The 49,312-nt window shown below is 72.6% G+C and carries 41 protein-coding genes and 2 pseudogenes; 23 read left to right on the top strand and 20 right to left on the bottom strand.

Annotated elements, in window-relative coordinates:
• The coding region (locus tag ABZW30_RS36480; RefSeq protein ID WP_355675557.1) for an ATP-binding SpoIIE family protein phosphatase at positions 1-765 on the top strand (765 nt) is incomplete at its 5' end.
• 92 nt (positions 766-857) lie between these two features.
• Here ABZW30_RS36480 and ABZW30_RS36475 read toward each other — a convergent pair.
• From ABZW30_RS36475 to ABZW30_RS36455, 5 genes are all read right to left on the bottom strand, one after another.
• Positions 858-2,012 carry a PP2C family protein-serine/threonine phosphatase gene (locus ABZW30_RS36475; RefSeq protein WP_355675556.1) on the bottom strand — a complete coding sequence of 385 codons (1,155 nt, stop codon included), beginning with the start codon at positions 2,010-2,012 and terminating at the stop codon, positions 858-860.
• A gap of 166 nt (positions 2,013-2,178) precedes the next feature.
• A complete protein-coding gene (locus ABZW30_RS36470; RefSeq protein WP_355675555.1) occupies positions 2,179-2,457 on the bottom strand; it encodes a dsRBD fold-containing protein in 279 nt (92 codons plus the stop codon).
• A gap of 61 nt (positions 2,458-2,518) precedes the next feature.
• Positions 2,519-2,947: an Hsp20/alpha crystallin family protein gene (locus tag ABZW30_RS36465; RefSeq protein WP_355675554.1), complete on the bottom strand. Its 429-nt coding sequence runs from the start codon at positions 2,945-2,947 to the stop codon at positions 2,519-2,521.
• 43 nt (positions 2,948-2,990) lie between these two features.
• Positions 2,991-3,398 (bottom strand): CBS domain-containing protein, encoded by a 408-nt coding sequence (locus tag ABZW30_RS36460; RefSeq protein ID WP_355675553.1) that lies wholly within the window; start codon positions 3,396-3,398, stop codon positions 2,991-2,993.
• A 14-nt stretch (positions 3,399-3,412) separates the two neighbouring features.
• Positions 3,413-4,075, bottom strand: a complete 663-nt coding sequence (locus tag ABZW30_RS36455) for an OsmC family protein (protein WP_355675552.1) — start codon at positions 4,073-4,075, stop codon at positions 3,413-3,415.
• A 334-nt stretch (positions 4,076-4,409) separates the two neighbouring features.
• Between ABZW30_RS36455 and ABZW30_RS36450 the strand changes: the two genes are divergently transcribed.
• Positions 4,410-5,396 (top strand): hypothetical protein, encoded by a 987-nt coding sequence (locus ABZW30_RS36450; RefSeq protein ID WP_355675551.1) that lies wholly within the window; start codon positions 4,410-4,412, stop codon positions 5,394-5,396.
• A gap of 207 nt (positions 5,397-5,603) precedes the next feature.
• Here the strand turns inward: ABZW30_RS36450 and ABZW30_RS36445 are convergent, their stop codons facing one another.
• Positions 5,604-6,095, bottom strand: coding sequence for a universal stress protein (locus tag ABZW30_RS36445; RefSeq protein WP_355675550.1), 492 nt, complete (start codon positions 6,093-6,095; stop codon positions 5,604-5,606).
• A 434-nt stretch (positions 6,096-6,529) separates the two neighbouring features.
• The gene (locus tag ABZW30_RS36440) at positions 6,530-7,351 is read right to left on the bottom strand and encodes a class I SAM-dependent methyltransferase (protein ID WP_355675549.1); all 822 of its coding nucleotides are present in this window, start codon (positions 7,349-7,351) and stop codon (positions 6,530-6,532) included.
• 72 nt (positions 7,352-7,423) lie between these two features.
• Between ABZW30_RS36440 and ABZW30_RS36435 the strand changes: the two genes are divergently transcribed.
• The 3 genes from ABZW30_RS36435 (at position 7,424) to ABZW30_RS36425 (ending at position 9,169) form a co-directional block, all read left to right on the top strand.
• The gene (locus tag ABZW30_RS36435) at positions 7,424-8,026 is read left to right on the top strand and encodes a TetR/AcrR family transcriptional regulator (protein WP_355675548.1); all 603 of its coding nucleotides are present in this window, start codon (positions 7,424-7,426) and stop codon (positions 8,024-8,026) included.
• Between the two features lie 101 nt (positions 8,027-8,127).
• Positions 8,128-8,265 (top strand): CAP domain-containing protein, encoded by a 138-nt coding sequence (locus ABZW30_RS36430; RefSeq protein ID WP_355675547.1) that lies wholly within the window; start codon positions 8,128-8,130, stop codon positions 8,263-8,265.
• Positions 8,266-8,383: 118 nt separating this feature from the next.
• The gene (locus ABZW30_RS36425; RefSeq protein WP_355675546.1) at positions 8,384-9,169 is read left to right on the top strand and encodes an HAD family acid phosphatase; all 786 of its coding nucleotides are present in this window, start codon (positions 8,384-8,386) and stop codon (positions 9,167-9,169) included.
• Between the two features lie 161 nt (positions 9,170-9,330).
• On the opposite strand, the gene ABZW30_RS36420 is transcribed toward ABZW30_RS36425, so the two are convergent.
• Both ABZW30_RS36420 and ABZW30_RS36415 read right to left on the bottom strand, forming a co-directional pair.
• The gene (locus ABZW30_RS36420) at positions 9,331-11,040 is read right to left on the bottom strand and encodes a putative Ig domain-containing protein (RefSeq protein ID WP_355675545.1); all 1,710 of its coding nucleotides are present in this window, start codon (positions 11,038-11,040) and stop codon (positions 9,331-9,333) included.
• A gap of 337 nt (positions 11,041-11,377) precedes the next feature.
• Positions 11,378-12,178: a hypothetical protein gene (locus ABZW30_RS36415; protein ID WP_355675544.1), complete on the bottom strand. Its 801-nt coding sequence runs from the start codon at positions 12,176-12,178 to the stop codon at positions 11,378-11,380.
• Positions 12,179-12,467: 289 nt separating this feature from the next.
• Here ABZW30_RS36415 and ABZW30_RS36410 point away from each other — a divergent pair, with 289 nt between their 5' ends.
• The 5 genes from ABZW30_RS36410 to ABZW30_RS36390 are packed head-to-tail and all read left to right on the top strand — an operon-like array spanning position 12,468 to position 17,050.
• Positions 12,468-13,655: a 4Fe-4S dicluster domain-containing protein gene (locus ABZW30_RS36410; RefSeq protein ID WP_355675543.1), complete on the top strand. Its 1,188-nt coding sequence runs from the start codon at positions 12,468-12,470 to the stop codon at positions 13,653-13,655.
• Between the two features lie 8 nt (positions 13,656-13,663).
• Complete coding sequence (locus tag ABZW30_RS36405; protein ID WP_355675558.1) at positions 13,664-14,464, top strand: FAD/NAD(P)-binding protein; 801 nt, start codon at positions 13,664-13,666, stop codon at positions 14,462-14,464.
• A gap of 5 nt (positions 14,465-14,469) precedes the next feature.
• A complete protein-coding gene (locus tag ABZW30_RS36400) occupies positions 14,470-15,270 on the top strand; it encodes an oxidoreductase (protein ID WP_355675542.1) in 801 nt (266 codons plus the stop codon).
• The gene (locus ABZW30_RS36395; RefSeq protein ID WP_355675541.1) at positions 15,267-16,562 is read left to right on the top strand and encodes a nickel-dependent hydrogenase large subunit; all 1,296 of its coding nucleotides are present in this window, start codon (positions 15,267-15,269) and stop codon (positions 16,560-16,562) included. The genes ABZW30_RS36400 and ABZW30_RS36395 overlap by 4 nt, the downstream gene beginning before the upstream one ends.
• A gap of 5 nt (positions 16,563-16,567) precedes the next feature.
• A complete protein-coding gene (locus tag ABZW30_RS36390) occupies positions 16,568-17,050 on the top strand; it encodes a hydrogenase maturation protease (RefSeq protein WP_355675540.1) in 483 nt (160 codons plus the stop codon).
• A gap of 89 nt (positions 17,051-17,139) precedes the next feature.
• Here the strand turns inward: ABZW30_RS36390 and ABZW30_RS36385 are convergent, their stop codons facing one another.
• A complete protein-coding gene (locus tag ABZW30_RS36385) occupies positions 17,140-17,625 on the bottom strand; it encodes an FBP domain-containing protein (protein WP_355675539.1) in 486 nt (161 codons plus the stop codon).
• A gap of 71 nt (positions 17,626-17,696) precedes the next feature.
• Here ABZW30_RS36385 and ABZW30_RS36380 point away from each other — a divergent pair, with 71 nt between their 5' ends.
• Positions 17,697-18,266 carry a WHG domain-containing protein gene (locus ABZW30_RS36380; protein ID WP_355675538.1) on the top strand — a complete coding sequence of 190 codons (570 nt, stop codon included), beginning with the start codon at positions 17,697-17,699 and terminating at the stop codon, positions 18,264-18,266.
• 19 nt (positions 18,267-18,285) lie between these two features.
• Here the strand turns inward: ABZW30_RS36380 and ABZW30_RS36375 are convergent, their stop codons facing one another.
• On the bottom strand, positions 18,286-21,837 hold the full coding sequence (locus tag ABZW30_RS36375) for a hydantoinase B/oxoprolinase family protein (protein WP_355675537.1): 3,552 nt from the start codon (positions 21,835-21,837) through the stop codon (positions 18,286-18,288).
• A gap of 144 nt (positions 21,838-21,981) precedes the next feature.
• Here ABZW30_RS36375 and ABZW30_RS36370 point away from each other — a divergent pair, with 144 nt between their 5' ends.
• Positions 21,982-23,136 (top strand): NAD(P) transhydrogenase subunit alpha, encoded by a 1,155-nt coding sequence (locus tag ABZW30_RS36370; RefSeq protein ID WP_355675536.1) that lies wholly within the window; start codon positions 21,982-21,984, stop codon positions 23,134-23,136.
• 51 nt (positions 23,137-23,187) lie between these two features.
• Here the strand turns inward: ABZW30_RS36370 and ABZW30_RS36365 are convergent, their stop codons facing one another.
• Positions 23,188-23,799, bottom strand: coding sequence for a hypothetical protein (locus tag ABZW30_RS36365; RefSeq protein ID WP_355675535.1), 612 nt, complete (start codon positions 23,797-23,799; stop codon positions 23,188-23,190).
• Between the two features lie 220 nt (positions 23,800-24,019).
• Between ABZW30_RS36365 and ABZW30_RS36360 the strand changes: the two genes are divergently transcribed.
• The gene (locus tag ABZW30_RS36360) at positions 24,020-24,589 is read left to right on the top strand and encodes a hypothetical protein (protein ID WP_355675534.1); all 570 of its coding nucleotides are present in this window, start codon (positions 24,020-24,022) and stop codon (positions 24,587-24,589) included.
• A gap of 99 nt (positions 24,590-24,688) precedes the next feature.
• Here ABZW30_RS36360 and ABZW30_RS36355 read toward each other — a convergent pair whose 3' ends face one another.
• The 6 genes and pseudogenes from ABZW30_RS36355 to ABZW30_RS36330 all read right to left on the bottom strand — a co-directional run bounded on the left by ABZW30_RS36355 (position 24,689) and on the right by ABZW30_RS36330 (position 29,246).
• The gene (locus ABZW30_RS36355; protein WP_355675533.1) at positions 24,689-25,222 is read right to left on the bottom strand and encodes a flavodoxin domain-containing protein; all 534 of its coding nucleotides are present in this window, start codon (positions 25,220-25,222) and stop codon (positions 24,689-24,691) included.
• A gap of 107 nt (positions 25,223-25,329) precedes the next feature.
• Positions 25,330-25,443 (bottom strand): annotated as a pseudogene (locus tag ABZW30_RS36350) (universal stress protein); the annotation flags it as partial.
• A 34-nt stretch (positions 25,444-25,477) separates the two neighbouring features.
• A complete protein-coding gene (locus ABZW30_RS36345) occupies positions 25,478-25,723 on the bottom strand; it encodes a DUF1918 domain-containing protein (protein ID WP_355675532.1) in 246 nt (81 codons plus the stop codon).
• A 212-nt stretch (positions 25,724-25,935) separates the two neighbouring features.
• Positions 25,936-28,329, bottom strand: coding sequence for a glycosyl hydrolase family 65 protein (locus tag ABZW30_RS36340; protein ID WP_355675531.1), 2,394 nt, complete (start codon positions 28,327-28,329; stop codon positions 25,936-25,938).
• 71 nt (positions 28,330-28,400) lie between these two features.
• On the bottom strand, positions 28,401-28,712 hold the full coding sequence (locus tag ABZW30_RS36335; protein ID WP_355675530.1) for a hypothetical protein: 312 nt from the start codon (positions 28,710-28,712) through the stop codon (positions 28,401-28,403).
• A gap of 21 nt (positions 28,713-28,733) precedes the next feature.
• The gene (locus ABZW30_RS36330; protein ID WP_355675529.1) at positions 28,734-29,246 is read right to left on the bottom strand and encodes a nucleoside-triphosphatase; all 513 of its coding nucleotides are present in this window, start codon (positions 29,244-29,246) and stop codon (positions 28,734-28,736) included.
• A gap of 1,117 nt (positions 29,247-30,363) precedes the next feature.
• Here ABZW30_RS36330 and ABZW30_RS36325 point away from each other — a divergent pair.
• From ABZW30_RS36325 to ABZW30_RS36315, 3 genes and pseudogenes are all read left to right on the top strand, one after another.
• Positions 30,364-32,820, top strand: a complete 2,457-nt coding sequence (locus ABZW30_RS36325) for an RICIN domain-containing protein (protein ID WP_355675528.1) — start codon at positions 30,364-30,366, stop codon at positions 32,818-32,820.
• Between the two features lie 104 nt (positions 32,821-32,924).
• Positions 32,925-35,336, top strand: coding sequence for a ricin-type beta-trefoil lectin domain protein (locus ABZW30_RS36320; protein WP_355675527.1), 2,412 nt, complete (start codon positions 32,925-32,927; stop codon positions 35,334-35,336).
• A gap of 199 nt (positions 35,337-35,535) precedes the next feature.
• Positions 35,536-35,697, top strand: a pseudogene (locus tag ABZW30_RS36315) (M20 family peptidase); the annotation flags it as partial.
• A gap of 14 nt (positions 35,698-35,711) precedes the next feature.
• On the opposite strand, the gene ABZW30_RS36310 reads toward ABZW30_RS36315, so the two are convergent.
• The gene (locus tag ABZW30_RS36310; RefSeq protein WP_355675526.1) at positions 35,712-38,111 is read right to left on the bottom strand and encodes a glycoside hydrolase family 95 protein; all 2,400 of its coding nucleotides are present in this window, start codon (positions 38,109-38,111) and stop codon (positions 35,712-35,714) included.
• A 41-nt stretch (positions 38,112-38,152) separates the two neighbouring features.
• Complete coding sequence (locus ABZW30_RS36305; RefSeq protein ID WP_355675525.1) at positions 38,153-39,157, bottom strand: LacI family DNA-binding transcriptional regulator; 1,005 nt, start codon at positions 39,155-39,157, stop codon at positions 38,153-38,155.
• A gap of 282 nt (positions 39,158-39,439) precedes the next feature.
• Between ABZW30_RS36305 and ABZW30_RS36300 the strand changes: the two genes are divergently transcribed.
• The 7 genes from ABZW30_RS36300 to kdpF all read left to right on the top strand — a co-directional run bounded on the left by ABZW30_RS36300 (position 39,440) and on the right by kdpF (position 49,306).
• Positions 39,440-40,738 (top strand): ABC transporter substrate-binding protein, encoded by a 1,299-nt coding sequence (locus ABZW30_RS36300; protein ID WP_355675524.1) that lies wholly within the window; start codon positions 39,440-39,442, stop codon positions 40,736-40,738.
• A gap of 2 nt (positions 40,739-40,740) precedes the next feature.
• Complete coding sequence (locus tag ABZW30_RS36295; RefSeq protein WP_355675523.1) at positions 40,741-41,706, top strand: sugar ABC transporter permease; 966 nt, start codon at positions 40,741-40,743, stop codon at positions 41,704-41,706.
• Between the two features lie 47 nt (positions 41,707-41,753).
• Complete coding sequence (locus ABZW30_RS36290; RefSeq protein ID WP_355675522.1) at positions 41,754-42,611, top strand: carbohydrate ABC transporter permease; 858 nt, start codon at positions 41,754-41,756, stop codon at positions 42,609-42,611.
• The gene (locus tag ABZW30_RS36285; protein ID WP_355675521.1) at positions 42,608-44,494 is read left to right on the top strand and encodes a DUF5107 domain-containing protein; all 1,887 of its coding nucleotides are present in this window, start codon (positions 42,608-42,610) and stop codon (positions 44,492-44,494) included. Before ABZW30_RS36290 ends, ABZW30_RS36285 begins: the two co-directional genes overlap by 4 nt.
• An 88-nt stretch (positions 44,495-44,582) precedes the next feature.
• Positions 44,583-47,054, top strand: a complete 2,472-nt coding sequence (locus tag ABZW30_RS36280; RefSeq protein ID WP_355675520.1) for an RICIN domain-containing protein — start codon at positions 44,583-44,585, stop codon at positions 47,052-47,054.
• Between the two features lie 768 nt (positions 47,055-47,822).
• A complete protein-coding gene (locus tag ABZW30_RS36275; RefSeq protein WP_355675519.1) occupies positions 47,823-48,644 on the top strand; it encodes an SDR family NAD(P)-dependent oxidoreductase in 822 nt (273 codons plus the stop codon).
• Between the two features lie 572 nt (positions 48,645-49,216).
• Positions 49,217-49,306 carry a K(+)-transporting ATPase subunit F gene (gene kdpF / locus ABZW30_RS36270; RefSeq protein WP_045693083.1) on the top strand — a complete coding sequence of 30 codons (90 nt, stop codon included), beginning with the start codon at positions 49,217-49,219 and terminating at the stop codon, positions 49,304-49,306.
• The last annotated feature ends 6 nt before the right edge of the window (positions 49,307-49,312 follow it).

Here is a 49,312-nt window from a genome sequence, read left to right as displayed (position 1 = left end):
TCCGGACACTGCACCATGGCACGGGCGGGCCACCCACCGCCCGCCCTGGTACACAGCGACGGCACCGTGGAGTACGTCGACCTGCCCACCGGCCCGCCACTCGGCGTGGGCGGCCTGCCCTTCGAAACCGCCGAGCTGCAGCCGGAGCCCGGCAGCGCGCTGGTGCTCTACACCGACGGGCTCGTCCGGAACCGCGAGCGTGACCTGGAGAGTGGGCTCGCCGCGCTGCGTGCCTGCCTGGCCGGCGCCCCAGCCGACGGATCACCGGAGGACACCTGCCGGGCGGTGTTCGACGCGCTGGTCCCACCACACCCGAGCGACGACATCGCCCTCCTCATCGCCCGCACCCGCCTGTTCGAGCCCGACCAGGTGGCCACCTGGGACGTACCCGACGACTTCGCCGCCGTCTCCCGAGTTCGCAACGAATGCGTCGCCCAGCTGAGCGCCTGGGGCCTGGAGGACCTGAGCTTCACCACCGAACTGATCCTCAGCGAACTGATCACCAACGCCATCCGCTACGGCGCCGAGCCCATCCGCGTCCGCATGCTGCGCGACACCAGCCTGGTCTGCGAGGTCTCCGACGGCAGCAGCACCGCCCCCCACCTGCGCTACGCCGCCACCATGGACGAGGGCGGCCGGGGCCTGTTCCTGGTGGCCCAGCTGGCCGAGCGGTGGGGGACCAGGTACACGGCCCGTGGAAAGGTCATCTGGTCCGAGCAACCGCTGACCGCACCCGAGTTCCAGTTCGAGGCGATGCTGCTGTAGCCCGGCCCGATGGACAGGGCGCACTACGACCGGCGTCAGGCCGAGCGCGAGTCTGAGGCGGAGTGCCGGCCGCCGGCAGCCGCGCCAAGGTCTCAGCTGACCGGCATGGCGGCCCCTTCGTCGAGCCGGTCGACGAGGATCATCGCCACATCGTCCGCCAAGTGGTCTTCGGTATGGCGGATCAATGCCTGGTGCAGTTGCTCAAGGAACTCCTGAGGGGTGGTGTTGAAGCTGATCGACTCCATGGTCTCCGGCAGAGGGAAGAAGCCGTTGCCGGGGTCGCGGGCTTCGATCACGCCGTCGGTGTAGAGAAGCAGACGGTCGCCCGGTACGAACGGATAGCCCTCCGGCGTCTCGGGAGGGCCGGTGACCAGGTCCTCCAGGCCCAGGGGCGGACGCGGCGAGGTGGGCATCAAAGCCTGGGTTCGGCCCTCGTGGAGTACCAGCGGGGGCGGATGGCCGCGGTTGACCACCTGCACGACGGGTTCGTCGTTCGACACCTGGGCGATGAGTGCGGTGGTGAATCCCTCCATCAGGGTTTCCTCGGGGAAGGCGCCCGGCACGGCGGCCTCGCGGCGCAGCGCGGCCGCGCAGTGATTCATGACCCCCACGAGGTCGTCCTCGTAGTGCACGACCACCCGGAACGCGCCCAGCGCCACGGCGACCGCGCGCATGGCATTGAGCCCCTTGCCTCGGACGTCCCCCACGATCATCCGGACGCCATACCGCGTCTGCACGGCCTCGTACAGATCACCGCCGACCTGCGCCCCGGTCCCGGCCGCGAGACACAGGCTGGCCGCCCGCACCGGGCCCAGGCGCTCGGGGACCGGCCGCAGAATGACCTCCTGCGCGCACACGGCGATCCGGCGGATTTGATCGAACTCGCTCCTCCGGTAGGCACGCACGACGCTACTGGTGATGAAACCGGCTGCAGAGACCAGAGCCAGAGCGAGGAAGTTGGTATAGACCTGCAGGGTGCCCCATGCCTGGTTGTAGGTGGCCGTGGTCACGCTGACCGCCAGTGCGAGAGCCACCGCCAGGGCCGTGCGCTTGGGGTCCATCGTTACCGCCGCCAGCGCCGGCACCGCAGTGAGAAAGGGGCCGGTATAGATGAAGTGGGCAGGGGTGAGTTCGATGATCAGCACGGCCAGCGCGATGACGAACGGCACGCACTGCGCCAGCGCGAGCAGGCCCCTGCTTTGACCGCCCACTCCTGGTCGAGAGGGTGAGCGGAAGAACGACACCATACATTCAGCCTGCCTCGCAGACGCCCTGGTGGCCTCCTAGGCGGCAGAACGCGCTGGCCCAGCCGGCCGGCCTTGCGGGCGTCGATACATCATCCGTGCAGGTCGCCGCCGCAGTCGGTTGTGCCGAACGATCGACGGGTGAGGGGTTCGTGGCGGACCGCCGGTCTCAGGTCGTCGTGGAGGGCTCGTTGGCGGCGGAGTCGGTGCGGCCGGCGCGGAGGAGTTGGTGGCCGAGGTCGATCAGGGCGCGGGCGGCGGCGTACTCGTCGCCGATCTCGGGGACGGGCGGGTCGTGGGGGTTGCGGCGGGCGTCGGTGCGGGTCTCCAGTCGTGTGTCGCCGGTGTCGAGGACGGCGTGGACCTTGGTGGTGTCGCCCTCCTCGAAGAGGTCGAGGCGCAGGGTCCACCGCTTGGTGCGCATCGGTGTCCTGGTGTGCGTGGTCATTTCCGGTCCTCCCGGATCGGCGGGCCCGGGGCGGCGGCCCCGGGCCCTGCGGTGACGGTGGTCAGCCGCCTTTGGTGATCTCGATGGTGCGGGCGGGTTTCTTGGCTTCGCCGATGGGTGCGCGGACGGTCAGGACGCCCTGGTCGTACGCGGCGGTGACGTCCTCGTCGCGGACGCCGGCGGGCAGACGGACGCTGCGGGTGAAGGAGCCGTAGCGGAACTCGGAGCGCTGCTTGTCCCTCTTCTCCTCGCTGCGCTGGGCCTGGACGGTCAGCACACCGTCGTCGACGCTGATGGTGATGTCCTTGTCGGGGTCGACGCCGGGGAGTTCGGCCTTGAGCTGGTAGACGCCGTCGGCCTCGGACTCCTCGATGCGGATCATGTGCTCGCCGACCGGCATCCGCAGGTCGACGGGGAAGTCCTCGAAGAGGTCCGGCAGGGACGGCCACCGGTAGCCGAAGGGGAATCTTCTGAGCAGGTCGCCGGCCATGGTGTCCTCCCGTGGGACAGGTCGTGCGGTTTCCGGGGTGTGGTCAGGGCGCGGTCTCGCGCAGGGCGCTGCGCGAGACCGGGACGAGCAGGTCGAAGAGTCGCTGGACGACGTCGCGCAGCAGGTCGTCGACGGTGAGCATGCCGACGGGGCGGCCCTGGTCGAGGACGGGCAGGCGGCGCACGTCGGCGCTGCGGAAGACGCGGTACGCCGTGTCGAGGTCGTCGTCGGCCTCCACGGTGGTGACCGGGGTGGTCATCAGGTCCGTGACCGGTTGCGCGGGGTGGGGGCCGTGGGCGAGCCCGCGGACGGTGAGGTCGCGGTCCGTGAGGATGCCGAGCAGGCGGCCCCGGTCGATGACGAGGACGCAGCCGACGGCCTCCCGCTCCATGACCAGAGCGGCCTCGAAGGCCGTCGTGCCGAGACCGACGGTGACCGGCGGTGTGGTCATCAGGTCTCCGGCCTTCATGACGCGCCGCCCGTTGGGGTGCCGTTCAGGGAGACCCTGACGTCCGGCGGGTTGTCCAGCGTGTTCTTCACCGTGCAGTGGCGGATGACCGCGAGCAGGCCGGCTTCCCGCTCGGGCGGCAGGCCGGGAGCGGTGACCTCGATGGAGACCGAGGCGATCCGGGCCGGTCGGTCCTGCGCCATGATGTAGTCGGCGGTGACGTGGAGGCCCTCGCGGTTGAGGCCGTGCCGGTCGAGGTAGCCGCCGGCGTAGTGGGCGGTGCAGGAGGCCAGGGCGGAGGCGCACAGCTCGACCGGGGTCGGTGCGGCGTCGCCGCCGCCCGCGTCGACGGGCTGGTCCACGGTCAGGGCGTGCGACCGGATGCCGATGGCGTACAGGTCTCCCGCCACCGGATCGACCTCGATCCGTCCGGGCCGCGGAGCCTGAGGCCGCTCCAGGGCGGCGGCCTGGCGCAGCAGCATCCCGGCCAGCAGCCGGGCCTCGGCCGGAGCGAGCGAGATCCAGACCTGGTTGGCGTCGTACGGTTCGAGGGCCGTGTCGAGCACGATGCGACCGCTGTCCGGCAGGACTTCCGGGGCGTAGCGGGACACCGCGAGGGTCCGCCCGGCGGCGGTGTGCATCAGCTGCTGGGTGGTGGTGCGGGAGTCGTCGGTCAGCACGGCCGTGCCTCCGGTGTTCAGGGCCCGGCCGGGTGAGCCGGGCCTCCACCACCAGCAGACCGCCGCCGGGCGCGCGGCGGCAGGGCCGTTCGGCCCTCCAGCGGTCCCCATCGCCCGTGCCGGCGCGGGCCGACGGGAGCCGGCGGGGCCGGCGCGGGCGCTCGGGGGCCCGCGGAGAGACCCGGGAACCGGTGTCCTCGACACGGCAGGCCGCCCGGCCGGTGAACCCGGGTCGTTGGGCCCTCGCCGGGCACCGCCGAGGCGGCGGATCCTTGAATCGCCGGCGCTCCCCGCCGGTGGCAGGCAGTGAACAGGCAGCAGGGAGTGAATCTCGATGACCACCGGAACCGCCCTCACCGCCGCCGACCTGCGTCTGCTGGCCGAAGCCGGAGGCCTGGCACCCTCGCTGCACAACAGCCAGCCCTGGCGCTTCCGCCCCACCCCCGACCTGCTCGGCCTGGAGGTGCACGCGGACCCGGGCCGAGCCGTCCCGGCAGCCGACCCCGACGGCAGGGCGATGCACATCTCGATCGGCGCCGCCGTCTTCAACCTGAGAGTGGCCGCCGCCCATCTCGGCCGCGAGGCCGCAGTCCGACTGCTCCCCGCAGGGGAAGACGCGCAGCCGCGCGCGGTGCTCGACCTCTCCGCGCAGGCCGGCTCACCGCGCCCCTTCGGCGCCGACCTCTACCCGGCCATCGCCCAGCGCCACTCCAGCCGCCACCCGTTCACCAACCGGGACGTCCCCGAGGCGCTGGTCGCCGACCTCATCACAGCGGCCCAGGACGAAGGCGTCACCCTGACCGTGCTGGAGGAGTACGGGGTGCGCCGGGTGCTCACCCTCACCTCAGAGGCCGAGGCCCGGATCGCTGCCGATGTCACCCGTGAGGCCGAGACCCGCCGCTGGCTGCGCCTCGAACCCTCCTACGACGGCATTCCGCTCGCCGCCCTCGGCTCTCACGACCGCGACGCCCGGGTCCCGATGCGCGGCTTCGCCGGCCACCCGCCGCGCCACACCACCCCGGCCGGCCGTTTCGAGGCCCTGCCCCAACTCGCCGTCCTTGAGACCCACTTCGACGGCCAGGCCGACTGGTTGCGCACCGGACAGGCGATGCAGCGCGCCTGGCTGCTCGCCACCGTCCACGGCCTGCGCGCCTCCGTCCTGCACCAGGCCGTCGAGATCCCCGACACCCGCTGGCGCCTGCGCGACCCCGCCGAGGGCCCCGCCCACGTCCAGCTCGTCCTGCGTCTCGGCTACGGCCCGTCCGGAGCCACCAGCCCGCGCCGCCCGGTGGAGGACGTCCTCGACCCGGCCGACGGCTGACGGGACCGCCGGGGCGGCCCGCCACGTTCGGCCCGGCCCGCGTGCCGCCGCTTCGGCGGGACCGCCGGGTCCGACGCTCGCCTCGATCCGTCCGCGGGTGGCGATCCGGTCGTCGGGTCGACGCCGGAGACGTGCCGGACGAAGCCACCGGTGGGTCGAATCCGGTGGATTGCTCCGCGGCCCGCGCCGGTTCGCGGGGCACAGGGCTCACCCGGCGGCACCCTCGGGCGGGGGCGGCACGACGACGACGGGGACGTGGGCGTGGTGGACGATCTCGGTGCTGGTCGAGCCGAGCGTGAGCCGTCCCCAGAGGCCGGCGCCGCGGGTGCCCACCACCAGCAGGCTGGCGTCCTGGCTCGCGTCCAGCAGGACCTGGGCGGGCCGGCCGCGGTCACAGCGCACCTCGACCTCCACGTACGGCTCGCCGACCTGCTGCCGCAGTTCCTCGATCGAGTCGGTCACATCGCGGGCGACGGCGTCCTGCAGATGCGGCGACGGCTCGCCGCTCGTGCGCCAGCCCGTCAGGGCCGTGCCGGGCGGCTCGGTGTGTCCGCCGCCGTAGGCGCAGACGGCCCGCACGCCGACCCCGCGCAGCTGCGCCTCGCGGAGAGCGAAGAGCACAGCCCTGCGGGCGGACTCCGAGCAGTCCGTACCGACCACGATCGGAGCTACGGGACCAGACGCGGGAGTGGTGTTCACGGGGACCTCCAGGAGGTACGGCTGACGGCGGGCTGTCCGGCTCGGCGAATCCGGCGGACCCGGACGATCGAGGGAGGCGCGGGTACCGGTTCGTTCGCCGTCTTCATGATCCTCCGGCACCGGCGAGGCGGCACGTCCGTCGTCCGGTAGGCCCCGGCCGCCCTGGACGCTCGCCGCCGGCGGCGATGGCGCCACGCCCGGCCGCCACCCGGGACCCGGAGTGCACTCCTCCGCTACAGGAGCGATACCGCCGCGGCGGCTGGCGGAGCTGTCGTGCTACGGGATCGACGGCAAGGCGTCGCTGCTCGGGCGGCGCGGGTGACTCCAGGCGCCTGGCCGCGCGGCGCCCGGCCACGCCGCCGGCGACCGCGGTCTGTCGGGTGCCTGCGAACTCGCAGGGCATGCGCGGGGCCGCGCGACCGTGCGGCAGCGGATCAAGGGGTGCCGACGCGTACCGCGGTGGTCGCCAGAGTGGTGTAGTGCATCGTGAAGCGGCCACCCAGAGCGTCGATGGCATGGCCGACCGCGCCCAGTATCTCGGCCGGCTGATCGGGACGAAGTCGGGTGAGGCCGCCGGTGGTGGGGAGCAGGTCCAGCCACTGGTCGCGCGTGTAGGACCGCTCCCAGTCGAACCGCCACTGTTCCGGGTCGTCGAACTGCCCGGTCTCGCGGATCTTGTCGGCGATCTTCGCGTACCCCGCTTGGTACATCTCCAGTGGACGTCGAGCCGGCTGACCGCTGAACGGGGAGTCGGGCGCCACCTGCCGGTAAGCAGCCGCGAACGGCTCGGCCACCTCGGCAGGAGGTTCGAATACATGCCCGAAGATCGCCAGGCGTCCGTTCGGACGCAGCACCTGGGCCGCCTTCGCGGCGCCGGCGACCGGGTCCACCCAGTGCCACGACTGGGCGGCGATCAATGCGTCGAACACTCGGCCGGCCGGCTCCCAGGCTTCGAAGGTCGCCACCTCGACCCGCAGGCCGCGGGCCTGCGCGAGGTCGGCCATCCGTGCATCCGGCTCGACACCGAGCACGGCGCAGCCCGCGGCCTGGAACTGACGGGCCGCGATGCCCGTGCCGCAGCCGACGTCGAGCACGTCGGGCCCCGGGCTCCCGGCGGCGATACGCGCCACCAGGTCATCGGGGTAGTCGGGTCGGGCCTGGTCGTAGCGTTGCGCGTCCGTGCCGAACGATTCGGCTGTCTGCCGAGCCTGATGCGGCTGCTCCGGTTCGGGCTGCTCTCGCGGTAAAGTGGGCATGCGTTCACTTTAGTGGGCAAGCGCCCATATGCCAATGGATGCCAGGGGCCTGGCGTACGAGAGGATCTGAAAGTGCCGACGGGGGTACACCTTCGCGACGCGCGGCAGCAGCTGTTCGACGCCGCCGAGCGCGTGCTGCTGCGGGATGGCCCGAACGGGCTGACCAGCCGGGCCGTCACCGACGAGGCGGCCTGCGCCAAGGGCGTCCTGCACCGGCACTTCACCGACTTCGACGCTTTCCTCACCGAGCTCGTGCTCGACCGGGCCGCGCAGCTTGAGACGCAGGCGCACGCGCTGCGCGAGACCGTCGGCACCGGCACCGTGGCCGATAACCTCACCGGTGCGCTGACCATGCTGTTCGGGCCGGTGCCGGTGGCGATCATCCCGCTCATCACGTTCCGGGACGAGTTGCGCGCGCGGCTGCGGCAAGCCAGGCCCGGAGGCGGCATCGCGATCCTCGCCCAGGTCGCGACCGCGGTCTCCGCCTACCTGGCCGACGAGCGCGCAACGGGCCGCATCTCGGCCGACGCCGACATCGACTCACTCACCCTCTCCTTGGTCGGAGGCGGGCATCTCCTGTTCGCGGACCGCGACTCCGACCCACCGACCACGGCAACCGTCAACAAGCTGGTGACCACGGTGCTCGCCGACGTCGTGCAGCGGCGGCCACGCTGAACCTGACGTGCGGCCCGCAACGGTCCACGCCGAAACGCCCGCCGGGGGGCGCCCCGTCGGCGGGCGGCACGGCCGCGCAGTTCGCTCAGTAGGTCGTGCGGATGGTCAACGCCGAGCGGGCCGAGGCCGGTTGCGGCCCGCTGCGGATCAGCCCGCAACTCCGGGCCGCCGCCCAGGCCCACTCCGACGACACGGGTGCCCACAACCACTACGGCATCGCGCGTAGACCATGCGCGTAGACCGTGCTTGACCTGTGGGGTTGATCGCCCCTACGGTTCGGGGGATCAGCAGTCCCCCACGCCGGTTCGACGGGCGAGTCACGCCCTCCCGGCCTGCGGCAGAAGGAGCGATCCCCTCATGCTCGAAAAGACCCTGACGTCCCGTGCGCGGAAGATTCCCACCCTCGCCGTCGGCGTCGTCGTCGGCGCGGTGGTGGCCGGCGGCGGACTGGCCGCGGCGGACGCCTCCGCGCCCAGGACGGACCGTCAGATAACCAACATGACGGACGAGGTGGCCAAGATCAAGGCGTACTACGGCGACACCGTCGACGCCAACGGTGAGCACTGGGCCTCCCCGGACAGCAACTACGCCGCCCAGGTCAAGGGCATCGAGACCCAGGCCCGCAAGTACCTGGCCCAGCGCCTCAAGCACGGCCAGTCCGGCAAGAAGGCCATCGTCCTCGACGTCGACGACACCACGCTGTCCACCTACAACTACGAGTTGGAGACCACCTTCGTCTACAACCCGGCGAGCAACGCCAAGTACATCGCCACCAAGACCATGCCGGCCGTCTTCGGCATGAACGACCTGGCGAACTGGGCCCAGCAGCAGGGCTACACGGTCTTCTACATCACCGGCCGCCCCGAGGAGCAGCGCACCGCCACGGCCGCCAACCTCGCCGCCGTCGGATTCCCCGTCGCGGACGGCGAGCACCTGTTCATGAAGAACAAGACGGCACCCGCGCCCTACCTCCCGTGCGGGGCGAACTGCACCGTGACCGAGTACAAGTCGGGAACGCGGGCCCACATCGAGAGCCTCGGCTACGACATCGTCGGCAACTTCGGTGACCAGAACAGCGACCTGGCCGGCGGCCACGCCGACAAGGGCTTCAAGCTGCCCAACCCGATGTACTACCTGCCGTAGGGCCCGGCGTCACAGGGCCTGCCGTGCGTCGGTCCGGAGGTGGTACGGGGCCCCGGCGGGCTCCGGACCTCATCGCCGCGATCCTCCCGCACGGAGCGGCCGCCTGACCGAGCGGGCACGCCGGTTGCCCTCCCCGTGCGGGGAGGGCAACCGGCCTCGGTTCAGGCGATGTTGACGGCGGTGTCGTCGAGGACGAAGGAGGTCTGCTTGGTGTAGTCCTCGGCGCCGGTGAACTTGAGGGTCACGGTCTGGCCGGCGTAGCCGGACAGGTTGAAGCTGTGCTGCTGGTAGCCGGCGGCCGCGTTGACGTTGGAGTAGGTCGCCAGGGTGGTGCCGTTCGCGGTCACCTTCAGCGTGTCGAAGGCGGTGGTGTTGCTCGCGGCGGTGTCGATGTGCAGCCAGAAGCTGAAGGTGTAGGTGCTGCAGCCGGCCGGCAGGGTCACCGTCTGGGCGAGCGTGTCGGTGTTGGTGGTGCCGTACCCGTCCAGCCAGGCGTCGTACGTGCCGGAGTGCGGCGGCTCGCTGGAGCTGCTGTTGATGGTGCTGGTGCCGCTGGTGTTGGTCTCCGTCCAGCCGGCCGTCGAACCGGCCTCGAAGCCGGGGTTGGTGAGCAGCTGGGCCGCGGTGCAGCCGCCGCCGGTGGACTGGACGGTCCAGGTGAAGGTGACGGAGGAGGACGGGCCGGTGGAGTCGGTCGCGGTGGCCGTCACGGAGTAGGTCCCGGCGGTGGTGGGGGTACCGCTGATCAGACCGGTCGTGGCGTTGACGCTCAGGCCGGTGGGCAGGCCTGACGCGGCGTAGCTCAGGCTTCCGCCGGCGGTGTCGGTGGCGGAGAGCTGGAGGCTGGTGGTGGTTCCGGCGGTGGCCGTCCGGGCACCGGGGTTGGTGAGGGTGACGCTGCCGGTGGTGCTGCCGCCGCTGCCGGCGGCGAGCCAGGCGGTGGCGTTGAGGCCGAGCGCGGCGTCGGTGCCGGCCGGGTCGTTCCAGCCGTTGTAGACGGTCTTGCCGGGTTCGCCCGTGCCGTCGTCGATGGCCGAGCTGTCGCCCCAGAGGGCGACCCGGCCTTTGCCGAAGCTGCTGGTGACGAAGAAGGCGCCGGTGCTGCCGGAGTAACCGGTGCGGTAGACGATGCCCTTGACGGAGGGGTTGTCGGCGGGCTTGAGGGTGAAGGTGGTGCCGTTGCGGATGATGCTGCCGGCGACGGTGCCGAAGGGGCCGTGCAGGACGGGGTCGGTGGCGTCGTTGACGGCGGTCGGGTTGTCGGTCTGGATGTTGAGCAGGTCGACCGAGAGCCCGAACGGGTCGTTGCTGTTGACCGAGTTGGTGGTCATCAGGTCGTTGATGATGGCGGGGGAGTCCCAGCCGTCGTTGTTGCGGTCGCTGCCGGTGTGGTCGGAGATCAGGAACAGCCCGCCGCCGTTCTGGACGAACGTCATGACCGCGGTCTTCTCGGAGTCGCTCAGCCGGATGTTCGGCTCGGGCAGGACGAACTCGTCGAAGTTGGCGAGGTCCAGCGCTCCGCCGGTGCCGTAGGTGATGGTGGAGCCGCTCGGCAGGGTCTTGAGGCTGTACTGGCCGGTCTTCTGGAGAGCGACGCCCCAGCTGGAGATGGCACCCGTCCAGTCGGTCTCGGACTGGGGGTTGGCGTTCTCGCCGAGCGGGTCCGGCTGGCTGGTGCTGATGATCCAGTCCGCGTTGCCGGCGGTCTCCGCCTTGCTGTTGTCGAACAGGACGCGGTGCTGCGTGGTGGTGGCGGTGGGCGTCACGGTCGCCGCCACGGCCCGGTGGGGTGCGGCGCTCGCGCCGGCGAGCACGGTCAGGACGACGGCGCCCAGGGCGAGCGGGCGGATGGCGTGGGTGCGTCTGAGCATCGGTCAAGCTCCTTGTGCCGTGGGGGTACAGGGGGCGGTGCTACGCGCGTAGGCGCGCTGGACACCGTTCCATGATGGGGTAAGCGGAGCTTGAACGGAACGCGACCAATCGGAATATCGCAGCGGCCGGCCGGCCCGGGGGTTCTGCGGGTCGGCCTTCTGATGTGCTGTGGTGCGCTGTGGTCGATCTCCCCCGTGCACGGCCTGAACGCCGGGCACGATCACGGCGAGGACCCTGCTGCGGGCACAAGTGCACCGGCCAGGCCTGCCGGGGCGGGCCGGCCTGGCCGGCGGAGGTTCAGCCGTCGGTCGGGTGCGGGTGCCGCGCCCGGCCGGTTCATCCCGGCGGTCGGCCGATGTCGCGGCCGAGTTCGAGGGCGAGGATCTGGTCCAGGCGTACGAAGGTTTCGAAGCGGGCGCCGTCCGGCAGGGCGGCCCGGGCCTCCAGTGCGTGCAGGGCGCGCACCGCGACCCGGGCGTCCAGGTCCTCGTTCAGGCCGTCGAAGCCGCCCTGGACCATGTCGGCTTCCGGCGGGCGGGAAGGTTCGCAGGCGAGATCGGCCACCAGTGCACGCCAGCGGGCCAGCCGCGCGGCGGCGTCCGCCAGGTCGTCGGCGGTGATCCGGATCGGGGCGGTGACGGCGTGTTCGAGGAAGGTGAGGCGCAGTGCGAGGGGGTCGTGCTCGTCCAGGGTGATCGAGGCAAGCGGTTCGGCTCCGGAATCCGGACGGGCGGGCCGGGGCGCCGTCACCGGACCGGTGACCAGGAGCGACGGGGCCGGCGGGCCGGGACGGGAAGGTGAGCGGCTGGTGATCGACAGGTCGGCCGCCGTCCGGCCTTCGTCGCCGCCGTGGCGTGTGCTGAGCCGGGCGGGCGGGTGCACACCGAGTCGGTCGGCGGCCTTCAGCAGGGTCCGGGTCTCCTCGCCGGGGGTGTCCGGGACGACGAGTTCGACGACCACCTGCAGGCCCTGGGCCTCGGAGGTGCGGGCCAGTACGTCACCGGCCACCAGGGCTCGCAGATCCCCGAGGCCGAACGGGTGGCCCTGCTCACCGACGTCGACGGTCACGTGCAGGAGTCCGGCCCGCTGTGGGTGGATCTCGGTGCGTTGCCCGGTGCGGGCGTCGGTGATGCGCAAGGGCGTCTCCCTCTCGGCTCGGTGGTGTGTGGCCAGGATGCGGCACCGCCCGGCTCGTCGTCGGTACGGCCGTCGCCGAGTCGGGCGAGTTCCCACTGAAGGTCCTGGCACAGGCCGCGTGGGCGCCGGACCCGGACGGTCCGGGTGCGGCCACGGCCGCGGGCGGACCCCGACGGGCCCCGGGGGTGGGGCCGGGCGGCCCATGCGGAATCCCGGGACGCGGCGGACAGTGGAACGTAGCGGGCCGCCCACCCAGGGCGGTGCCCGGGACCGGCCCGAGGACAGCCCCATGGACACCACCACCGCACCGCTCGTGGAACTGGACGAGCAGGGCCTCGCCGCGCTCGTCGAGGCCCTGCGGCAGCGCGGGTACACCGTGATCGGGCCCACCGTGCGGGACGGCGCGATCGTGCTCGCCGAACTGGCCTCGGCCGAGGAGCTGCCGTACGGGTGGGGCATGGCGGCCGAGGCCGGCACCTACCGGCTTCACCGGCGCCAGGACCGGGCGGCGTTCGCCCACTCCGCCGGGCCGCAGTCCTGGAAGACCTTCCTGCACCCGCCCCGGGCCCGGCTCTGGCAGGCGGCCCGGGCCGAGGACGGCACCGTCACCGTCCGCGAGGACGACGACCCGCCGCCCCGCTACGCCTTCCTCGGCGTGCGCCCCTGCGACCTGCGCGCGATCGCCGTCCAGGACCGGGTGCTGACCGGCGGCGCGTACGCCGATCCGGTGTACGGGTCGCGGCGGGCCGGCGCGTTCGTCGTCGTGGCCGAGTGCACCGAGCCGAGCGCGGTCTGCTTCTGCGCCTCGATGGGCACCGGCCCGGGCCTGCCGCAGGGATCGTCGTACGACCTGGCGCTCACCGAGACGGTGGAACCGTGGAGGTCCCCCGGGCCGGAGGCCGGGGGAGGGCCGCGCTACACCGTCCGTGCCGGTAGCCCCGACGGCGAGGACGTCCTCGCCGCACTCCCCACCCGCCCCACCGACGGCGAGCACGCCCGCCGCGCCGTCGCCGAGGCCGCCGGGCGCATGGGCCGGACCATGGACCCCACCGACCTGCGCGCGCTGATGGCCGGCACGATGACCGCCGAGCGCTGGGACCAGGTCGCGAACCGCTGCCTGACCTGCGGAAACTGCACCATGGTCTGCCCCACCTGCTTCTGCACCACCACCGAGGAGACCACCGACCTCACCGGCGACCACGCCGAGCGGTGGCGCCGCTGGGACTCCTGCTTCGACCTCGACTTCTCCCACGTGCACGGCACCGGCCCGGTCCGCAGCTCCGCACGCAGCCGCTACCGGCAGTGGCTCACCCACAAACTCGGCACCTGGCACGACCAGTTCGGCTCCTCGGGGTGCGTCGGGTGCGGCCGCTGCATCGCCTGGTGCCCGGTCGGCATCGACCTCACCGAGGAGGTCGCCGCCCTGCGCGCCGAGGCCGCGGCATCCGAGGCCGTACCACCCGAGGGAGCACCGTGATGCACCCGATGACCCCCGCCCCGTACCGGGTGCTGGCCCGCCACCGGGAGACCGCCGACACCGTCACCCTCGACCTCGTGCCCGCCGGCGCCGCCCCGCTGCGTCCGTTCCGGCCGGGGCAGTACGCGATGCTGTACGCCTTCGGCACCGGGGAGATCCCGCTCTCCACCAGCCGGATCGACGGCGCCGTACTCGGCCACACCGTTCGCGCGGTCGGAAAGGTCAGCGAGGCGCTCTGTCGGGCCGAGCGCGGCGACTGGGTCGGCTCCCGCGGCCCGTACGGCACGGTCTGGCAGACCCCGCCCGCCGGCAGCGACGTACTGATCGTCTCCGGCGGCATCGGACTGGCCCCGTTGCGCCCGCTGATCGAGGAAGTACTCGACCGGGTAGGGGAGTTCGGGACGGTCTCGGTGCTCACCGGGTACCGCGACCCGGGCGATCAGCTGTTCCTCCACGACCTGCCGCGCTGGTGCTCCCGGGCGGACGTCCGGACCACGGTGGACCGCCCCGAGCCCGGCTGGCGTGGCGCCGTCGGGCTCGTCACCGGTTTGCTGGACCGAGCCGACTTCCGGCCCGAGCACTGTGCCGCCTACCTGTGCGGCCCCGAGGTGATGATGCGCGCCACCGCCCGGGAACTGCTGCGCCGGGGCGTGGCCGCCGAGCGGATCCGGGTCTCACTGGAACGCAACATGCGCTGCGCCACCGCCTGGTGCGGCCACTGCCAGCTCGGCCCGGTCCTCGTCTGCCGGGACGGCCCGGTCTTCGGCTGGGACCACGCCGAGGGCCTGCTGTCCACCCCCGAGCGGTGAGCGCCATGGCCGGTTCCCCGCGCCTGGCGGTCTGGAAGTTCTCCTCCTGCGACGGCTGCCAGCTCACCCTCCTCGACTGCGAGGACGAACTCCTCGCGCTCGCCGGGCGGGTGGAGATCGCCTACTTCCTGGAGGCCTCCAGCCGCGAACTGCCGCCGCCCTACGACCTCTCCCTGGTCGAGGGCTCCATCGCCACGGCCGCCGACCTGGAGCGCGTCCGGCGAGTCCGCGAGCAGTCCCGGTACCTGGTGACCATCGGCGCCTGCGCCACCGCGGGCGGCGTCCAGGCGCTGCGCAACCTGGCGACCCTGCCCGAGTACCAGGCCGTCGTCTACGCCCGGCCCGAGTACGTCGACAGCCTCGACCAGTCCACCCCGATCGCCGCCCACGTGCCGGTCGACCTGGAACTTCGCGGCTGCCCGATCGACAAGCGGCAGCTGCTGGAGGTCATCACCGCCTACCTGGCCGACCGCAGACCCGACATCCCCACCCACAGCGTCTGCTTCGAGTGCAAGCTGCGCGGCACCACCTGCGTCACCGTCGCCCACGGCACCCCGTGCCTCGGACCGGTCACCCAGGCCGGCTGCGGCGCCATCTGCCCGGCGTACGGGCGCGGCTGCTACGGCTGCTTCGGGCCCCTGGGCGGCCCCAACGGCCGGGGAAGGCCCAACACCCGGGCCCTGCTGCCACTGCTGCGCCGCGACGGCGTCACGGAGGCGGACGCCGCCCGGCTCTACCGCACCTTCAACGCCGAGGCCCCCGACTTCGCGGAGGCGGCCCGGCAGGCGACCGAGGAGGCCGGATGACCCACCGCACCGAGCGGCTGCTCACCGTCGGCGCGTTGGCCCGCGTCGAGGGCGAGGGCGCGCTGCACATCGCCGTCCGCGACGGCGGGGTCGAGGACGTCCGGCTGGAGATCTACGAACCCCCGCGCTACTTCGAGGCGCTGCTGCGCGGCCGCCGGTACACCGAACCGCCCGACCTCACCTCGCGCATCTGCGGGATCTGCCCGGTGGCGTACCAGATGAGCGCCTGCCAGGCGGTGGAGAACGCCTGCGGGGTCCGAGTGGGCGGCCGACTCGCTCAGCTGCGACGGCTGTTGTACTGCGGGGAGTGGATCGCGAGCCACGCCCTGCACATCTACCTGCTGCACGCCCCCGACTTCCTGCACCTGCCGGACGCGCTGGCGCTGGCCCGCACCGACCCGGCCACGGTGCGGCGCGGACTGCGGCTCAAGAAGGCCGGCAACGAGATCCTCGAAACCCTCGGCGGGCGCGCGATCCATCCGGTGAACGTCCGGCTCGGCGGCTTCCACCGGCTGCCGACCCGAACCGAACTCGACCACCTGGCAGCGGTGTTGCGCCAGGCCCGGACCGACGCCGAGTCCACCCTCGGCTGGGTGGCCGGGTTCGACTTCCCGCCGCTGACCGTCCGGCACGAACTCCTCGCGCTCACCGAGCCCGACGGCTACGCCATCGACTCCGGTACGCCCACCGGCACGATCGCCGGCCCCTTCGACGTGAACGACTTCGAGCGGCGCGTCCGGGAGCGTCAGGTGCCGCACTCCACCGCGCTGCACGCCACCCTCGACGGCCAGCCGCACCTGACCGGGCCGCTCGCCCGCTGGAACCTCGGCAGCGGGCGCCTGCCCGCCGAGGTCCGCGTGCTGGCCGCCGAGGCCGGGCTCGGCCCGCGCTGCGACAACCCCTTCCGCAGCATCGTGGTCCGGGCGGCGGAGGTGCTGTGGGCCGTCACCGAGGCGCAGCGGATCATCGAGCGCTACGAGCCGCCGCCCGCCCCGGCCGTCCCCGTCCCACCCCGGGCGGGCACCGGGTACGGCGCCACCGAGGCCCCGCGCGGGCTGCTCTACCACCGCTACGACCTGGACGCGGACGGCCTCGTCCGGCGGGCCGTGATCGTGCCGCCGACGGCGCAGAACCAGAGTGCGATCGAGGCCGACCTGCGGGCCTTCGTCCAGCCCCGACTGCACCTGGACGACGCCGAGTTGACCCGCGCGTGCGAGCGGGCGATCCGCAACTACGACCCGTGCATCTCCTGCGCGGCGCACTTTCTCACCCTCACCATGGACCGGAGGTGACGATCATGGGCGGCGAACGCGTCGTGGTCATCGGCGTCGGCAACGAGTACCGCCACGACGACGGCGCCGCCGTGGCCGTCCTCGCGCGGCTCGCCGCCGACGGGCCCGACGTCGACCGGCTCACTCTGTGCGACGGCGAGCCCACCCGGCTGATGGAGCTCTGGGAGGACGCCGACCTCGCCGTGGTGGTCGACGCGGTGCACGGCCACCCCGGCGAACCGGGCCGGATCCACCAGATCACCGTCGACGCCGACCACCTGCTCGCCGATCCCCTCGCCGACGAGGAGGCGGCGGCCGGCACCCACGGCCTGGGCCTCGGCCACGGTGTCGCGCTGGCGGCCGCCCTGGGGAAGCTGCCGCGCGAGCTGCTGATCCTCGCGGTCGAGGGCGCGGACTTCTCCGTCGGCGAGGGCCTGAGCCCGGCCGTCGCCGACGCGGTGCCGCGCGTCGCCGCCGAGGTGCGCCGGGCGGTGGAGGCCCGGCGATGACGACCCGGCGGGGCGGCGCTCGGCGCCCGGCGGCGCCAGGAACCAGCCCAGGGTGACGGCGAGGTCCCAGGGCGAGACCCCGGCCCCGGTCATGTCGTGACCTTGGCGACGAAGGCGGCGAGGTTGGCCACCGTGCGCCGGATCTTCTCCTCGACGGTGAGCGACTCGTGGAGCCGGGTGCCGACCTCCCGCTTGCCGCGCACGTAGAGCGAGCAGGCGAGGTCGCTGCACATGTACGCGCCGACGGAGTTGCCCTGTTTGCCGGCCTTCCCGGCCAGCGGCGCGACCAGCAGCGAGACGCCCCCGGTGTGGGTGGTCACGCAGAGCGAACAGATGCTGCGGCGGGCCTGCCAGGAGGCGGCGCTGGAGGAGCGCAGCGCGACCGCCACCGTACGGCCGTCCAGCTCGACCGCGAGGAAGGCGCGATCGGGGGCCTGCGGGTCGCGCCACCCGAGGAAGTCCAGGTCGTCCCAGGGCTGTTCGACCAGGTCGCGGGGGACGTGCAGGCGCTTCGCCTCGCCCTTGCTGCAGTTCACGAAAGCGGTGCGGATCTCTTGCTCGGTCAATGGCTTCATAGGAGGCACAGTAAATAACCTAGAGGTATTAGGCAAACGTATAATGGCCCCAGGCGATCGAAGGGAAGCACATGGCACGCGTAGGGCTGAACGCGGAACGACTCACTCGGGCCGGGGCGGAGCTGGCCGACGAGGTCGGCTTCGACAAGGTCACGGTCTCGGCGCTGGCGCGCCGCTTCGGCGTCAAGGACGCGAGCCTGTACTCGCACGTCAGGAACTCCCAGGACCTCAAGACCAGGATCGCCCTGCTCGCGCTGGAGGAACTCGCCGACCGGGTCGCCGCCGCCCTCGCCGGACGCGCCGGCAAGGACGCCCTGGCCGCCTTCGCCAACGCCTACCGCGACTACGCCCGCGAACACCCCGGCCGCTACGCCGCCGCGCAGCTCGAACTCGACTACGAGGCCGCGCGCAACAGCGCCGCCGTCCGGCACTCCCGGATGACCCGCGCGATCCTGCGCGGCTACGACCTCGCGGAGCCCGACGAGACCGACGCCGTCCGCCTGCTCGGCAGCACCTTCCACGGCTACGTGACCCTGGAGCGGGCGGGGAGCTTCCAGCACACCCCGCGCACCGCCGAGGACACCTGGTCGCGCATCCTGGACGCCCTCGACGCCCTGCTGCGCACCTGGCCGACGGCCTGACGTCGGGGCTGCGGCGGAGTCAGCCGCCGTAGCCGCCCCCGCCGGGGGTGCGGATCTCCAGGGCGTCTCCGGCCGCCACCTCGGCGCTGCCGCACCCGGGCAGGTCCTCGACGGTGCCGTCGGCGCGCAGGATCCGGTTGGCGCCGAGGTCGCCTGGGGAGCCGCCGTCCAGGCCGTACGGGGGGACCCGGCGGTGGCTGGAGAGCAGGCTGACCGTCATCGGTTCGCGGAAGCGCAGCCGGCGCAGCGCGCCGTCGCCGCCGTGCCAGCGGCCCTCGCCGCCGCTGCCGGGGCGGACGGCGAACTCCTCGACCAGGACGGGCAGGCGCCACTCCAGGACCTCGGGGTCGGTGAGCCGGGAGTTGGTCATGTGGGTCTGGACGACGTCGGCACCGTGGAAGCCGGGGCCGGCGCCGGAGCCGGAGGCGATGGTCTCGTAGTACTGGTGGTGCTCGTTGCCGAAGCTGAGGTTGTTCATCGTGCCGGAGCCCTCGGCCTGGACGCCGAGTGCGGCGTAGAGCGCGCCGGTGATGGCCTGTGAGGTCTCCACGTTCCCGGCGGCGACGGCGGCGGGGTACTCCGGCGCCAGCATCGAGCCGGGCGGGACGACGATCCGCAGCGGGCGCAGGCAGCCGTCGTTGAGCGGGATGTCGTCGGCGACGAGGGTGCGGAAGACGTACAGGACGGCGGCGGTGACCACGGCGGAGGGGGCGTTGAGGTTGCTCCCGAGCTGGGGCGAGGTACCGGTGAAGTCGACGGTGGCGCTGCGGTCCTCGCGGTCCACCCTGACCTCGACGGCGATCACGGCGCCGGAGTCGGTCTCGTAGCGGTAGCCGCCGTCGCTCAGGCCGTCGACGGCCCGGCGCACCGCCTGTTCGGCGTTGTCCTGGACGTGCCGCATGTAGGCCTGGACGACGTCGAGGCCGAAGTGGTCGATCATCGCGTTGACCTCGTCGACGCCCTTGCGGTTGGCGGCGATCTGGGCGCGCAGGTCGGCCAGGTTGGTGTCCGGGTCGCGGGACGGGTACGGCGCCCCGGTGAGCAGCCGTACGGTCTCCTCCTCGCGCAGCCGCCCGTCCACCACCAGCGGCCAGTCGTCGAAGAGCACGCCCTCCTCGTGGATCTCCCGGCTGGCGGCGGGCATCGAGCCGGGGGTGATGCCGCCGATCTCGGCGTGGTGGCCGCGCGAGGCGACGAAGAACAGCACCTCGCGGCCGCCCGGGTCGAACACCGGGGTCACCACGGTGATGTCGGGCAGGTGGGTGCCGCCGTGGTACGGGTCGTTGACCGCGTAGGTGTCGCCCGGGCGCAGCTGCGGGCCGCGGCGGCGGATCACCGCCTTGACGGTGGTGCCCATCGAGCCGAGGTGGACCGGGATGTGCGGGGCGTTGGCGACCAGGTTGCCGTCCGGGTCGAAGAGCGCGCAGGAGAAGTCCAGGCGCTCCTTGATGTTGACCGACTGGGCGGTGGACTCCAGTCGGGCGCCCATCTGTCGGGCGATCGCCATGAAGAGGTTGTTGAAGACCTCCAGCAGGACGGGGTCGGCGGCGGTGGTGACGGCCTCCTCCGTGCGCGTCTCGGTGTGTTCGAGCAGCAGGTGCCCGGCGTCCGTCATTCCCGCCCGCCAGCCGTCGTCCACGACGGTGGTGGCATTGGCCTCGGCGATCACGGCCGGGCCGGCCACGGTGTCGGACGGTCGCATCGACTCGCGTCTCAGCAGCGGGACCCGGCGCCATCGGCCGCCCGTGTACAGCGGCACGTCGGTGGGCTCCGGCGCCTGCTCGGGGGCGGGGGAGAGGGTGTCCAGTTCCGGCTGCTCGGTGAGGCCGGTGCCTTCGACGGCCAGGGCCTCGATCACCAGCGGGCGGTCCATCAGGAAGGAGTAGGTGGCCCGGTGCCGCCGCTCGAACTCGGCCCGCATGTCGGCCGGTTCGCCCAGCGGGACACCGATCGTGGTGTCGGTTCCCCGGTAGCGCAGCCGGGCCCGGTGGGTCAGCCGGATCCGCTCCGGCGGGGTGCCCTGGTCGAGCAGCTCGGCGGTGGCGGCCGCCGCCAGTTCCTCGGCGAGCGCCCGTACGGCGGCCATCTCCCCCTCCGTCAGCGGCTGTTCGACGGCGTGCTCGCGCAGCACGGCGGTGTCGGCCAGGCCGATGCCGAGGGCGGAGAGCACCCCGGCCATCGGCGGGACCAGCACGGTACGGATGCCCAGCGCCTCGGCCACCGGGCAGGCGACCTGGCCGCCCGCGCCGCCGAAGGTGGTCAGGGCGTAGCGGGTGACGTCATGGCCCTGCTGGACGGAGATGCGTTTGATCGCGTTGGCGATGTTGCCCACCGCGATCCGCAGGAAGCCCTCGGCCGCCTCCTCCGCCGTCCGGTCGCCGATCTCCTCGGTCAGCTCCGTGAACTGGCGTCTCGTCAGCTCGGTGTCGAGCGGTTGGTCGCCGTCCGGCCCGAAGACGTGCGGGAAGTGTCCGGCCTGGATCCGGCCGAGCAGCAGGTTGGCGTCGGTGACGGTCAGCGGCCCGCCGTTCCGGTAGCAGGCGGGGCCGGGGTCCGCGCCGGCCGAGTCCGGCCCGACCCGCAGGCGCTCGCCGTCGAAGCGCAGCACCGAGCCGCCACCCGCCGCGACGGTGTGGATGGCCAGCATCGGCGCCCGCAGCCGCACCCCGGCGACCTGGGTGGTCACCACCCGCTCGTACTCGCCGGCGAAGTGCGACACGTCGGTGGAGGTGCCGCCCATGTCGAAGCCGATCACCCGGTCGTGGCCGGCCAGTTCCGACATCCGCACCATGCCGACGATGCCGCCGGCCGGACCGGAGAGGATCGCGTCCTTGCCCCGGAAGTGCCCGGCCTCGGCCAGGCCGCCGTTGGACTGCATGAACATCAGCCGGACACCGGGCAGTTCGTCCGTCACCTGCCGGACGTAGCGGCGCAGGCCGGGGCCGAGGTAGGCCTCCACCACGGCGGTGTCCCCGCGCGGCACCAGCTTCATCAGCGGGCTCGCCTCGCTGGACAACGACACCTGGTCGAAGCCGAGTCGCCCGGCGAGGCGGCCGATCTCCCGTTCGTGCGCGGGGTGCAGGTAGCTGTGCAGGCAGACCACCGCCAGCGAGCGGATGCCCTCGCGCAGGCAGTCGCGCAGGTCCTCGGCGAGCCGGTCGAGGTCGGGCGGGCGCAGCACCTCGCCGTCGGCGGCGATCCGCTCGTCCACCTCGACCACCCGGGCGTACAGCGGCTCGGGCAGCGTGATCCCGCGGGCGAAGATCTGCGGACGGTTCTGGTAGCCGATCCGCAGCGCGTCCGCGAAACCGCGGGTGATGCACAGCGCGGTCGGCTCCCCGGTGCGCTCCAGCAGGGCGTTGGTGGCCACCGTGGTGCCCATCCGGACCGAGTCGATGCCCGCTCCCGCAGGGAGCAGGGCCCGGATCCCGGCCACGGCGGGGTCGCGGTAGCGGGCCGGGTCGTGCGAGAGCAGCTTGTGGGTCAGCAGCCGGCCGTCGGGGGCCAGCGCGACCACATCGGTGAAGGTCCCGCCCCGGTCCACCCAGAACTGCCAGCCCTTGGAGGCCATGACCGGCTCCCTCCGCCGTGCCGCGTGGCGCCCCGCGCGCGGGAGGCCCCGAGCCCTGGGACCGAGTATCCGACCGGGCGAAGTGAGCGGGCAAACGGGACATACTGGGCATGCCGGCCGACCCGGGGGACAACGGAGGCAGCGATGAGGACCACGACGGTAGGAGTGCTCCGCGAGACCGCGCCCGGCGAGCGCCGGGTGGCCCTGGTGCCCCGGCTGGTACCGGCCGTCGGCCGACTCGGCGCGACCGCCCTGGTCGAGCCCGGCGCCGGCGCCCTGGCCGGCCACCACGACGCCGACTACCGCGCAGCGGGCGCCGTCGTGGTCGGACGGACGGAGCTGCTCCGCCGCTCGGACGTCCTGCTCGGCATCCACCCGCCGAACGTCGACCCGGTGCGTGAACTGCGCCCCGGCCAGGTACTGGCCGCGCTGGTGCGCCCGCACCGGATCCCGTACCTGGTCCGGCAGTGGGCCAACCGCGCGGTGACGGCGATCGGCCTCGATCTGGCGCCGGACCTGCCCGCCGCCTACCCGCTGGACGCCGAGGCCTCCCAGAGCAGGCTGGCCGGCTACCGGGCGGTCCTGCTGGCCGCCACCCGAATGGACCGCTGCCTGCCGCCCTGGGGCACGGCGGACGGGCTGTTCGACCCGGTCCGGGTGCTGGTGGTGGGCGCCGGCCACGCGGGCCTGCAGGCGATCGACACGGCCCGCCGCCTGGGCGCACCCGTGAGAGCGGTCGAGCTGCGCCACCGCGAGCGCGCGGCGGTCGCCGCGCTGGGCGCCGAGCTGCTGGACCTGCCCCGGCTGCACCCGGTCGCGGACGACCCGGAGCTGTGGGAGACCGTCGACCGTGAACGCCCGGCCTGGGTGGCCGGCCTCGCCGAGGCCGTCGCCGACCATGACATGGTGGTGACGGCCCTCGACCTGCCCGGCCGGATCCCCCCGGTGCTGCTCCACACGACGGCGGTCGCGCGGATGCGGCCCGGCTCGGTGCTGGTGGACCTGGCAGCCGGCCCGGAGGGCGGCACCATCGAGGGCGTCCGGCCGGACACCACCACACTGGTCGGCGACGGGGTGATCGCCGTCGGCGCCGGGGAGCTCGCCGCCCAAGTGCCCGCGACCGCCTCGCTCGCGTACGCCCACAACGCGCTCGCGCTGCTGGAGCGCCTGCTGCGGGGCGGGGAGCCTGCGGCCGACCCGGTGCTCGGGCCGATGCTGGTGACCGACCGGGGCATGGTGCGGCACGAGCCCACCCGGCGGTTCCTGCAGGACGTGACCGCCGTCGCCGGCCTGCCGTAGCGCCTCGGGCCCGGGCCCGGACGACTGTCGGCTCTCAGGCCCGGACGGCTTTCAGACCGCGGCGCGCGCGAACAGCTCCGCGTGGCGGGCGATCGCCCCCGCGTGGTCGGCGCACCGCCGGTAGCAGCAGGACAGCAGCACCAGGTCGGCGGTGTCGACCGGGTCCGTCTCCTCCCCGCGCAGCAGCAGTTCGTACAGCAGGCGCTGCCGCTGGGCGACCTCGTGCAGCTCGGTGAGCACGTCCGCCACGGCCTCCGGTGCCCCGGACTCCAGGGCGGCCGCCGCCCGTCCGACCAGGTCCAGCGCCGCGTCGGCGATCCCGCGCAGCGGGACCAGCAGCCGATCGTCGAACGGCTCGCGCCCCTGGCGCGCCCAGGCCGCCTCCAGCAGCCGCTGCACCAGCTGTCCGAGGGCCTCCACCTCGCACCCGACGTGGACGCCCACGACGACCTCGGCCCGGCCGCCGAGCGTCCCGGCGGTGTCCTCCTCGATCCGGGCCCGCAGCTCGGCCAGGGCCTTCTCGGCGCCCGGAATCCCCTCGCCGTCGCCCTCCGCACCGGTCAGCGCGGTCGTCGCGCCGCCCAGCGCGGTGCGCGCCAGCCGTACCAGACCGGCCAGCTCGCCGAGCAGGGCGCGGTACCCGCCGCCCGCGCCGTCAGGCATCGCGTCCACTCCCGTCCTCCGGCCCCTCGACCAGTGTCCCTCCGCCAACGCGGGCCGTCGCGGCCGCGACGGGCGCAGCGGGCTGCGGGCGTCCCCGTCGGGCCGAGCCGGGCCCCGGGGGACTCCCCGGCCCGGTCACGACGAACCGCCCTTCACCGGCATCAGCCGCACCCAGGCCCTGGTCCGGCGGACCCGGCGCGAGCAGGCGCCCGGCCGGTGGATGTCCGACCTCGACGTGCTGGACGTGGTCCGCCTGTTCGACGACGACTACCCGGCACTGCGCGAGGACGTCCTGACCGCTGTGCTGGACGACCTCGCCGGCGCCGAGGGCACGACGACCGACGCGTACGCGCGGGCCCGGCTGGGACTCGACGACCGCTCGCCGCTGCCGGAAGCCCTCACCCGCTGGTTCACCGAATCGGAACCGGCCGGGCTCACCGCCGCGGACCGCAACCGGCTCCTCATGGTGCGGGTGTGGCCGGTGTGGCAGTCGGTCGACTGGAGGCCGGCGGTCCTGGCGCGGCTGCGCGAGTCCGGACGCTGGGACGAGTGGTGTCACCTGGTCGCCCGCGCGGACGCGGCCGCGGAGGAGACCCGCCACCGGCTCGTGGTCCCGCCGCCGGCGGTGTGCGCGAAGCTCTTCCTCCGGCACTGGCGCCGGCCCGGCACGTCCGCGCAGGTCGAAATGGTCCGACGGGGATTCTCCGGGCCGGAGGAACTCGGCCGTGCGGTCCGGCCGTTCTTCGCGTTCGACGTCCGACGCGGGCGGGAGAACGCCGCCGCACGGTGAGCGGGGCGCAACCGTTCGCGGGGCCGGACCCCTCGGGGTCCGGCCCCGCCCGACGGCGCGGCGGCTCGGCGGCGGGGCGCCGCGTGGTGCGGTCCCCGGTCAGACCAGGCCCGCGCCCCAGGCACGGGCGCGGTCGAGCTCGCCGGTGCGCAGCGGGCCGTCGGCGCTCTCCACGATGAAGCCCTCGGGCTCGGCGACCACGTCGTAGTGGTGGCTGGAGAGACGGTGGGCGATGCCCTCGGCGGCGCCGCCGGCCCCGGGCATGGAGACGCGGGTGTCGAAGGCGGCGGCATAGGTACCCGGTTCGGTCTTCGGCAGGTCGTGGAACCAGGACCGCAGACCCGGCCCCTCGGCGGTCTCCCGGGCTTCGGCGGCGGCGTCCTCGTGGCCCTCCTTGCGGCTCTCGGACACGGCGGCCATCCGGCGGCTGAGCCCGGAGGACATGCCGCGCAGGTGCGTCGGTCCGCCGACCACCAGCAGGTCCGCGGACCGGGTGAGGGCGGCGTCGACCTCGGCCACCGGCATGCAGTCGACGGCCGCCTCGGGGTCGGCCTGGTGGACGCCCTCGGCGATCGCCTCGGCGATCTCCCGGGTGTTGCCGTACATGCTTTCGTACACGATCACGGTGTGCATGGTCTCCACCTTTCGTCACTCCCAGACTCGCCCCGTGCTCGCGGCCCGCGCACGGGCCGTTCGGCCCGGATCGGGCCGTCGGGTGGACTGGATCAACGTGGACCGGATCAACGTCGCGAGGCGGGCACGGTGATGACCGGGCGGTGGGCGCGGTGCAGCAGGCCGTGCGGGACGGAGCCGAGCCGCATGCCGGTGAATCCGCCGTCACCGCGGCGGCCGACGGGCGGCCTCGGCGACGGTCACGGCGGTGACCCGTCAGTCGGCGAAGAGGTGCGGGTGGGGCGGTAGGGTCGCCGCAGCGTCTTCGGGTGCGTGGTGGTAGTGGTGGATCCGGGCGTCCGGGCCGGGGAAGTACTCGGTCACCCGGTCGCTGTCGGACCAGCGCACGTCGTACGGCGGGCTGCCGTCCGGATGGTGCAGGCCGACGATCTCGCCGTCCCTGCGCGCCGCGCCCGGCCGGGTGCCCTGGACGATGATGCGGTCTCCCACGGCGGCCTTCATGCCGTCCTCCCTGGGTCGGTGCCGGGCCGGGGTGCGCCCGGTCGTCCGTTACTTCCATGGCACCACCCCGGACGGGGCCCGGCAGGGGCCGGACGGTCCCCGGGTACCGGGCCCGCCGGCCCGAGTACCGGGCTGCCGTCGGGCGGTGCCTCTCGTCCGCGGTGACTCCGCGGCGGGCCCCGCCGCGCTGGTCGGGGCGATGGCGGACGGCCTCACAGGTGGAAGCGGCGGGTCTCACCGGGCCGGATCGTCGCCTCGGTGCCGCGCAGGTGGATCCGGACCGGCTCCTGGCGGTCCTCGCGCAGGCTGACCGTGACGGTACGGCGGTCGACGGCGATCGCGACACCCCAGTGGCCCCGGTAGCGCAGGTCGAGTTCCAGCCGGCCGAGGGCGGAGGGCAGACGCGGGTCGAGCCAGAGGGCGTCCTCGCGGACCTCCAGGCCGGTGTAGCAGCGTTGCAGCAGGTCCACCGCGCCCGCCATGGCGCCGAGGTGGACGCCCTCCGCCGTGGTGCCGTGCTGGGTGTCGCGAAGGTCGGCCACCAGGGCGTCGCGGAAGTACCGCCAGGAGGCGCGGCGGTCGGAGCGGGTGAGCACCCAGGCGTGCACCACGGAACTGAGCGTCGAGCCGTGCACGGTGCGCCGCAGGTAGTAGTCGGCGGTGCGGCGCAGCAGCTCGTGGCCGGCCGGGTGGCCCAGGCGTCGCAGCAGGTCGCGGACCTCGCGGGCGGAGAACAGGAACCAGAGCATCAGCGCGTCGGCTTGCTTGGAGGCCTTGTAGCGGTTGACGCTGTCGCCCTCGGCCTCCAGGATCCGGTCGAGCCGGCGCAGGTCGGGGTAGCGGAGCCGGTAGGCCCGCCAGTCGAGCTCGGCGAGCCGTTCGTAGCCGTCGAACTGGCTCAGGACACCGTCGTGGAAGGGGATGTGCAGGTGCCGCCCGACCTCCTGCCAGCGGTCCAGCTCCAGGTCGTCGAGATCCAGACGCTCTCGCAGTTCGTCGCGGCGGTAGCCGGGCAGGGCGTCCAGGGCGTCCTGGGCGCGGGCCAGCACCCAGGAGGCCAGCACGTTGGTGTAGGCGTTGTCGTCCAGGCCGGGCCGGGCCGCCCCGGGGTAGGCGTCGTGGTACTCGTCGGGGCCGAGCACACCGCGGATCGACCAGTGTCCGTGGGCCCGGTCGTAGGAGGCGGCGGAGGACCAGAAGCGGGCGATCTCCAGCAGCGACTCGGCGCCGGCCGCGGCGAGGAACTCCCGGTCCCCGCTGGCCTGGTAGTACTGCCAGATGTTGTACGCGACCGCCGAGCCGACGTGCCGTTGCAGGTGGCTGTGGTCGGGCAGCCAGCGGCCGGACAGCGGGTTGAGGTGCAGTTGCTGGGACTCCTCCCGGCCGTCGGCGGCGCTCTGCCACGGGTACACCGCCCCGCGCAGGCCGAGCTCGTGGGCCTGGCGGCGGGCGGCGTCGAGGCGGCGGTGGCGGTAGCGGAGCACGGCGCGGGCCAGCTCGGGGAAGCGCAGGTTGAGCAGCCTCAGCACGAACAGCTCGTCCCAGAAGACGTGCCCCCGGTACGCCTCGCCGTGCAGCCCGCGGGCCGGGACGCCGACGTCCAGGTCGACGGAGTGCTCGGAGTAGGTCTGGAGCAGGTGGAACAGGTTCAGGTGCAGCGGGCCGGAGCCGTCGAAGTCCGCCTCGATCCGGCAGCGGCGCCACAACTCGGACCAGCGCAGGGTGTGTTCGGCCAGCAGCTCATCGAAGCTCCCGGCATCGGCGGCGAGTTGGCGGGAGGCGCGCAGCGGGGTCTCGATCGCCCGGTCACGGGAGGTGTGCACCGCGACGGTCTTCGTCACGGTGACGGGTCGGGCCGGCTCGGCGTCCAGGGTGAGGAGGTGGGCCGCCCAGCCCTCGCGGCACTCGGTCGCCACCCGCGCCGCGGACGCGCTCACCCGGGCGCACAGGGCGATCCGCAGCGGGGAGTTGGCCGCGTCGGCCTCCAGCCGGAGCAGCCCCGCCTCGTCCACCCCCTGACCGGCCGGGACGAGGTGGCGCTCGGTCAACCCTCGGTAGCGGGCGACGCCCGTGTTGGCGACATCGCCGTCCAGACCCGAGCGGACCTCCAGCGGGCCGGACCAGTTCTCCGGGGTGAAGGTGCTCTCCAGGGCGAGGAGGTGCGGCCGGGCCTGGCTGGCGAGGCGGCGCTGCACCAGCCGGGTCCGGCGCCCCCGCTCGTCGACCACCAGCGCCCTGCGGGTCAGCACACCCCGGCGCAGGTCCAGCTCCACGGTCTGCTCGGCGGGCGGTCCGGCGAACCACGCGCCACCGGGTGCCCGGAAGGTCAGCGGCAGCCAGTTCGGGCAGTTGACCAGGTCCTCGTTCGCGACCACCCGCCCCGCGACCGTCGACTCCGCCCGGTCGTAGCAGCCGGCCAGGTACGTTCCCGGGTAGTGGACCCCGTCGGCGACCGCTTCCGGCGCGGCGCCCCGGCTGACCAGGTACCCGTTGCCGACCGCGCACAGCGCCTCCCGCAGCCCCTCCTCGTCCGGGTCGAAGCCCTGGTAGCGGAGCGTCCACGGGTCCGGCATGTCGGGGTACCCCGCCGGTGGATCTGGTGCCACGACGTGACCTCCGTGCCGACTGGCCTGCCTCCAGTCTGCGTACCGTGCCGCCGGGCCGCTCGCCGCCCCGCTCAGCCGCCGCGCCGCGCCGGGCCGCCCAGCGCGCGGGCAAGGACCCGGAACGACCCGCTGCTCACCCGGCACCAGGCCCGCGCCGTGCCGCCGAGAGTCCGGTACCACGCGATGCCGAACGGGAGGGCGATGGCGAACCAGGACGGGGGCGCCAGCTCGCCGGGCCGCTGGGCACCCTCGGCCGCCCAGCGGCGGCACCGCGCGACGCCCCGGCGGGTCCAGCGGGCGCAGCGTTCGGCACGCCCGGTCCAGCGGGTCGAGGCGTTCAGCAGTGCGGCGCTCCAGCGGTCACGGCGGCCCGCCATCGTCATGCCTCCTCCCGTACGGTCCGGTCAGTGCCCCAGGCGTGCCGCCAGCTGTCCGGGGAGGGTGTCCCGGTTCGCCCGGGTGAGCTGGAGCACCTCGACGTCGGCGCGGCGTTTGAGGGTGTCGGTGAACGGGCCGTGTTGCGCCTGCACGGTGGCCACGACGTCGACGTCGGCGGCGAACAGCGCCTGTACGGCGTCCTCGAACGGGCGGTAGGCCAGCTCCATCCGTCCGAGTTCGTCGATGAGCAGGAGGGTGCGCGCCGACCATGCCAGGGCGGGCAGGGCCAGGCGCTCCATGACCCGCAGATCGACGCCGTACCGCCCGACCCGGGGCGGCCCCGGGAGGTCGACGTGGGCGAGCACGGCCCGCTCGCCCGACAGCGTCTCCAGGGCGAAGCCGACCCGGGCACCGCCCGTACGGATCTCCTCCGTGGTGAAGCCGGCGGTCTCCCGGGCCCGCAGCAGCACGGCAAGGCGGCGGACCGCCGTGGTCTTCCCGCTGCCGGGGCGCCCCTCCAGCAGGATCCTGATCGGCATGGCGGACTCCGCATCGTGCGGTCGAGTGGTGAACGGTCCCGTCACCAGCGTCTCCCTCCGCGACTCCGGGCCGCAACGCCGTTCGGCGCCCCGGGACGGGGCCGGCCGGCCCTCGCGCGATGCCGCGCCGACGCCGCGAGCCCGGGGGCGTTGATGCGCCCGGCCTCGGTCGTGGTGGCCGGAGTGTCCCGGCGGCCGGGCTCGGCCGGGCGGACCGTTCTCGGGAAGATCCGGTGGGGCGGTTTCGCGGGCGCAGTCTGGGCGGTCGACCCGCACGCCCGGGAGATCGACGGCGAGCCCGCCAACCCGTCCGTCCGGGTGCTGCTCGCTGTGGCCAGGTCGGGGTGCTGCGAGGCGGCTTGGTCCAGGTGCGCGTGGTGGGCGTTCACGGTGTGGTAGCCGCCGTCGTAGGTGCCGTCGGCGGCCGCGGAGGGAGAGGTGCATCGTGGGGCTCCTGAGGGTGGGGGCCGATCAGCCGGTAGCAACAGGATCGATCAGGAATCACCGCAATCAAACGCACTGAGGCAAAAGGGAACACCCAGCTCAGGCCTGAGTCAAGCTCAGGTTTGCCTCCATGGTGGTTTCGAAGCCGTCTCGCCATGCCCGCCTGCCCCCGTGTCGAGCAGGGTCGAGCAGGATGGTGGTCGGGCGGACGGTTTCCGCGCCCGAGCGCGGACGGGCCTGCGGTGGCGGCCGGCGGGCCGTGCGGGCTCATCTGGACGCTCCGTCGGTGGCTCGACGACCACCCTGGTCAGGGGCGTTCGGGTGGGGTGCTCGACTGCGCCTACTGGTCGGTAGGTGGGCGCTCGGGACAGCTTTCGGCAGAGCTGGGGCGGCGTCAATGGTCGACTGCGCGGCTCGTGTGATGGTGGCGCCGCGCCTGTGGGTCTGCGGTCTCGGGGCGCGGCCGGTCGTGTTTGGTGGGGGGTGTCGGCCCGGCGATGACGTTGAATCTCTTGCCAAGTTGTTGATTGGTGTTGGAAGTTGGGTCTACGCTCCTGCCTGGCATTCCGGCATGAACCTGACACGGCGCTCGGCGACCCGGTCGGCCGATCCTCCCGTGACCCGAGTCCTGCCGGACCCCCACGCCGCCAGAGCCGCAGGACAGGAGCAGTTCATGAGTAGATCCCCCCATCCGTTGTGCAGAGGGTTCGCCGCGGCGGTGGCCCTCACCCTGGGCGTCGCGACAGCCGTCGTGGGCGCACCGGCAGCGCTCGCCGCGCCCACGACCGCCACCCAGTCGGTGACGCTCGACGGTTCCTCACCGGGGCGGGCCTTCGACGGCCTCGGGGCGATCAGCGGCGGCGGGGCGACCTCGCGGCTGCTGGTCGACTACCCCGAGCCCCAGCGCAGCCAGGTGCTGGACTACCTGTTCAAGCCCGGCTACGGCGCCTCGCTCCAACTGCTCAAGGTGGAGATCGGCGGCGACGCCAACTCCACCGACGGCCCCGAGCCCTCCCACATGCGCACCCCCACCGACGTCAACTGCGACCGGGGGTACGAGTGGTGGATCATGGAGCAGGCCAAGGCCCGCAATCCGAACATCAAGTTCTACGGCCTGGAGTGGGCCGCGCCCGGTTGGCTGAACGGCGGCGTCTGGTCCCAGGACAACATCAACTACATCCAGTCCTGGCTGGGTTGCGCCCAGGGCCACGGCCTGAACATCGGCTTTCTCGGCGGCTGGAACGAGAGCGGCTACAACAAGACCTGGTTCGAGAACCTGCGGTCCTTCCTCGACAGTCACGGCTACACCGGGACCACGCTGGTCGCGTCCGACAACGACGACGCGAACTGGTCGGTGGCCGGCGACATGGTCGCCGACGCCGCCTTCAACAAGGCCGTCGGCGTCGTCGGCGTGCACGGCACCTGCTGGCACTCGTCCCCGTCCTATGCCGGCTGCCCCGGCAGCAGCACGGCCGCCAGCCTGAACAAGCCGCTCTGGCAAGCCGAGGACGACAACGACAGCGACAGCATCAACCCGAGCGCGCTGGCCCGCAACGTCAACCGCGAGTACATCGACGCCAGGATCACTGCGGACATCAAGTGGGCCCTGGTCGGATCCTGGCCCGGGGACCTGCCCTACGCGGGCGCCGGGCTGATGGCCGCCGACCAGCCCTGGTCCGGCAACTACACGGTGGGCCGCGACATCTGGGTGATGGCGCACACCACCCAGTTCGCCCAGCCCGGCTGGCAGTACCTGGACAGTGCCGGCGGCTACCTGAGCGGAACCGGAACCAACGGCGACCCGCACAGCGGCAGTTACGTCACGCTCAAATCCGGCCAGGACTACAGCACCGTCGTCGAGACCACCGACGCCACCGCCGCGCAGACCGTGAACTTCACGGTCGCCGGAGGCCTGTCCACCGGCCCGGTGCACGTGTGGGACACCAACATGAACTCCACCGACCCGTCGCAGTGGTTCCTCCACACCCAGGACGTCACGCCGCAGGCCGGTTCGTACGCGCTGACCCTGCAGCCCGGCCACGTCTACACCCTGAGCACCACCACCGGCCAGGGCAAGGGCAGCGCCACCCCGCCGGCGGCCGCGACCATGGCACTGCCGTACCAGGCCGACCTCAGCGGCTACCAGGCCGGCGCCACCGCCCGCTACTTCCACGACTGGGCCGGCGCCTTCGAGACCGCGCCCTGCCCGGCCGGGGCGAACACCCCGATGTGCCTGCGCCAGGTCATCACCCAGGCCCCCACCCCCTGGCACACCGACATGAACTACACCCCGGCCACCTTCCTGGGCGACCCGTCCTGGACCCACTACCAGGCGAGTACGGACGTCGACCTCGAACAGGCCAGCACCTCGGCCGAACTGCTCGGCCGCATCGACCACGTCGACCACGACCGCAGCGCCTGCCACCTGAAGATCGACGACACCGGCGCCTGGAGCCTGTTCACCGAGGACCGCTCCGCCGCCGTCACCGTGCTCGCCAGCGGCAGCTACCCCGGCGCGGGCGCCGGCACCTGGCACAACCTCACGCTGGCCATGCAGGGGCAGACCATCACCGCGTCGATCGACCACAACCAGGTCGCCTCGGTCGCCGACGCCGCCCACCACACCGGGCAGCTCGGCCTGGGCGTCGGCGGCTTCCAGCACGTCGACTTCGCCAACACCACCGTCACCCCGCTCGCCGCACCGGTCACCCAGACCGTCGTCAGTGCCAACAGCTCCAAGTGTCTGGACGTGACGGGTGCCTCGACGACGGACGGCGCGCAGGTGATCCAGTGGACTTGTGGGGCGGGGAAGGCGAACCAGCAGTGGGCGTTGGTGCCGGTGCCCGGCAGCAGCGCCGTGCAGATCGTGTCGGCCAACAGCTCCAAGTGTCTGGATGTGACGGGTGCCTCGACGACGGACGGCGCGCAGGTGATCCAGTGGACTTGTGGGGCGGGGAAGGCGAACCAGCAGTGGGCGTTGGTGCCGGTGCCCGGCAGCAGCGCCGTGCAGATCGTGTCGGCCAACAGCTCCAAGTGTCTGGATGTGACGGGTGCCTCGACGGCGGACGGCGCGCAGGTGATCCAGTGGACCTGTGGCACCGGTGCCAACCAGCGGTGGACCGTCTCGTAACGGGACCGGCACGGTCCTGATCCCCTTCGTCGCGCCGACCGTCCGACCGGGCCGGTCGGCGCAACCGGACACCATCCCCCACCTTCCAGCCCCCGGAGACCACCTTGGGCCGCAAACACCTGCCTTCGAAACTCCGCACCGCCCTCGGCGCCGCAGCCCTGCTGTTGGGCGCACTGGGCGGCCTGGCCACGACGCCGGCAGTGCAGGCCGCCACCACCGTCCAGACCGCCGTCACCGTCGACGGTACTCAGCCGGGCCTGACCTTCGACGGGGTCGGCGCGATCTCCGGCGGCGGCGGCAACTCCCGGCTGCTGGTCGACTATCCGGAGCCTCAGCGTAGCCAGCTGCTGGACTACCTGTTCAAGCCCGGCTACGGCGCCTCACTGCAGGTGCTGAAGCTGGAGATCGGCGGCGACACCAACTCCACCGACGGCGCCGAGCCCAGCATCGAGCACACCAAGGGCACCGTCGACTGCAACCAGGGCTACGAATGGTGGCTCGCCGAGCAGGCCATGGCCCGCAACCCGGACATCAAGTTCTACGGCCTGTCCTGGGGCGCCCCTGGCTGGATCGGCAACACCGACAGCGGCGGCAACTTCTGGTCCCAGGACACCATCGACTACCTGATGTCCTGGATGGGCTGCGCCGCCCAGCACCACCTGAACGTCTCCTACCTCGGCGGGTGGAACGAGCGCAGCTTCAACGCCGCCTGGTACGAGAACCTCAAGAGCTCGCTGGTCTCGCACGGTTACGGCGCCACCAAGGTCGTCGCCGCCGACGACACCTGGGCCGTGGCCGACGCCATGGCGACCGACCCGGCGTTCAGGAACGCCGTCGACATCGTCGGCGTGCACTACCCCTGCGGCTACATGAGCTCCTTCACCAACTGCCCCAGCACCCCCAACGCCAAGGCGCTCGGCAAGCCGCTGTGGGCGAGCGAGAACGGCTCCGAGGACGCCAACGACGGTGCCGGCGCGGTCGCGCGCGGGATCAACCGCGACTACCTCGACGGCAAGATGACCTCCTTCATCAACTGGCCGGTCATCGCCGCGCTCTACCCCAACCTGTTCTTCTCCACCGACGGCATGTCGATCGCCAACGAGCCGTGGTCCGGCAACTACACGATCGGCAAGACCACCTGGGTCACCGCGCACACCGCCCAGTTCACCCAGCCCGGCTGGCACTACATCGACTCCGCGAGCGGCTACCTCGGCGGCGCGCGCACCAACGGCAGCTACGTCACGCTGAAGTCGGCCAACAACACCGACTACAGCACCGTCATCGAGACCATGGACGCCACCGCCGCCCAGACCGCGAGCTTCACCGTCACCGGCGGCCTGTCCACCGGCGCGGTCCACGTCTGGTCCACCGACCTGGGCTCGACCAACCCCGCGGACTGGTTCGTCCACACCCCGGACATCACGCCGCAGGGCGGCTCGTACACGCTCACCCTCCAGCCCGGGCACGTCTACACCGTGACCACCACCACCGGCCAGGGCAAGGGCACCGCCACCCCGCCGGCCGCCGCCCCACTCCAACTCCCGTACGCGGACGACTTCGAGACGCCCGCGACGACCACCTCGCCGAAGTACTTCACGGACATGAACGGCGCCTTCCGGACCGTCGCGTGCGGCGGCGGCCGCACCGGCACCTGCCTGCGCCAGATGGCCCCGACCTCGCCGATCCGCTGGACCGACGAGAAGTACAACGCGCCGTACACGATGATGGGCGACGGCAACTGGTCCAACTACACCGTCACCACCGACACCCTGTTCGAGCAGCCGAGCAGCGTCGAAGTCCTCGGCCGGGTCAACCAGCAGGGCCGCAACAACAACGGCCTGAACGCCTACCACCTGCGGGTCAGCGACACCGGAGCCTGGTCCATCGACAAGAGCGACACCAGCTGGAACTTCGCCACCCTCGCCAGCGGCACCACCACCGCGCCGGGCACCGGCAGCTGGCACACCGTCGCGCTGTCGATGCAGAACACCACCCTCACCGCCAGCATCGACGGCGTCGTGGTCGGCAGCGCCACCGACGCCAGCTACACCAACGGCCAGGCCGGCCTCGGCGTGACCGGCTACCAGACCGACCAGTTCGACAACTTCGCTCTCACCCCCGGCACGCCGACCACTCACACCGGCCCGGTCACCTCGGCCCTGCCCGGCAAGTGCGTCGACGACAACGCCAACTCCAGCGCCAACGGCACCGCCGTCCAGCTCTGGGACTGCAACGGCGGCGGCGCCCAGGTGTGGACCTGGTCCAACGGCACCCTCACCCACAACGGCAAGTGCCTCGACGTGACCGGCGGCGGCACCCTCAACGGCACCCTCGTCGAGTTGTGGGACTGCAACGGCGGCGCCAACCAGCAGTGGACGCCCCAGCCGGACGGCACACTGAAGAGCACCCAGTCCGGCCGCTGCCTCGACGACCCGGCCTTCGCCACCGCCAACGGCACCCGGCTGGAGATCTGGGACTGCAACGGCGGCACCAACCAGCGTTGGACCCTGCCGTAGCACCACCGGTTCCACGCGACGTGCCCGGCCCCGGATGCCAACCAGCCAGGTGGCGAACTACTTCTTCGGGGTCGCCTCGTCGGTCCTGATGGCGCTGGTGATCACGGTCGTGGCCGACCGGTTCCTGGCCCGTCGCTCGGACCCCGGGACCGGCGAGCCGGATGCCGGACTCGACGCCGCCGAGCGGGCCGAGATCGACCTTGGGCGGCCGGTGCTGTGCGGCATGGGCGCGGTCGGCGACGGCGCCCACGCCCAGGGCGAATTCATCTACCCCGACACCGTGGTGACCCAGACGGCGCTGGTCGCGGGCCTGCTGGGCCGGCTGGCGTGGCCGCTGACCGGCGGGGTGGCCGTGGACTGACGTACCGGGCCCGATCAGTCGGGCACGCGGATCCGGTGGCCCCCTTCCCGGTTGAGCTGTGTGGTCAGACGCAGCCCGGCCGGGGTGGGGGTGGCTGTCGCGGTGACAACCCGGTCGGTCGGGTCGGTCACCGTGGGCGCGGGCGTGCCGGTGGGAAGCAGGAGGTCGAGGGCCTGCGAACGGGTGCTGTGCACGGTCGCCTCGGTCAGGAGGCCGCTGTCCCAGCGGAGGTCGACGGTGAGACCCCCGCGGGCGCGCAGCCCCTCGACGTGGCCGCTCGGCCAGGCCTCGGGCAGGGCGGGCAGCAGCCGCAGGATGCCGTTGTGGCTCTGCAGCAGCATCTCGGCGACGGCGGCGGTGGCGCCGAAGTTGCCGTCGATCTGGAACAGGTCCGGCGGGTGCAGGCCGAAGAGATTGGGGGCGGAGTAGTCGGCCAGCAGGCCGCGCACGCTGCGGTGGGCGAGGTCGGCGTCGCCGAGGCGGGCGGCCAGGGCGGCCACCCAGGCCAGGCTCCAGCCGGTCGATCCGCCGCCGTGGTCGAGGCGGCGGGCCAGGGCCAGTCGGGCGGCCTCGGTGGCGGCCGGGTCGGTGAGCGGGTCGATGGCGCTGCCGGGGTGGAGGCCGTAGAGGTGCGACAGGTGTCGGTGGCCGGGGTCCTCCTCGGGGAGGTCCTCCCACCATTCGAGCAGGCGGCCGTCCTCGCCGGTCGGCGGGGGACGGAGCCGGGCACGGGCCGCGTCCAGCGCGTCGGCCAGGTCGGCGTCCACGCCGAGCACGCGGGCGGCGGAGGCGGTGTTGGCGAAGAGTTCGCTGGTCAGCCAGTGGTCCATGGTGGCCGAGGCGGAGACGGCGGCGAGGGTGCCGTCGGGCAGTCGGAAGTGGTGCTCGGGGGAGGTGGACGGGCAGGTGACCAGGTGGCCGTCTCGGTCCTCGGTGAGGAAGTCGAGCAGGAAGCGGGCGGCGCCGCGCATCAGCGGGTAGGCGCGGGCGGAAAGGAAGTCGTGGTCCCCGGTGAAGAGGTGGTGCTCCCACAGGTGCGCGCAGAGCCAGGCGCCGGCCATCGGCCAGCTCGCCCAGGAGGGCGAGCCGGAGACGGGGTTGGCGGAGCGCCACAGGTCGACGTTGTGGTGGACGGTCCAGCCGCCGGTGCCGTAGTAGGCGGCGGCGGTCCGGGCGCCGGTCCGGGCGAGATCGGTGATCAGGTCGAAGAGCGGTTCGTGGCACGGGGCGAGACCGGTGGTCTCGGCGTGCCAGTAGTTCATCTGCAGGTTGATGTTGGTCGTCCAGTTGGAGTTCCACGGCGGGGCCGCCTCGGTGTTCCAGATGCCCTGCAGGGTGGCGGGCTGGCTGCCGGGGCGCGAGGAGGCGATCAGCAGGTAGCGGCCGTAGGCGAATTGGAGGGCCGTCAGCGCGGGGTCGTCACCGCCGGCCCGGACGGCGGCGAGCCGTTCGTCGGTGGGCAGGTCGTCCGGGCGGTCGCTGCCGAGTCGCAGCGTGGTGGCGCGGAACAGCCGCCGGTGGTCGGCGAGGTGCTCGGCGAGCAGTTGTCCGTACGGTCGGTCGGCGGCTTCGTCCAGGCGCCGTTCGACCTGCTCCACCGGTCCGTCGTCAGGGCCGGCCGGGGGCTCGGTGTAGCCGCGGTAGCCGGTTGCGGCGGCGACCAACAGGAGCACCTCATCGGCGCCGCGCACCGTCACCGCGCCCGTCGTCCGCTCGACCCGGCCGCCGGTGGGCACCACCCGGAGCCCGGCCGCGAAGCCCATGCCCTCGTCCGGGCGGTAACGCACCGGGTTCGGCTCGCCGAAGGCCACGTGCGCAGGGGCCCGGCCGGAGAGGAGCAGGCGGTCGGGGCCGGCGCCGCCGCCGTGCGCGTCCGGGTGCGCGGTGCTGAACCGGACGGTGAGGTCGATCCGCCCGGGTGTGGAGGAGGTGATCCTGGTGACCAGGACGTCGGCCGGGGCCGAGACGTAGGACTCGCGCAGGATCTCCGCGCCGCCTGTCCGGTACGAGACCCGGTGGACGGCCTCGTCGAGGTCCAGTGAACGTACGTAGTCGTCCAACGGTCCGTCGCCGAGATCCAATTGGAGGGTGGCGAGCGGCTGGTAGGCCTCCGAGTACGGGCCCTGCACGCGGGTGGCCAGAGCCTCCGCGCGGGCGTAGTCGTGGTCGGCCAGGACGGCGGTGCGCAGTTCCCCGAGGCGCGCGCCGGCATCGGTGCGGTCGCGCGGCCCGGGGCCGCCGGACCACAGGGTGTCGACGTTGAGGTGCACGGTCTCGCCCGCGCCGGACCCGCCCACGCCGCCGTGGAACAGCGCGCCGAGGTGCCCGTTGCCCAGCGGTAGGGCCCCCAGGAAGGAGCCGGCGGGTCGGCGGTACCAGAGGCGTTCGGCGCCGGGGGCAGGAACCGACGTCAAGGGCGGTTTCCTTTGGGGGAGTTGGTGGCCCAGGCGGAGGATCAGCGGCTGCCGGCCGGGCCGGTGCTGTCCCGGACGATCAGCTCGGGGCGCAGCAGTTGGAGTGAGTTGGCCGGCGCGCCAGACTTGGTGAGGGCGCGCAGCAGCAGCTCGATGGCCTCGCGGGCCATTTCCCGCTTGGGGATGGCGACGCTGGTGAGGGCCGGCCGGGAGACTCCGACCTCCGGGTTGTCGTCGTGTCCGACGATCGACAGGTCGTGCGGGACGGAGCGGCCGGCGGCCCGGGCGGCCTCCAGGGCGCCGAGTGCGAGGACGTCGTGGGTGGCGAAGAGCGCGGTGGCGCCGGGGTCGGCGGCCAGTGCCGCGTTCGCCGCCGCGAAGCCGCCTGCGGGGGTGGGCTCGGGTGCGAAGTGGACGGCGGTGTCGGGGACGGTACGGCCGTCGGCGGCGAAGGCGCGCCGGAAGCCCGCCACCCGCGGGCCGTGGTCGGGGCTGGCCAGCACGGCGACCCGCTCATGGCCGAGTTCGCGCAGGTGGCGCCCGGCCAGGTAGCCGGCGCGTTCGTAGTCGATGGTGACCACCGGGAAGCGGTCGGGGGCGTCGGTCTCCCAGGCGCACAGGGCGACCGGGAAGGAGGCCTCGGCCAGCAGCGGTAGGTGGTCGATCAGGTCCCGGTCGCCGGCGATCAGTAGGGCGTCCACCGAGCGGCTGGTCAGGCCGGCCAGGTGGCGCTTGGCGCGCTCGCCGTCGAGGCGTGTGGTGCACAGCAGCAGGTGGTAGCCGTTCTCGTCGAGGACGTCCTCGACCTCCTCGACGATGTCGGCGTAGAACGAGCCCGTCACGGTGGGGACGAACAGGCCCACCGTCCTGGTGGCGCCGGTCGCCAGGGAACGCGCGACGAGGTTGGGCGTGTAGCCCAGCTCCTCGATCGCGGCGCGCACCCGGGCGGCAGTCGCCGGGCTCATGGCTCCCCGGCCCCGGATGACGTTGGAGACGGTCTGCTTCGTGACCCCGGCGCGCTCGGCCACGTCCTGCATCGTCACCATGACTGGATCCTTCGATTTTACCGGTCAACTTGCTTTCGGTGAAACGTAGGGTACCGACGAAGGGCCGTCAAGGTTGGCCCAAACCCTTGCTCTGCCTATGACTTGATGATTCGTCGCCAGGATGGCGCCATAGCGGAACGACCTGGCAGGGGATTCTGCCATGACCCTTGATTTACCGGTCAACCCGCCCGTATCGTCCCAGCCATCCAGCAATGCCCCCGTCTCCTGGCCAGGCTGACGACCCGTCCGCGCGGCGTCTCGCGCCTCCGAGAGGAACCACCCATGGGCAGAACGACCACGTCCGCAAGCCGCGTCGTCGGCGCGGCCACCGCCGTGGCACTCGCGCTCGCAGTGAGCGCCTGCAGCAGCAGTTCGGGGGACGACGCGAAGTCCGGCGGCAGCTTCACCTACTGGTCGATGTGGCGCGCCGACGAGCCGCAGGCCCAGGTGCTGAAGGCCGCGATCGCCGACTTCACCGCCACCACCGGCGCCAAGGTGAACGTCACCTGGGCCGGCCGCGACATCGCCAAGAAGATCAGCCCGGCGATCGCCGCCAACCAGGCCCCGGACCTGTGGGACGAATCCGACGACAAGGTCTACGGCGCCACCGCCTCCGCCGGACAGGCACTGGACCTCTCGCCCGTACTGCAGCTACAGGTGCCGGAGGAGAACGTCCCGGTCTCCCAGGTCATCCCGGCCAAGTACTTCGACATGCTGCCGAAGGACCCGTCCGGCTCCAACCACTACATCATCCCGTACGAGGTCGTCACCAACGCCATGTTCTACAACGCGGCCGACCCCGCCGTCACCGCGGCCATGCCGACCCCGCCCACCGACTGGGCCGGACTGCTCAAGGTCTGCGACGCTCTGAAGGCGGCCGGGAAGGCGTGCATCGCCTCCGAGGGCGAGGACCCCTGGAGCAACGCGCTGTACTTCGACTACCTGCTCAACGGCACCGGCGTGAACGTCGCCCAGCTCTCCGCCGACAAGTCCGGCGCGAGCTGGGACAACCCGGCGGTTCTCACCGCCGCGCAGCAGGTGGAGCAGCTGGTCAAGGGCGGTCACCTGATCCCCGGCTACGACGCGACCAAGTTCCCGGCCCAGGAGACCAACTGGACGGCCGGAAAGGCCGCCTTCTACATGGACGGCAACTACGTGACCGCCGAGGTGGCCAAGCAGGTCCCGGCCGGCTGGAAGACGGCCTCGATGCTGCCGCCCACCGCGAAGGCCCCGGACGCCGGCCTGATCGGCTTCGCGATCCCCAAGCGAGCCAGGAACGCGGCCGCCGCGCAGAAGTTCATCGCCTTCTTCCTGCAGAAGAAGCACCTGTCCGGGATCTCGACCACCGCGCTCAACATCACCCCGCGCACCGACATCCCGGCGCCCGCCGAGCTGGCCGGTGCCCAGCAGGCCCTCGCCTCCCCGACCGTGCGCCTCGGCTTCGACGGCGCGGGCGGCAGCTGGCTGCCCAAGGTCCTGAACGAGAACTACCTGGACTTCTGGCACGGCAAGACCACGGCCGCCCAGTTCGTCGCCAAGTGCAAGGCCGACCAGGTCACCTACTGGCAGACCCAGGGCTGACGGTGGCGACGACGATCGACAACCCGCCCCGGACGGACGCCGTCCGGGGCAGGCCCGAGCGCGCTGCCCGTACCGGCGTCGGCCCGCTGGAGCGCCAGCGCCGCCGAATGTTCTGGCCGTTCACCGCGCCCGCGCTGATCGTGTACGCGGTGCTGTTCGTCGCCCCGGTCGGCTACGCGCTGTGGACCAGCCTGTACAAGTGGGACGGCATGGGCGCGATGGACTGGCGCGGCCTGCAGAACTACACCCTGCTGTTCCGCGACCCGAGGTTCCGCACCTCCCTGTTCAACACGCTGGAACTGATGGTCATCGGCGGCACGATCACCTTCGTGATCAGCTTCGCGCTGACCCTGGTGCTGCGCGAGATGCGGGCCAAGCTGTTCGCGCGGTCCGTGCTGTTCTTCCCCTCGCTGGTCAACGGCATGGTCTTCGGCATCGCCGCCGGCTTCCTGTTCTCGCCCACCGGCCCGGTCAACCAGGCGCTGAAGCTGTTCGGAGTGACCACGCCGCCGAAGTGGCTGTCGACGGACAACCTGCTCCCGATGGTCCTGGGCGCCCTGGTCTGGACGGCGACGGGCTACTACACCTCGATCATCATGGCGGCGGTCGACCAGATCCCCGACTACCTCTACGAGGCGGCCGAACTCGATGGCGCCGGCCCGTTCCAGCGCTTCCGGCACATCACCCTGCCCTGCGCCTGGGACGTGATCGCGGTCTGCGCCGTGCTGTGGACGGTCAGCTCGGTGAAGATCTTCGAGCTGATCCTGCTCTACGGCGGCAGCACCAACGCCTACCCGCCGGTGAGCAGTTGGAACACCGCCGTGTACGTGTACACCGAGGCCTTCCCACAGGGCACCGTCCCCCGGCTGGGCATGGCCACCGCCGCCGCGATCGTCAGCCTGGCCATGGTCACCCTGATCACCGTCGTGCTGCGCCGCCTGCTGCGCCGCGACCCGATCGAGTACTGACCCGCCGCGTCCCCGCCCCCACACCGCCATCAGAAAGGCCATCACCCGTGCGAAGCAGAAGCAGAAGCGGACGCGGTTCCACGGGACTCGCGACCCGGATCGGGACGGCCGCCGTCTGGATCGTCGTCGCCGCCGACCTGCTGCTGGTCCTGTGGATCCTGCTGACCTCGCTGCGCGGCGGCCCCGACATCCTGCACCACGCCTTCGGGCTGCCGACCAGGGCCAGGACCGAGAACTACACCACCGCGCTCGACGAGGGCGGCTTCGCGCAGGCGGCTCTCAACAGCGTGGTCACCGCCGGTCTCTCGTCCGTGGTCGCGGTCGCCCTCGCCGCCCCCTGCGCGTACGCACTCGCCCGGCGCCGCTCACGCACCTCCTCGGCGCTGACGATGACCTTCGCCATGGGCCTCGGCGTACCCGGCCAGGTCCTGGTGGTGCCGCTGTTCGTCGGCTTGTCCCGGGTGAACCTGACCGACAGCGACCTCGGCCTCGGGCTCGTCTACGTCGGCCTGGCCATGCCCTTCACGGTCTTCCTGCTGACCGGTTTCTTCAGCGGCATCCCCGGCGTGCTGGAGGAGGCGGCCGTCCTGGACGGCGCGGGCCCCCTGCGCACCTTCGTCCAGGTGGTGCTCCCGGTCGCCCGGGGCGGGCTGATCACCGCCTTCCTCCTGCAGTTCATCACCGCCTGGAACGAGACCCTGTTCGCCCTCGTACTGACGAACAGCCAAGGGAAGATCACCCTCCCGGTGGCACTCTCCTCCTTCGTCGCAGCACAGCAGTTCAACGGCCTGGACTACGGCACGATGTTCGCCGGAGTCTGCATCATCCTCGCCCCGATGATCGCGCTCTTCTCCTGGATGGGCTCGCGGATCATCCAGGGCATGACGGTTGGGATCGGCAAATGACCTCGACACTGCGTACCGACCTGCTCCGCATCGTAGGCACCCCCAACCCGGTCGGCGGCACCCTGCCGATCCTGCACGGCCTGCCGCAACAGACCGCCGCCGGCGTCGGGGTCGATGACGAGATGCGCCACAACCTGGCCTACGGGGTGCCGCACACCCTGCTGCCGTACACCCGGCAGGGCGGGTACGACCGCGACCGCGCGGAGCGCGAAGTCCCCTGCGTGGTGCTGGAGAACGCGACCCTGACCGCGACCTTTCTGCCCTCCCTCGGCGGGCGGCTGTGGTCGCTGGTCCACCGACCCAGCGGGCGGGAGCTGCTGCACCGCAACCGGATCCTCCAGCCCGCCAACCTCGCGCTGCGCGACGCCTGGCTGGCCGGCGGGGTGGAGTGGAACCTCGGCACCACCGGGCACTGGCCGCTGACCTGCGAGCCGCTGCACGCCGCCCGGGTGACCGCGCCGGACGGCACCCCGGGCTTGAGGATGTATGCCTTCGAACGGCTGCGGCGCCTGGTCCTGCGGATGGACACCTGGCTGCCCGCCGGCTCCCCGGTGCTGTACGTCCACATCGCCGTGCACAACCCCGCGCCGACCGAGACCCCGGTCTACTGGTGGTCCAACATCGCCGTGCCGCAGGACCGGGACGTTCGCGTCCTCGGCCCGGCCGACCACGCCTTTCACTGCGACTACGTCAGCGACCTGCGACGCGTCCCCTTCCCGCAGCTCGACGGCGCCGACCACAGCTACCCCGGCCGGGTCCCGTGCGCCGCCGACTACTTCCTCGACCTCCCCGGCGGCGAACGCCCCTGGATCGCCGCGCTCGACGAGCGCGGCACCGGGCTCGTCCAGACCTCCACCGCGCGGCTGCGCGGACGCAAACTGTTCTGCTGGGGTACCGGCACCGGCGGAAAGCACTGGCAGGAGTGGCTCTCCGGCCCGGACTCCGCCTACCTGGAGATCCAGGCCGGCCTGGCCCGCACCCAGTTGGAACACCTGCCGATGCCCGCCGGCGCCACCTGGTCCTGGACCGAGGCGTACGGGCTGCTGCAGGCCGACCCCGTGGCCGTGCACGGGAGTTGGGAGACCGCCCGGGCAGCCGTCGGCGAGGCACTGAACGCGCTGGTCTCGCCGTTGCAAGTAGACCTGGCGGAGGCGCTTGCCGCCGAGTTCGGCGAACCGGAGGAACTTCTGGCCACCGGCAGTGGCTGGGCCGCCCTGGAGATCGAGACGGGCGCCCTGGCAGCGTCTCCGCTGCTGCCCTTCGGCGTGCCCACCGATGCCCAGGAACCCTGGCGCCGACTCCTCGAGACCGGCACGCTCCCGGTCTGCGACCCGCCGGCCGAGCCGGTCACGGGCGTGCACTGGCGGGCGCTGCTGGAGGCGGGGGCCGCGGACTGGCACGCGCTGTACCAGCTCGGGCTGCTGCGCCTGGCGGCCGGGGACCAGGAGGCCGCCCGTGAGGCCTTCCAGCGTTCGATCGCCGTGCAGTCCTCCCCCTGGGCGCTGCGGGCGCTCGCCTTCCTGACCCCGGACCGGCAGCAGGCCGCCGACCTCGCCCTCTCGGCCCACCGACTCCGGCCCGGTCTGCTGGAGTTGACGATCGAGACGCTGGAGGCGCTGCGCCGGGCCGAGCGCCCCGCCGAGGCACTCGCGCTGATCGAGGCACTGCCGGCGGCCGACCGGGCGCACGGCAGGATCAGGCTGGCCGAGGCGGAGGCGGCGCACGCCTCGGGCGACGACGAGCGCGTCCGGCGCCTGCTGTCCGAGGGCATCCAGGTCGACAACATGCGCGAGGGCGAACTCTCCCTGGACACGCTCTGGCTCGCCGTCCACCCCGGCACGCCCGTCCCGCCGCAGTACGACTTCCGGATGGCGGACGGCTGAGCCGCCGCCTCCCACCGACCACTCTCCCGTTCCGCACCCCCCACACCAGGGGCGCAACGGCGCGCCCCGCCACGGAAGAGGAGTAGCAGTGTCAGCTCTACGTACCAGATGGGTCGGCGCTCTCACCGCCGCCGCCCTGGCCGCCCTCGGTACCGGCACGCTGGCCGCCACCCCGGCGGCCGCCAAGCACGCCGGCGCCACCTACACGATCTCGATCGGGAAGACCGGCTCGTACGCGTACCCGGATGACACCCCGGCGAGCGTCTACACCGACAAGGACGGCACGTTCTACTTCCAGCAGTCGCACTCGCTGTACGGCGCGAGCGACTCCCGGCAGTGGGGCTTCTACACCGGCACGGACTTCGAGAGCGCCACCCGCTCGGCCGCGATCAGCGACGCGGTCGACCCCTCCAACCCCGACGACCGCAACAACGACACCACCTGGCGGTGCGACAACAGCCCCACCGGCCTGGAGGCCAGCAGGGCGCCCCAGGGCTCCGGGTACTCGCAGCAGAACTTCTGCGACCTGGTCGGGACCTGGGTCGACCCGGACACCGGGGACTGGTACGGGCTGGTGCACAACGAGTTCACCCCCCAGCCCTTCGGTGACGGCCTGCACTACGACGCGATCGACTACGCGGTCTCCACCGACCAGGGGAAGACCTGGTCCATCAAGGACCACGTCATCACCTCGCCGTACAGCACCACCCGTGGGGATGATGCCGCCTTCCCCAACCAGACCTACGACTACGGCGACGGGGACCCCCGCCTGTTCGTCGACACTGCCTCGGGCTACTTCTACGTCTACTACGGCTCCCGGATCATCCCGAAGGCCGGCGTCGGCGGCGGCAACGGCGGCCTGGCCCACGTCGCGCGCGCCCCCATCGCCGCGAAGATGGCGCCCGGCTCGTGGCAGAAGTGGTACGACGGCAACTGGGCACAGCCGGGGGAGGGTGGCCTGGAGAGCAACATGCTGCCGGTCACCCCGGCCGCGCCGACCGGGTACACCCCGCCCGCGAAGGACTACCGCCCGAGCACCCCCGGCTCGGTGGACCAGCAGGTCGCGGCCGGCCAACTCCCGGCCAAGTCGCCGCTGTTCATCATGAACATCGCCTACGACGCCTACCTGGGCCTGTACATCGGCGAACCCGAGGTGGTCTCGGGCACCGCACCGCAGCAGTTCTACGCCACCAAGGACCTCGCCACCCAGCAGTGGTCCCTGCTCGGCGACAGCGGCAGTGGCTACACCTCCGGCTCCTGGTACCGCTGGATGCTCGACCCCGCCAGCCGGACCGGCGGCACGGTCATCGGCAAGACCTTCCGCTCGTACTGCTCCATCGCCTGCGCCACCTCCGACGGCGAGTACGCCGACATCACCATCGGCTCCTCCGCGCCGGCCGCCCCTCCGGTCGACCTGACCAGGACCTACCGGATCCAGAACGGTGACGGCCGCGTGCTGGCCCAGGCCGACGGCGGCTCCGCCACCACCTCCACGGCGTGGCCCAGCGGCTCCGCCCGCGAGTCCTGGAGCTTCCTGGCCGACGGCGACGGCGCGTACCGGATCGCGAACGCCGCCACCGGGCAGCTGCTGGGCGTCGACTCCACCGCGACGGCCGGCCGGGCCTGGGGCGCAGGGCTGACCGTCACTGACGCCGTCGGCGGGAACGCCACCGTCGGCCAGCAGTGGTTCATCGTCCCCAGCACGGCAGGCAAGGGCGGGTTCCAGCTGGTGAACCGTTACAGCAGCCTGGTGATCAGCCTGTCCGGCACGGCGGACCGGCTCACCGAGACCACGCCCGCCCGCTCCTGGACCGACGCCACCGGCAGCACGGTCGGTGGCGGCCGCACCGCCGACGAGCAGACCCTCGCCTTCACCCCGGCCGGGAAGGCCCCCGAGACGGTCGTGCTCACCGGCCCCGGCGACCAGTCCGGCACCGTCGGCAAGGCCGCGTCGGTGCAGCTGAGCGCGACCGACAACGCCGGCAAGCCGCTCACCTTCTCGGCGACCGGCCTGCCCGCCGGGCTCTCCGTCAGCCCTTCGGGCCTGATCTCCGGAACCCCGACCGCCGCCGGGGTCGCCACCGTGACCGTCACCGCCTCCTCCGGCACCGCGAGCGCCTCGACCTCCCTCACCTGGAGCGTCACCCCGGCGTTCAGCGGGAACCACACACTGACCACGGGCGGCAAGGCCCTCGACGACGCCGACAACAGCACCACCGCCGGCAACCACCTCATCACCTGGACCACCTCCGGGAGCAGCAACCAGCTCTGGCAGTTCCGCCCGCAGCCCGACGGCTCGTACGAACTGGTCAACGGCCGCTCCTCGATGTGCGCCGATGTCACCGGCGGCTCCACCGCCGCCGGCGCCCAGGTGATCCAGTGGCCGTGCAGCGGCGGGAGCAACCAGCACTGGAACGTCCGGCTGACGGCCGACGGCTCGTACGCCGTCACCTCGGCCCGCAGCGGCCTCCTGCTCACCACCGACTCAAGTGCCGACGGCGCCCAGGTGACGCAGCAGCCGGACACCGGCTCGCCGCTGCAGCGGTGGTCGATCTCCTGACCCAGGCCCGCAGGACATCCCCTGGGGGGACGGGCCTGACGCCGGGCTCCCGGGGGCTGTCCCGGGGGCCCGGCACCCCCTCCCGGCCCGCAGTGCACCAGCAGTTCCCCGGGTGCGTCGGTGTCGTCCGTCCACCAGCCGCCGTGGGCGCTTCGCGCGACGTGGGCGGGAAGGAGGCTCGCGCCGGGTCGCTCGGGGGTGTCCCAGGCGGTGGCGGGAAGGGCTGTAACGGACATCCGTCCAGTACGGCGGACCGCGACGACCGTGCGTCGGCTCTTTGACGAAAGCCTGGCAGCGGAAGGGTCCTTGCTGACGAAACATTGGCGAGTGCCGGAAAACCAACGGTTGTCGGGGCAGGAGCATCAACGATGCGTCGACTGTGCGTCAGGGGTTCATCAGGGAGGGTGAACAAGCTTGCCCCGGACATCCGGGCAGGCTTTGATGGGGGACATGCACCGCTCGACACGCCACCACGACCGCCCGCCGCATAGTCGGCCGCGGATCGTCGCTGTCGCGGTCGCCACTGCCGTCCGGTAGGACCGAGCTCCTTCCCGCTGGTCGCCGGCGGCGTGCACGGGCCCGGCTCCGTTCGTCGTGCCCGTGCCGATCACCGCCGCCCGTCCCCTGCCCCAACCGGCTCCGAGGGCAGGGGACGGGCGAGCGCTCTCATCGCATCACACCCTGTTCGCGCCGACGGCCCCGGAGGCGAGCGGCTTCGTGCCGCGCTGCCTCCGCACCCCGTCGGCGCCTTCCACCCTTGGATGGGTCATGTCCGACGCTGTTCTGTCCGCCCGTACCGCCCTCGTCACCGGTGCCTCCTCCGGCATCGGCTGGGAGACCGCCCGGCTGCTGGCCGGGCACGGTGCCACCGTGCTGGTGCACGCCCGGACCACCGCCGAGGCCGAGGCGGCCGTCGCCCGACTGGTCGACGTGGGCGCCCGGCGGGACCAACTCGTCGAGCTGGCCGCCGACTTCACCAAGCTGTCGGAGGTCGCGGTGCTGGCCGGCACGGTGGTCAAGCACTACCCGGCGCTGGATCTGCTGGTGAACAACGCCGCCGTGATGGCGCCCGAGCGCTGCACGCTGACCGACGACGGCAACGAGGTCTCGCTGCAGGTCAACTTCCTGGCCGCGCACCTGCTGGCGAAGCTGCTGCGGGCTCCGCTCTCGGCGGCCGGCGACGCCCGGATCGTCAACGTCTCCTCCTCGCTGCACCGCACCGCGTCGATGAACTGGTCGGACCCGCACCGGGTGAAGAGGTACTCGCGGGTCGCCGCGTACGCGCAGTCGCAGCTGGCGCTCACCATGGCGACCACCGAGATGGCTCCGGGCGGCTCCGGCATCACCGCCGTCAGCCTCAACCCGGGCCTGTGCGACACCGCGCTGCTGCCGCTGTACGGGCGGGTCGGCGCGCCGGCGGCGGAAGGTGCGGCGGCGGTCGTCCGGCTCTGCCTGCCTGAGACGGTCGTCACCAACGGTGCCTACTTCGACGGTGCCGTCATCGCGCCGACCGCGGCGGCCGTCCACGAGGTGCGCTCGGTGAAGCGGCTGGCCAAGCTCGCCGACCAGCTGGTCGGCCAGGCGGTCTGAACCGCCCCGATCCGATGCCTCAACCCGACGGTCAAGAGAAGGAGCGCGATGTCCAAGCGTGCCCGTAAGAAGAAGGCCCGGCGTAAGAAGAAGGCGAACCACGGCCGCAAGGCCGGGCAGAGCTGACCCCGTAGACCCACCTGGTGCCGCGTGCCACCGGCACCAGGTGCATCCCTCGGCCCCCGAGGCCCGCCGTCCGGCTGTGCGGACAGTGGGTCTCGGGGGCCGAGGCATGTCCGACGTCGAGCGGTGGACGAGGGCCGGGGCGGCCGTTTCTGCACGGACCGAAACGTTTGGGACAACCTGAGGTCTCGGGCGCATGACGTGGATATCAGGGCCGCGTCAAGGTTTCCGCATCACCCGTATGGACGGCATAAGGGAAACGCTGCGCGCTCCCGCCTGCTGGTTTGCTGCTCCAGCCGGTTTCAGCCGGTGCCGCGAGGCCGTCCTGTCCGCTCGCGAGCACGTCCTCTAGCCAGTCTGGTGGAGTCCATGTCCGATCTCATCTACGTCGGTGTCACGGTCGCCGTGTTCGCCGTCATCGCCTTGATCGCGCGGGGGGTGGAGAAGCTGTGAGTGCCGAGAACATCGCTGGTCTGGTCGTGGCCGTCGCGCTCGTCGGCTACCTCGTCGTGGCGCTGATCTTCCCGGAGAAGTTCTGACATGGG

Source organism: Kitasatospora sp. NPDC004669, assembly GCF_040609455.1.
Taxonomy (GTDB): domain Bacteria; phylum Actinomycetota; class Actinomycetes; order Streptomycetales; family Streptomycetaceae; genus Kitasatospora.
This window is presented reverse-complemented; position numbering and strand designations above follow the sequence as displayed.

Bases quoted from the DNA above. Each gene is read 5' to 3' on its own strand.
- ABZW30_RS36475 (WP_355675556.1), bottom strand. From the start codon at position 2,012: ATGGTGTCGTTCTTCCGCTCACCCTCTCGACCAGGAGTGGGCGGTCAA.
- ABZW30_RS36360 (WP_355675534.1), top strand. From the start codon at position 24,020: ATGTCCGACCTCGACGTGCTGGACGTGGTCCGCCTGTTCGACGACGAC.
- ABZW30_RS36460 (WP_355675553.1), bottom strand. From the start codon at position 3,398: ATGACCACACCGCCGGTCACCGTCGGTCTCGGCACGACGGCCTTCGAG.
- ABZW30_RS36440 (WP_355675549.1), bottom strand. From the start codon at position 7,351: ATGCCCACTTTACCGCGAGAGCAGCCCGAACCGGAGCAGCCGCATCAG.
- ABZW30_RS36335 (WP_355675530.1), bottom strand. From the start codon at position 28,712: ATGACGATGGCGGGCCGCCGTGACCGCTGGAGCGCCGCACTGCTGAAC.
- ABZW30_RS36355 (WP_355675533.1), bottom strand. From the start codon at position 25,222: ATGCACACCGTGATCGTGTACGAAAGCATGTACGGCAACACCCGGGAG.
- ABZW30_RS36425 (WP_355675546.1), top strand. From the start codon at position 8,384: ATGCTCGAAAAGACCCTGACGTCCCGTGCGCGGAAGATTCCCACCCTC.
- ABZW30_RS36330 (WP_355675529.1), bottom strand. From the start codon at position 29,246: ATGCCGATCAGGATCCTGCTGGAGGGGCGCCCCGGCAGCGGGAAGACC.
- ABZW30_RS36365 (WP_355675535.1), bottom strand. From the start codon at position 23,799: ATGCCTGACGGCGCGGGCGGCGGGTACCGCGCCCTGCTCGGCGAGCTG.
- ABZW30_RS36385 (WP_355675539.1), bottom strand. From the start codon at position 17,625: ATGAAGCCATTGACCGAGCAAGAGATCCGCACCGCTTTCGTGAACTGC.
- ABZW30_RS36400 (WP_355675542.1), top strand. From the start codon at position 14,470: ATGGCCGGTTCCCCGCGCCTGGCGGTCTGGAAGTTCTCCTCCTGCGAC.
- ABZW30_RS36285 (WP_355675521.1), top strand. From the start codon at position 42,608: ATGACCTCGACACTGCGTACCGACCTGCTCCGCATCGTAGGCACCCCC.
- ABZW30_RS36410 (WP_355675543.1), top strand. From the start codon at position 12,468: ATGGACACCACCACCGCACCGCTCGTGGAACTGGACGAGCAGGGCCTC.
- ABZW30_RS36390 (WP_355675540.1), top strand. From the start codon at position 16,568: ATGGGCGGCGAACGCGTCGTGGTCATCGGCGTCGGCAACGAGTACCGC.
- ABZW30_RS36375 (WP_355675537.1), bottom strand. From the start codon at position 21,837: ATGGCCTCCAAGGGCTGGCAGTTCTGGGTGGACCGGGGCGGGACCTTC.
- ABZW30_RS36370 (WP_355675536.1), top strand. From the start codon at position 21,982: ATGAGGACCACGACGGTAGGAGTGCTCCGCGAGACCGCGCCCGGCGAG.
- ABZW30_RS36325 (WP_355675528.1), top strand. From the start codon at position 30,364: ATGAGTAGATCCCCCCATCCGTTGTGCAGAGGGTTCGCCGCGGCGGTG.
- ABZW30_RS36430 (WP_355675547.1), top strand. From the start codon at position 8,128: ATGGTCAACGCCGAGCGGGCCGAGGCCGGTTGCGGCCCGCTGCGGATC.
- ABZW30_RS36470 (WP_355675555.1), bottom strand. From the start codon at position 2,457: ATGACCACGCACACCAGGACACCGATGCGCACCAAGCGGTGGACCCTG.
- ABZW30_RS36405 (WP_355675558.1), top strand. From the start codon at position 13,664: ATGACCCCCGCCCCGTACCGGGTGCTGGCCCGCCACCGGGAGACCGCC.
- ABZW30_RS36300 (WP_355675524.1), top strand. From the start codon at position 39,440: ATGGGCAGAACGACCACGTCCGCAAGCCGCGTCGTCGGCGCGGCCACC.
- ABZW30_RS36450 (WP_355675551.1), top strand. From the start codon at position 4,410: ATGACCACCGGAACCGCCCTCACCGCCGCCGACCTGCGTCTGCTGGCC.
- ABZW30_RS36275 (WP_355675519.1), top strand. From the start codon at position 47,823: ATGTCCGACGCTGTTCTGTCCGCCCGTACCGCCCTCGTCACCGGTGCC.
- ABZW30_RS36345 (WP_355675532.1), bottom strand. From the start codon at position 25,723: ATGAAGGCCGCCGTGGGAGACCGCATCATCGTCCAGGGCACCCGGCCG.
- ABZW30_RS36380 (WP_355675538.1), top strand. From the start codon at position 17,697: ATGGCACGCGTAGGGCTGAACGCGGAACGACTCACTCGGGCCGGGGCG.
- ABZW30_RS36305 (WP_355675525.1), bottom strand. From the start codon at position 39,157: ATGGTGACGATGCAGGACGTGGCCGAGCGCGCCGGGGTCACGAAGCAG.
- ABZW30_RS36420 (WP_355675545.1), bottom strand. From the start codon at position 11,040: ATGCTCAGACGCACCCACGCCATCCGCCCGCTCGCCCTGGGCGCCGTC.
- ABZW30_RS36395 (WP_355675541.1), top strand. From the start codon at position 15,267: ATGACCCACCGCACCGAGCGGCTGCTCACCGTCGGCGCGTTGGCCCGC.
- ABZW30_RS36465 (WP_355675554.1), bottom strand. From the start codon at position 2,947: ATGGCCGGCGACCTGCTCAGAAGATTCCCCTTCGGCTACCGGTGGCCG.